We start from the raw sequence: 57,671 nt of genomic DNA on the forward strand, positions 1-57,671 counted from the left end.
GGGGACACGGGCGCCGACTGTCTGGGTACCGCGGTACGGGAGGGCGCCGCGTCCGTGACCCAGCTGGACATCTATGCGCAGCCGGGCACCGAGCGCGACGACGAGAGGGAGCCCTGGCCGACGTACCCCAAGCTGTACCGGCTGTCGGCGGCGCACGAGGAGGCGCGGGAGCTGCGGTCCGCGCCGGCGGCAGACGCGGACGCACGCCTGTTCGCGGCCTCCACGCTCCGGCTCACCGGCGACGCGGACGGGCATGTGCGCCGGCTGCATCTGGTGGGGGTGGACGCGGGGCGCCGCCCGCTGCCGGGCAGCGAGCGGGCCCTCCCCGCCGATCTGGTGCTGCTCGCCCTCGGTTTCTCCGGGCCGGACCGCACCGACGGAATCGTCGACCAGCTGGGGCTGGAGCTGGAGCCGCGCGGGACGATCGCGCGGGACGCGGCCTTCGCAACCAACGTCCCCGGCGTGTTCGCCGCGGGCGATGCCGCGCGCGGACAGTCGCTCATCGTCTGGGCGATCGCGGAGGGGCGGGCGGTGGCGGCGGCCGTCGACCGCCGTCTGACGGGCGGCACGACGCGTCTGCCGGCACCGATCGGACCGTACGACCGCCCGATGACGGCCTGAGCGTCTCGGACGCGCCTCGGGGCCGGGTCGGATCGGGACGTCGGACACCGGATGACCGTCGGACACCGGATGACCGTCGGACACGGGATATCGGAACAGCGGACACGTGACGTGACCGAAGGTGGGGCTTCGGTCACGTGGTGTATCAGTGGGGGTATCAGCGAATTAGCAACAAGCCCGCGGTAGGGGCGTCAGGACAGCAGGAAATCCGCCTCCCCCGCCTTCGCGCCCTCTATGAAGGCGGTCATCTCGTCGGTGGTGTAGATCAGCGCGGGTCCATCGGGGTCGGTGGACTGCCGGACGGCGATCCGGCCGTCGGCGAGCTTCATCGCCTCCAGACAGTTGCCCCCGTTGCCGCCGCTCCACGGCTTGTGCCAGCCCTCGCTGCCCAGTTCCCTCGCGGGCATGCCGTTGTAGATGCGCTTCCCGCGGATGTGCGGCTGGGGCTGGGAGGTCATGCCATCCATTCACAGCTCCTTGCGGAGATCTCGGAGGATCTCCTTCGTGCGTTGTGCCGTAGCGGCCTGCGCCGCCATGCGGTCCATGACCTCGAGGTGGGTCGCCACCTCGGGGCGCGCGTCCAGGTAGACGGCGCCGGTCAGGTACTCGCTGTAGACCATGTCCGGCAGTTCCGGCATGGCGAATCGGAACAGCACGAAGGGCCCGTACGTGCCGGGGTGCGGCCCATGGGCGAACGGGGCTACCTGAAGCGTCACATGGGGCAGCTTCGCGGCGTCGAGCAACCGGTCGATCTGTGCGCGCATCACCTCCGGACCACCGACCGGGCGGCGCAGCACGGTCTCGTCCATGACGACCCACAGCCGGGGGGCGTCCTCACGGGTGAGCAGTTCCTGCCGCTGCATGCGCAGGGCGACGTGGCGCTCGATGTCGTCGGGGTGGGTCTGGCCGACGGCCCCCGACCTCAGCACCCCGCGCGCATAGTCCTCGGTCTGCAGCAGTCCGGGCACGAAGTGGGGTTCGTAGGAGCGGATGAGGGCGGCCGCGCCCTCCAGGCTGACGTACATGGAGAACCAGCCGGGCAGGATGTCGTGGAACCGCTGCCACCACCCGGGCCTGTTGGCCTCCTCCGCCAGCTGCACGAAGGCGTCGGCCTCCTCGTCGCCGACGCCGTACGCCTTCAGCAGCAACTGCAGATACGGGATCTTCAGCGCGACCTCGGCCATCTCCATGCGCCGGATCGTGGCCGGGGCGACGCGAAGGACCCGGGCCGCCTCCTCGCGCTTGAGTCCGGCGCGTTCCCGCAGGTCGAGCAGGCGTCGGCCGAGCACGACCTGGCCGACCGTCGGCGCGGACCGCGGTTCGCTCACCGCTCCTCCCTCCTCGCAGGTTCCCTGAGTCCCGTACGGCGCACCCGGACAGCCCGGCGGCGCCATTCGAAGATCTTTTCGAAGATCTGGGCAGATCTCCGGTGATCCGAAGTGGCGCCGCTCGACGTGCTGTTGCGAGCAGTGTGCCATGCCCTCTCGGGCCATCACACTGCACTCTGCAATTTTCAGAGTGACACTTGCCAAGTGTTCACGGCGGGGAGATAGTGGCAAGCGTGATTCCGTCCCCGCCCTTAGGAACAGACGCCGCGGCACCCCACGGCCTCGGTGTCGCCTCGGGAGCCGGTCCCTCAGGGACGGCTGCCGAGCGCCGGTTCCGCTTCGAGCTGGCCGCGCACCCGGGTTCCCCCGCACAGGCCAGACGTCTGACGCGGGCCCGGCTGACCGGCTGGGCCGTGTGCGAGGACACCTGCGACACCGCCGCCCTGGTCGTCTCCGAGCTGGTCACCAACGCGATCGTGCACACCGCGAGCCGGCACATAGTGTGCGAGCTGCACGACGGTGACGAGCTGGTGCGTATAGCCGTCCGTGACGAGGGGTGCGCTCCCGGTCAGCCAGAGGCGTCCACAGACAGCCGCCCCGAGGACGAGAACGGCCGCGGACTGCTGCTGGTCGAGTCCATGTGCCATGCCTGGGGTGCCCATGAGCACGGCCCGGGGCTGCTGGTCTGGGCCGATCTGCCGCGCAAGGCCGACACCCCGCGCGACCCGTCCGAGCCTCGTAACGACCTGGGCTGGGGCGCCCGCCCCAAGCCGGTCCCGTCCGAGGGCGGCCCGGACGACGAGCCCGGGACACCGACGCAGGCCCGTCCGCCGGCGCCCCCCGCTCAGGCGCATGGGCCCGGCAGCACCCGGGCGCACGGCCACGGCCCAGGTCACGGCCACGGACTCGGCCACGGACTCGGCCCCGGCCATCATCGGGCGCAGACACGGACGCACCGCAGGACGGGGGGCGTATGGCTGTGAGGACCCCGTCCGGCGCCACGGCACTCGGCCTGGACACCCTGGTCCGTCTCCAGCGCGGTCGGCGCACCCCGGGCACCCTGCGCCGACTGCCCGTCCCGGAGGGCATGTCCGCACCACTGGGCTGCGACGCGGTCGCGGTACCCGCCCGGCTCGGCCCGCTGGTGCTGCCCCGGCTGCCCCGCGTCGGCTGTGTCTACGCCGACGAGGCGCAGTGGTGGTGGATCGTCCCCTCCGACTCGGACTACGCCCTGGAGTGGCCTGCGCCCGCGCGCTACGCCACCGGTGCGGTCCTCCCCGGCCCCCCGGGGTCCCCGGACGTCCCGGGTCTCATCCACTGCCCGGACGACACGGTTCCGTACACTCCGCCGATCCCGCTCTACCTGGCCCTGTGCCGGGTCACGGGTACGCCCCCGACCTGGTCGCGTCCGGTCAGCGCGTAACCCTCCCACCCGCCGCACTCCCACGCGCAGCCGACCCCACGCACAGCCGACCCGAGCACAGCCCGTCAACGCACAGCCGTGGACGCACAGCCCGTCGACACGATGCCCACCGGCATGCAGCCCACCGACGCACAGCCGCCCACGCAGGTCCGAGCCCCTCGCGCACCCCTGCACCCCCACGCGGCCTTTCGCCCCTCTCACCCCCCTTCCGGCGCTCAGCGGCCGGATGTGCGCCCGTGCGCTTCCGCCTCCCCTCTGCACGCCCTGCCCCGAGGGATCCGCCCCGGCGATAGTGGCCGTTCGTGCGCCGCGGGCCCAGGTCCACGGCCGGGATCGCAGGAGGTCGACGGTGCGGAGGAAGCGCGTCGCGGAACCGGCCGGGGTGTCGGAGTCCGAGCGGCTGCTGTTCGGTGGGCCGCTGCGCTACGACATGGGCTGGAACCAGCACGCCGACGCCTTCCTGGAGCTGGGCTTCCGGGCCATGCTGCGCCGGCTGCCGTCCCTGCTGGCCGCCAGCTTCCGCCTCGCCCGGCAGGCGGACCGGCGGGCGGCACGCACCGTACTGGCCTCCGAGGTGGGCCGGGGTGTGGCGCAGGCGGTGAGTCTGCTCGCGGTCAACAGCGTGCTGGGGCGACTGATGGCCGGCGGCCAGATCGAACAGCGGCTGCGCGACGCACTGCCCGCGCTGGTGACGCTGGGTGTGCTGATGCTGGTCGGGGCGCTGCTGCGGGCGGCCACGACGTATGCCACGGGACGGCTGGAGCCCAAGGTGGAGCGGGTGGCCACGGAGCGCTATCTGGAGCGGGCGGCAGCGGTGGAGCTGGCCGCGATCGAGGACCACGCCTTCCACAAGCTGCTGGACACCGCCCAGTACGGCGCCGCCTCAGCCCGCCGGATGATCATGTTCGGTACTCGCGTGGTGAATGCGGTGATCTCGCTCGTCGCGGCGGCCGGGGTGCTGACGGTGCTGCACCCGGTGCTGCTGCCGCTGCTGGTGACCATGACGCTGCCGAGCGCCTGGAGCGCGCTGACCCTGGCCCGGCGCCGGTACGAGTCGTTCCACACCTGGGTGCAGCACTCCCGCGCCGGGCAGCTGCTCAGCCGGCTGCTCATCGAGCCGGAGGCCGCCCCGGAGATCCGGGTGCACGGGATGGGCGGGTTCCTGCTGCGCCACTTCCGGGTGATGTCGGAGACGGCCGAGGCCGAGCAGGCCCGGCTGGCCCGGCTGGCGGCCCGTACCGGCCTGATCGCGGCGGCCTGGACAGGGCTGGCGACCGCGGCGACGTATGCGACGCTCGGCGGGCTGCTGCTGGGCGGGGCGATGGCGCTGTCGGTGGCCGGCACCGCCGTGATCGCCGTGCGAACCGGCTCGCAGAGCCTGGAGTCGCTGGTGGTGGAGGTGAACGCGCTGCACGAAGAGGCGCTGTTCGTCGGCGATCTGGAACGGCTGTCTGCGGAGGCGGCCGAACGGGCGATCCCGGTGGGCGGTGCGGCGCTGCCCGAGGCGCCGCGGGAGATCCGGTTCGAGAACGTCACGTTCCGCTATCCGGGCGAGGCCGCCCGGCCCGCCCTCGACGACGTCTCGCTCACCCTCCCGCTGGGGCGGATCGTGGCCCTCGTGGGCGAGAACGGCTCGGGCAAGACGACCCTGGTCAAGCTGCTGGCCGGGCTGTACACCCCGGACCGGGGCCGGATCATGTGGGACAGGGTGGACGCCGCCACGGCGGACCGGCGGGCGCTGGCCGAGCGTATCGCGATGGTGGCCCAGGACTTCAAGCGCTGGCCCTTCACCGCCCGGGTGAACATCGCCGTCGGCCGCAGCTCCGCCCCGCTGAACGACGCGCATGTCGCCGACGCGATCGCCGAGGCCGGCGCCGGGGAGGTGGTCGCGGACCTGCCCCGCGGCCTGGACACGCTGCTGGCCCGCGACTTCAGCGGCGGCCATCAGCTCTCCGGCGGGCAGTGGCAGCGGCTGGGGATCGCCCGCGCCGCCTACCGGCGGGGCAGCATCCTGGTGGTGGACGAGCCGACTGCGGCCCTGGACGCACGGGCGGAGCTGGAGATCTTCGACAAGATCCGGGCGCTGGCGAGCAACGGGCAGACGGTGGTGCTGATCACTCACCGGCTGGCGTCGGTGCGCCATGCGGACCTGGTACACGTACTGGACCAGGGCCGGCTGGTGGAGTCCGGGACACCGGACGAGCTGCTCGCCTCCGGCGGGGTCTACGCTGAGCTGTACTCGCTCCAGGCGGAGCAGTTCTCCAGGGCGCCGGTGCCCGCCCCGAAGGCGGGCTGAACCACGGCTCAGGCCGCGGCGTCACCGGACGCGTCGCCGCTGCGCACGATCACCAGGAAGGTGTCCGTCGCAAGGTCCATGACCACCTCGGCGGGCAAGCCCTCGGCGCGCCGCGCGTGAGCGAACTCCTCCGCCGGCCAGGAGCCGCGCGGCCCGCCGGCGGGAAAGCGTTCGAGCACCGTTCGCCCGTTCACCTTGCACCTCCCTGTAGCGCTGTACTCGTAGAGTCAAACGCCAACCATGAGGTGAACGCCTCGCCAAGTGACCGGACTGAGACGTAGTTGACACTCGTTCACCGTATTCGGTGAGGAGCACCTCGGCCGTTCGGCCTTTCGGCCGCGTTTCGCCCTCCGGCCCCCCTGCGGCCGTTCGCGGCCGTTCGCGGCCGTTCGCGGCCGTTCGCTCACTCCTCTGATTCCGGGTTGTCAGGTGTCGTACGCCTGGATGCGCCGTCCGTGGCTGCGGTCGGTGAGGGCGGGCAACCGCTCCCCCAACTCCCTTACGACCGCGGGGACGTCCAGGGTGAGCAGTTGCCGGTCCCGCATGAGCACCCGGCCGTCGACGATGGTGGTGCGGACGTCGGAGGATCGGGCGCTGTGCACGAGGGTCGCGGCGAGGTCGTGGACCGGCTGGGTGTGCGGGCCGGTGAGGTCCACCAGCACGATGTCGGCCCGGCGTCCCGGGGCGATGCTGCCGACGGCGTCCCCCAGCCCGACGGCGCGGGCGCTCTGCAGCGTGGCGTGGTGCAGTGCCTGACGGGAGGTCAGCCAGCGGGGGTCGCCCTCGGCCGACTTCTGGACGAGGGCGGTGAGGGCCATCGCCTCCCACACGTCGAGGGAGTTGTTGGATGCGGCCCCGTCCGTGGCGAGCCCGACGGGGACACCGATGTCGCGCAGGGCGCGGACGGGCGTGGTGGTGGGCCAGGCGAACTTGAGGTAGCCGCGGGGCGCGGAGGCCACCGCCGTACTCCCGTTCGCCCGCGCCAGGACCGGCAGGTCGCGCTCGACGATGCCGGTGCCGTGCGCGATGAGCACGTCGGCGCCGAGGATCCCGGTGCGTTCCAGGATCTCGACGGGAGTGGCGCCGTGCCGGTCGAGGCTCGCGTCGGTCTGGTCGCGGTTCTCGGCGGCGTGCACATGCACCGGCAGACCGTGCTCGCGGGCGAGACCGGCGGTGGCGGCGAGATCGGCGTCGGTCACGGTGTAGGGCGCGTGCGGGGCGAGCGCGGTGGTGATCCGGCCGCCGGCGGCACCCCTGTGCCGCAGCGCGAACTCCAGGGACCGCTCCCTCCCTCGGGAGCCCTGGGAGGAGAAGTACGTCTCGCCGAGCAGCGCCCGCATCCCGCACTCGGCGACGACGGCGGCGACCGCGTCCATGTGGAAGTAGTGGTCGGCGAAGCAGGTCACGCCGGCCCGGATCATCTCGGCGCAGGCGAGTCGTGCCCCCAGCGTCACGTCCCGTTCCGTGAGGTTGGACTCCACGGGCCAGACGACGTCGTTGAACCACTCCTCGGTCGGCAGGTCCTCGGCGAGCCCGCGCAGCGCGACCATCGGGGCGTGCGTATGGCAGTTGACCAGTCCGGGCACGGCCACCTGGCCGCGGGCGTCGATGCGTTCGGCGACGGGCCGCCCCTCGGCGCCCTCCGCGCTGGTCACGGCCTCGATGACACCGTCGCGGACGAGCACGGCGGCGTCCTCGCGGAAGACGATCCGCTCCTGCTCGTCATGGAGCAGGACGGTGCATCCGGTGATGAGGAGATCGGCGGCATCGGGATCGGCGGGTTGCGTCATGACGCCAACGTAGCCGCGCCGGTCTCCTGTCCGCCGGGGTCCGAACGGGGCAGGCGTCCGCCACCGCGGCGGTCTCGGTGGGGCCGGGCTTCCAGGGCGGCCGGGCCGTAGGGGGGTACGGCATCGCGTCCTGGGATGGTCGTCGGCCGCCGGGGACCACCGGTGCTCGCCGCGCGCCTGCTCGGGCAGCCTGCTCGGGCAGCCTGCTCGGGCAGTCTGCACGGGCAGTCTGCACGGCACCGAGCCGACGGCCCCTGCTTCCAGCGCGAGTTGCCGGACGGTCCGGTGAGGGGTGATCAGCGGTCAGCACGGTCGGGGCGGGCGGCTCGGGCGCCCTCCATCGCCCCGCCGAGCAGTGACTCGGCTTGCACGACAGCCCGGGCGAGGGCGCCGGGATCCGGATCCAGGCCCGCCAGCAGCCCATCGACGTCCCCGAGCCCGGCCCGTCCGACCAGCCCCTTCTCGTTGGTGACCCACTCCCCGCGCGCCGCCAGCACCGCGTGTGCCGTCTGCGTGGTGGCGAGGGCGACGGCACCCGCCACCTGCGTGAGCGCGCCCCTGGGGGCGTGCCCGGCCCGGGCGTAACCGAGGGTGGCGGTGGCCATGCCGTACCAGCGTCCGGGGGCGGTGCGGCGCAGCGCCCCCGGGTAGCAGGGGCGGGGCAGCACGCCGCGGAGCACCTCGTTGATCGCCAGCTCGGCGACGAGCAGGTACGTGGGGATGCCCGCGAGGTGGAACATCAGCGGCTCCACGCGGAAGCGGCCCTGCGCCGCCTCCGCCAGCTCGCGCTCGACGACGTCCAGATCCCGGTAATGCACGTCGACCCGGCGTCCGTCGATCGTCAGCCAGGCGCCCCCGTTGAAGACGCCGCCGCCCCAGCCGCCGAGCTCGAAGACCTCGCCCTCCCAGCCGACGTCGCGGAGCGCGGCCGGGTCGAAGGCGCCCCGGTAGTAGACCGCCATGTCCCAGTCGCTGTCGGGCCTGTGGGTGCCCTGGGCTCGGGAGCCGCCGAGGGTGACCGCGCGGACGGCGGGCAGAGCGGCGAGGCGGTCGGTGGTGGCGTCGAGGAAGGCCTGGTCGGTGCCGGCGGGCATGGGACGGCTCCTGACGGGTCGTGGGCTCGGTGTGCCTACGCGGCACCCTTGGCGTACCTGTCCGTCGCGGCGACGAGCAGATCGGTCACGCCCGGCGCCGCGGCGTCGTGGCCGGCGTCGTCCACGAGCCGCAGCTCGCTCGCCGGCCAGGCATGGTGCAGCCGCCAGACCGTGCCGAGGAGGTTGCCGGGGTCGAGGCTGCCCTGGACCAGGGTGCCGGGGATGTCCGCGAGCAGGTGGGCGTCGCGCAGCAGCACGCCCTCGTCGTTGCCCTCGCCCAGGAAGTGGCCGTGGCCCCAGTAGTGGGTCACCGTGCGGGCGAAGCCCATACGGAAGACGGGGTCCTCGTAGCGGGGCACCGAGCGGGGCGGAGCCGACGCGACGGCCGTCTCCCAGTCGGTCCAGGCACGTGCCGCCCGCTCCCGCGCCGCCGGGTCGGGCGACTCCAGCAGACGGCTGTAGGCGGCGGCGAGATTGCCACTGCCCGCACGCGCGTCCTCCGGGAGCTCGGCGAGGAACCGTGCGAACGCCGCCGGGAAGAGCCGGCCCAGTCCCCTGGTCATCAGGGTGACCTCGGGGTTCGAGCCGGTCGCCACCGCGGTGAGCACCAGCTCCGTCACGGCGTCGGGGTGCGTCTGCGCGTAGCGCAGCCCGAGCACCGATCCCCAGGACACGCCCCACACCAGCCAGCGGTCGATCCCCAGGTGTCGGCGCAGCAGCTCCAGGTCGGCCAGCAGGTGCGCCGTGGTGTTGACGCTCATGTCGGTGTCGTACGCGCTCGCGTGCGGGGTGGAGCGCCCGCAGCCGCGCTGGTCGAGCAGCACGATCCGGTAGGCGGCCGGGTCGAAGTAGCGGCGGAAGGCCGGGCTCGCGCCGGAGCCGGGCCCGCCGTGCAGCACCACCGCCGGTCTGCCGCGCGGGTTGCCGCAGGTCTCCCAGTGGATCCGGTTGCCGTCGCCGACGTCGAGCTTGCCCGCGTCGTACGGCTCGATCTCCGGGTACAGGCCCATCCGCGCACCCTAGCGCCGGGTGCATGGCCCGGTCATCTTCATTTCCTGGGGTCCTGGGGTTCCGGTTTCTCGGGTTCCGGTTCCTGGGGGTCCGGTTCCTGGGGGTCCGCGGAATCCGCGGGTGCGACGGGCGTGACGGAGGTGACGGAGGTGACGGGAGAGGCGGACGTGGCGGGTCCGGGTGCATCGGATCTGGTCAGCAGTCCCGCCGTCCGCGCCGCCTCGCCCAGCACCTCGCGGAGCATCTCGGGGGTGAGCCGGCCGGTGAACGTGTTGCGCTGGCTGACGTGGAAGCACCCGAAGAGCTCCAGCCCGTCCAGGGCGACGCGCTCGCCGTGGGCGAAGGCGGGCCGCGGTCCGGGCACGGTCCAGCCCGCCTCGGCGAACGCGGGCAGCGACGCCTGCCAGCCGAAGGCCCCGAGCACGACCACGGCCCGCAGGGTCGGCCGCAGCAGGCGCAGCTCCTGCACCAGCCAGGACCGACAGGTGTCCCGCTCGCCCGGGGTCGGTCTGTTGGCGGGCGGGGCACAGTGCACCGGGGCGGTGATGCGCACACCGTGCAGTTCCAGGCCGTCGTCGGCGGAGACGGCGGTGGGCTGCGAGGCGAGGCCCACGTCGTACAGCGCCCGGTACAGGACGTCTCCGGAGCGGTCGCCGGTGAACATCCGGCCCGTGCGGTTCCCGCCGTGGGCCGCCGGGGCGAGCCCGACGATCAGCAACCGGGCGTCCGGCGGCCCGAAGCCGGGCACGGGCCGGCCCCAGTACGTCCATTCGCTGAAAGCGGCCCGCTTCGTGCGGGCCACTTCCTCCCGCCAGTCGACCAGCCGGGGGCAGGCCCGGCAGTCGGCGATCCGACGGTCGAGGCCGGCAAGGCCGGCCGGAGAGGCCCGGCCGGCCGGGTCAGCCGGGTCAGCCGGGTCAGCCGGGTCGGAGCTTTCCATGACTCCACCGTAGAGCGGATGTGCGGGGAGCTAAGGTCGTGGGCATGGCTTCCGAGCGTGACGAGGACAGGAACGGCGAGGCGGGCGTGGTGGGCGGCGTTCGGTCCACCGCCGGGGAGCCCGGACGCCCGGCCGGCCGCACTGCTGCGCAGACCTCCGGGCAGACCGCCGCACAGGCCCCCGAGCAGGCCCCTGGGCAGCGGGCCGGGAGGGCCGCCGGGCAGGCCGTCGATCCGAAGGTGGCCGCCGCGATCGCCGCCGCCGAGGCGGCCGGGCCGAAGAGCGGCGAGACCGTCCGCGTCGACAGCTGGATCTGGGCGGTCCGCCTGGTCAAGACCCGGTCCCTGGGTGCTACCGCCTGCCGGGGCGGTCACGTCCGGGTCAACGGCGAGCGGGTGAAGCCCGCACACTCCCTGCGCGTCGGCGACGAGGTGCGCCTGCGGCACGAGGGCCGGGAGCGGATCGTCGTCGTCAAGCGGCTGATCCGCAAGCGGGTCGGTGCTCCGGTGGCCGCCCAGTGCTATGTCGACAACTCCCCGCCGCCCCCGCCCCGCGACGCCGTCGCCCCCGCCGGCATCCGTGACCGTGGCACCGGCCGCCCGACCAAGCGCGACCGCCGCGAGCTGGAGCGGCTGCGCGGGCTGGGCGGCCTCGGCACGCCCGGTGGACCGGGCGGGCAGAGTGGACCGGGCGGGCAGAGTGGACCGGGCGGGCAGGGTGGACCGGGCGGGCAGAGTGGACCGGGCGGCTCGGGTGGCGGACGCGGCGGTCGGCCCCGGCCGGGCCGCTGACCGCACGGCCTGGGGTACCGGGTACCGGGTACCGGGTGGCAGTACGGGACGGCGGTACCGGGTGGTGGTTCCGGGTCAGCCACGTCGGCGGACGAGCCGCAGCAGCTCCGTGCTGTGCCGGCGCCGTGCCCGGGCGACGAGGACGAGCGGCACCAGCAGGATCAGCGGCGTCGCGGCGTTCTGCCCGTCGAAGACGGCGAGCTGGACGACGAAGGCGCCCACCATCATCGCGCTCAGGCCGATCGCCGCCACCGACTGCAGCACCGGGATCAACAGGGCGACCGCCCCGGCGAGTTCCAGCAGCCCGACGGCGTACATCCCCGCGCTGCCCCAGCCCATGGCGTCGAAGATCTCGGTCGCCGACGAGTGGGCGATCAGCTTGGGCAGGGCGCTGGCGATCCCGAAGAACAGCGCGAGCAGTACCTGCAGCCCGCGCAGGGCGATACGGGCCGGCCGGCCCGGCCCTGCAGCCGACTCGGCGACGACGGTGGCGGCGGTGCCGGCGGCGGTAGCCGTGGGGGCGGAGGGGACGGTGTGCTCGGGCATGGAGGTCTCCTGGGGAAGCGGGGCGTGGGCGGTGCGTGGATCGGTCGTGGTGTGGACCGCCTCGCCGTCCCGAACTCATCGCTGCCGCAGGAGAAATGCGCCACCGGTGCCCGCCGCTCCTCGGCGCGTCCGCCTGGGGCGGCAGGGACGTGCGTGAAGAGGTACGTTTCCCTCAGGAGCGGTGATCGGGATGCGTACGGGCAGTGAACCGGCGACCGCGCGCAGTGCGCTGCGGGCGCGCCTCTGGCTGAGCGTGTGGGGGCTGGTGTGGGCGGCCTTCGGGATGGCCGCGTTCGCGATCGTCGGGCGGCCCGGCTGGGCCATCGCCTGCGGGGTGCTGTGGCTGATCGTCACGACCGACCTGGTCGTCGTGGTGCGGCATCTGCGTCAGGGGCCCCACTACCAGCCGGGACGTGACATCCCGCCGTACCGCCCAGTGCAGGACGGCCCGTATCGGCCCCCTCCTGACTCTCCGTACCGCCCTCCCCCCAGGGCCCCGTACCGCTCCCCTCCGGACTCCCCGCACGGCCGCGGTCCCGACGCGCCGCCCGGGGACCGCTCCGCTCCCTGAGAGTGTGGGAGCCAGCGGTCCGGCGCCCCGTCAGACGTCGAAGCGCGCCCGGCGCAGGTACTGCGGGTTGGGGTCGAGGGCGGCGGCCAGCCGGAAGTGGCGGACGGCCTGGTCGGCGCGGCCCTGGCGCTCATAGGTGCGGGCCAGCGCGAAGTGCGCGAACGCGTTGTCCGGCTCGCGCTCCAGTACGACGGTGAACTCCAGCTCGGCGGGCCGCAGTTGCGCCGCCGCGAAGAAGGCACGGGCGCGCAGCAGGCGCGCGGCGGTGTTCTCGGGGTGGGCGGCGATGACACTGTCCAGCAACTTCACCGCGCCCCGCGGGTCCCGCGCCGCGAGCAACTGCTCGGCTGCGCGGTAGTCGATGACGTCCGTCTCCGGCGTACGTCCGTGGAATCCGCTGGTTTCGGGCACGGCTGAGTCCTTCCCTCACTGGACGGGTTCAACGCCCGCGCGAGGAGCGCTATTCCTGGAGTGACCGGGACGGCCGGGACGGCCGGGACGTTCAGCGGGGCTGGTGCGCCCTGCGGACCAGTTCGGCCCACACGTCCTTCACCCGGCGCTGCAGCTGGGGCAGCGGTACGTCGTTGTCGATGACGATGTCCGCGATCTCCCGGCGCTGTTCGCGGGTCGCCTGGGCGGCCATGCGGGCGTTGGCGTCCTCCTCCGTCATCCCGCGGAGCCGGACGAGCCGGTCGAGCTGGGTGGCCGGGTCGGCGTCGACGACCACGACGACGTCGTAGAGGGGGGCCAGGCCGTTCTCGGTGAGCAGCGGGACGTCGTGCACGACGACGGCGTCCTCGGCGGCGGCCTCCTCCAGCTCGCGGGAGCGGGCGCCGACGAGGGGATGGACGATCGAGTTCAGCACGCCCAGCTTCTCCGGGTCGGCGAACACGATCGAGCCGAGCCTGGGCCGGTCCAGGCTGCCGTCCTCGGCGAGCACGTCTTCGCCGAACGCCTCCACCACCGCGGCCAGCCCCGGCGTCCCGGTCGAGACGACCTCGCGTGCGATGCGGTCCGCGTCGATCAGTACGGCGCCGCACTCGGCGAGCAGCCGCGACACCTCGCTCTTGCCGGCACCGATGCCGCCGGTCAGCCCCACGGACAACATGGCCGCGCCTCCACCTCACAAACCCCGCTGGAGCGGGGACAACTTGCCGACTCCGATATCGCCGGTCAGGCCCACCGGATCACCTCCGCGTCGGCGGAGACCGGTCAGGCGCGGCTGCCCGGCAGCCTATCGGATCAGCTGTCGCCTTCCCGCTCCGCCAGGAAGCGTTCGAACTCGCGGCCGATCTCGTCGGCCGACGGGATCTCCAGCGGCTCGGCGAGCATGTTGCCCCGGGTCTCGGAGCCCGCGGCGGCGTCGTACTGGTGCTCAAGACCCTGGACGAGCGCGGTGAGTTCCTCGTCTCCCTCCTGGATCTGCCGGTCGATCTCCAGCTGGGTGCGGTACGCGTCGGTGCGCAGCGAGTGCGCGATGCCGGGCAGGACCAGGCCGGTCGCGGCCGTGATCGCCTCCAGGACGGTCAGCGCCGCGTCCGGGTAGGCGGAGCGGGCGATGTAGTGCGGCACGTGCGCGGCGACACCGAGGACGTCGTGTCCGGCCTGCAGCAGCCGGTACTCGACGAGCGCTTCGGCGCTGCCGGGCACCTGGGCCTCCTCGAAGGGGCTGCGGTGTCCCGGAACGAGGTCGGTGCGGTTGCCGTGCGGGGTGATGCCGACGGGGCGGGTGTGCGGGACGCCCATCGGGATGCCGTGGAAGTTCACGGACAGGCGGACACCGAGCCGCTCGACGATCTCCTTGACGGCGGCGGCGAAGCGCTCCCACTCGACGTCCGGCTCGGGACCGGACAGCAGCAGGAAGGGCGCCCCGGTGGCGTCCTGGACCAGCCGCACCTCGAGGGTGGGCTCCTCGTACGCGGTCCAGCGGTCCCGCTTGAACGTCAGCAGCGGACGCCGGGCCCGGTAGTCCACGAGCCGGTCGTGGTCGAACCGGGCGACGACCTGGTGGGGCAGCGAGCCCAGCACCTGGTCGACGATCTGGTCGCCGGTCTCACCGGCGTCGATGTAGCCGTCGAAGTGGTAGAGCATGACGAGCCCGGCCGACTCCTGGGCCAGCGCCATGTCGACGACGGCCAGGCCCTTCGGCTCCCATGCGTACAAACCCTGCGGATCAGGCACAGTGACCGCTCCTCCTCGTGTCCGTACACAACAACGGCCGTGGCGGCACGGGCATTCCCGGAGGAGGGGGGAGGTGAGCGCACCTTCGGGGCGCGGGGAACCGCGCGGCGAGCCCCCGCCGGCCCGCGGCCGGTCAACCGGCGCATCCGGGCAGACACCGAGGGGCCGCACCTCGAAAGGTGCGGCCCCTCGGCTATGGCCTAAGCCTCAGCGGCAGTGCTCAGCTCTGGCCGCCGGCCAGCTTCTCGCGCAGCGCCGCCAGCGCCTCGTCCGAGGCCAGGGCGCCGGAGTTGTCGCCGCCCTCGGAGGAGTACGAACCGCCGCCGGACGCGGCCGGAGCGGCGGCCTCGCCACCCTCGGCAGCGGCCTGGGCGTCCGCCTCGCGGGACTTGATGACCTGCGCCTGGTGCTGCTCGAAGCGCTGCTGCGCCTCGGCGTACTGGCGCTCCCACTCCTCGCGCTGCTTCTCGTAGCCCTCGAGCCAGTCGTTGGTCTCGGGGTCGAAGCCCTCGGGGTAGATGTAGTTGCCCTGGTCGTCGTAGGAAGCGGCCATGCCGTACAGGGTCGGGTCGAACTCGACCGCCGTCGGGTCGGCACCGAAGGACTCGTTGGCCTGCTTCAGCGAGAGGCTGATGCGGCGGCGCTCGAGGTCGATGTCGATGACCTTGACGAAGATCTCGTCGTTGACCTGGACGACCTGCTCCGGGATCTCCACGTGGCGCTCGGCCAGCTCGGAGATGTGGACCAGACCCTCGATGCCCTCGTCGACGCGGACGAACGCACCGAACGGAACCAGCTTCGTGACCTTGCCGGGCACGACCTGGCCGATCTGGTGAGTGCGGGCGAACTGCTGCCACGGGTCTTCCTGGGTCGCCTTCAGCGACAGGGAGACACGCTCGCGGTCCATGTCGACGTCGAGGACCTCGACGGTGACTTCCTGGCCCACCTCGACGACCTCGGACGGGTGGTCGATGTGCTTCCAGGACAGCTCGGAGACGTGGACCAGACCGTCGACGCCACCCAGGTCCACGAAGGCACCGAAGTTGACGATCGAGGAGACGACGCCGGAACGGACCTGACCCTTCTGGAGGGTGGTGAGGAACGTCTGGCGGACCTCGGACTGGGTCTGCTCCAGCCAGGCACGGCGGGACAGGACCACGTTGTTGCGGTTCTTGTCCAGCTCGATGATCTTGGCCTCGAGCTCCTTGCCGACGTACGGCTGGAGGTCGCGGACGCGGCGCATCTCGACCAGGGAGGCCGGGAGGAAGCCGCGGAGGCCGATGTCGAGGATGAGGCCACCCTTGACGACCTCGATGACGGTACCGGTGACGATGCCGTCCTCTTCCTTGATCTTCTCGATGGTGCCCCAGGCACGCTCGTACTGGGCGCGCTTCTTCGAGAGGATCAGGCGGCCTTCCTTGTCCTCCTTCTGGAGGACCAGGGCCTCGATCTCGTCACCGACGGCGACGACCTCGTTCGGGTCGACGTCGTGCTTGATCGAGAGCTCTCGGCTCGGGATGACACCTTCGGTCTTGTAACCGATGTCGAGCAGGACCTCGTCCCGGTCGACCTTCACGATGACGCCGTCGACGATGTCGCCGTCGTTGAAGTACTTGATCGTCTCGTCGATCGCTGCGAGGAAGGCTTCCTCGTTACCGATGTCGTTGACCGCTACCTGCGGGGTGGTGGCGGTGGTCTCGGTGCTGCTCGTCATGTGGGAAAGGGCTCCGGTACGGACATTGAAGTCGTAGGTACTGCTTACGCCGGGAGCCCGTTTCGCTCTGCAGAAGCCGGACAGCCAAGGAAGCGCCCCACCGATAGGTGGCGGCGCCTCGACAACCGAGGGGACATACAACAGATGCGAGCGCAGCCTGCTCCGTCTGAGGCGCGCAGGCCCGCAGCGCAACTTGTAGCATACGGGGGCAGCCGGGCAGGGTCAATGCGCGAAGCCGCACACCCGGGGCGGATCGCCGCATTCCCGGCACCAGAAACGTCTGCCGAGGCCATGCACCCCCGTGTCGTCCGCTCGCGTGTCGCACGGGACGGGCTGGACGGCAGAGTACGACGAGGGAGCCGATCATCCAAGAGCCCGAAGGTCCCGAACCGGAGGCCACCCGCCGTGACGCCGGGGTCGCGGAGAGCGCCCGCGCCAACCGGGGCTGGTGGGACCGCAACGCGGACGAGTACCAGGTCGAGCACGGCACCTTCCTCGGCGACGACCGCTTCGTGTGGGGCCCGGAGGGGCTGGACGAGGTGGAGGCCGAGCTGCTCGGCCCGCCGGAGGAGCTGAAGGGCCGGGACGTGCTGGAGCTCGGCGCCGGTGCCGCGCAGTGTGCGCGCTGGCTGGCCGCCCAGGGGGCCCGGCCGGTCGCCCTGGACCTCTCGCACCGCCAGTTGCAGCACGCGCTGCGGATCGGCGGGTCGTTCCCCCTGGTGTGCGCCGACGCGGGTGCGCTGCCCTTCGCGGACGGCTCCTTCGACCTGGCCTGCTCGGCGTACGGGGCGCTGCCGTTCGTCGCCGACCCGCGGCTGGTGCTGCGCGAGGTGCACCGGGTGCTGCGGCCGGGCGGGCGGCTGGTGTTCTCCGTGTCGCACCCGATCCGCTGGGCGTTCCCCGACGAGCCGGGCCCGGAGGGGCTGAGCGTCTCCGGGTCCTACTTCGACCGCACGCCGTACGTCGAGCAGGACGAGCAGGGCCGCGCGGTGTACGTCGAGCACCACCGGACGCTCGGCGACCGGGTCCGGGACGTGGTGGCTTCGGGCTTCCGGCTGGTAGACCTCGTCGAGCCGGAGTGGCCGGCCTGGAACACCTCCGAGTGGGGCGGGTGGTCGCCGCTGCGCGGGAGCCTCGTCCCGGGCACGGCGATCTTCGTGTGCGTACGGGACTGAACGCGTGATCCGTCACGACGCGCTGGAGTCCCTGCCCGTGCGCGGTGCGCTGCCCGCGCTGCACCGCGCCCTGGCGGGGCACGGCACCGCCGTACTGGTGGCCCCGCCGGGTACCGGCAAGACGACGCTGGTCCCGCTGGAGCTGGCCGGGCTGACCGGACCGGCCGACGAGAGACGCACCGCGCGCGTGGTGGTGGCCGAGCCCCGGCGGATCGCCGCGCGCGCGGCGGCTCGGCGGATGGCGTGGCTGCTGGGCGAGGAGCCCGGCGGGAGCGTCGGGTACACGGTGCGCGGCGAGCGGGTCGCCGGGCGTCACACGCGCGTGGAGGTCGTCACCACCGGTGTGCTGCTCCAGCGGCTGCAGCGCGACCAGGAGCTGGCCGGGGTCGACGCGGTGGTGCTCGACGAGTGCCACGAACGGCACCTGGACGCGGACACCGCGGCGGCGTTCCTGTGGGACGTGCGCGAGGCGCTGCGGCCGGAGCTGCGGCTGGTCGCCGCGTCGGCGACGACGGACGCGGAGGGCTGGGCCCGGCTGCTGGGCGGGGCGCCCGTGGTCGAGGCGGAGGGCGTCTGCCATCCGGTCGAGGCGGTGTGGGCGCCGCCGCCCCGTTCCGTCCGGCCGCCGCACGGGATGCGGGTGGACCCGGTGCTGCTGACGCACGTGGCGTCGGTGGTGCGGAGGGCGCTGGCCGAGCAGCCGGGGGACGTGCTGTGCTTCCTGCCCGGGGTCGGCGAGATCGCGCGGGTGGCCGGGCAGCTCGGCGCGCTGGACGGCGTGGACGTGCTCCAGGTGCACGGGCGGGCGCCGGCCGCGGTGCAGGACGCGGTGCTGGTGCCCGGTGTGCGGCGGCGGGTGGTGCTGGCGACCTCGGTGGCCGAGTCGTCGCTGACGGTTCCCGGGGTGCGGGTGGTCGTCGACTCGGGGCTGGCGCGGGAGCCGCGGGTGGACCACGCGCGCGGGCTGAGCGCGCTGACGACGGTACGGGCCTCGCAGGCGGCGGGGCGGCAGCGGGCGGGCCGGGCCGGGCGGGAGGCGCCGGGCACGGTGTACCGCTGCTGGGCGGAGGCCGAGAACGCCCGCCTGCCGCGTTTTCCGGCGCCCGAGATCAAGGTCGCCGACCTGACCGCGTTCGCGCTCCAGACCGCCTGCTGGGGCGACCCCGACGCCTCCGGGCTGGCGCTGCTGGACCCGCCGCCGGGCGGCGCGATGACGGCGGCACGCGAGGTGCTGTCGGCGATCGGTGCGGTGGACGCCGCGGGGCGGGCCACGGACCGTGGGGTCCGGCTGGCGCGGCTCGGCGTGCATCCCCGGCTGGGGAGGGCCCTGCTGGACGGCGGTGACTCCGGACGCGTCGCCGAGGTGGTCGCGCTGCTGAGCGAGGAGCCGCCGCGCGCGTACGGCGACGATCTCGCCGCAGCTCTGCGGACCGCCCGGCGCGGCGGCGACGCCTACGCGGGCCGCTGGCGGACCGAGGCCCGCAGGCTACGGGCCGCTGCGCCGGGCGACGGCGGCGTGCCCCGGGTGACCGGTTCGCCCGGGGCCGGTTCGCCCGCACGGGTGGAGAACGCCGCTTCGGCCACGACCGCCCGGTCCGGAAACGCGCACACGGGCGGCGGGCGTACGGCCGGGCGGCCGACGGCCGGAGGTGCCGACGGCCGAGCGGAGCGCGAGACGACAGGTACCGGAGGCCCACGGAGCGTCGGACCGGTGACCGGTGACGGCACCGTCCCGACCGACACCGGTGCGTCCGCACCGGAGAGCGACACACCGTCGGCAACGGCCGGTGACACCGCTGCCGCGGCCCGCGCCGCGGACGGTGCCGTGCAGGAAGAGACTGCCCGCGGCGGGGCGGCACACCGGCCGGCAGCCCCCGCCGGGAGAACCGGGGCCCGTGACCCCCGGGGCACAGCCACAGGTGGCAGAGCCGGACAGGAGCGGCGCGACGGCGGCGACGCCGCATACGACGGGCGCGCCGACGGGCCTGGCACCGGCGGCGGGGTGGCGGCGCGGGTGGCTCTCGGGGGCGAGGAGCGGGGGGTCGGGGTGGTGGCGGCGCTGGCGTTTCCCGAGCGGATGGCGCGCCTGGACGGCGGTTCGTACCTCATGGTGTCCGGCACTCGGGCCGAGCTGCCGGACGGATCGGCGCTGCGCGGGGCGCCGTGGATCGCGGTGGCCGTGGCGGACCGGCCGATCGGCAGGGGGCACGCGCGGGTGCGGCTCGGAGCGGCTGTCGACGAGGAGATCGCGCGCCTCGCGGCAGGCACGCTGCTGACCGAGACGGAGGAGGTCCGCTGGGCGGACGGCGACGTGGTGGCCCGGCGGGTGGAGCGGCTCGGCGCCGTCGAGCTGGCGGTGCGCCCTCTGGGCGACGCCGACCCCGGCCTCGTCCGCGACGCGCTGCTGGACGGGCTGCGGCAGGAGGGGATCGGGCTGCTGCGCTGGTCGGCCGGGGCGGCCCTGCTGCGGCAGCGGCTCGCCTTTCTGCGGCATCACCGGGGCGACCCCTGGCCGGACGTCTCCGACACCGCGCTGCACGCGCGCGTGGACGAGTGGCTGGAGCCGGAGCTGGGGCGCGCCCGGCGCCGTGCCGATCTGTCGCGGATCGACGCCGGGCAGGCTCTGGCGCGGCTGCTGCCCTGGTCCACCGGGGAGGCGGCGCGGCTGGACGAGCTCGCCCCCGAGCGGATCACCGTACCGAGCGGGTCCGGAATCCGGATCGACTACTCGGAGCCCGGGCAACCGGTGCTGGCGGTGAAGCTCCAGGAGATGTTCGGGCTCCAGAGGTCGCCGGAGATCGCCGGGGTGCCGCTGCTCGTCCATCTCCTCTCCCCCGCCGGACGCCCGGCCGCGGTCACCGCCGATCTGGCGTCCTTCTGGCGGGACGGCTACCGGAGCGTGCGGGCGGAGCTGCGCGGCCGGTATCCAAGGCATCCGTGGCCCGAGGACCCGGCGGCGGCCGAGCCGACCCGGCACACCAACGCCCGGCTCAGGCGGTGACCGGCTCCTCGCCCGGGTCGCGGGCGGCTGCGGCCCGTCGGCCGGTGCGGCGGCTGCGCGTCTCCAGCCAGAGGGCGAGCCCGAGCAGCAGCACACCCAGCACCGGCAGGCCCCAGGGCAGGTACGAGGTGAGCAGCAGCACGAAGAGGCGGTTGCGCTCGACCAGGTCGACGGTGTGGCGGATGTAGTCCTCGCGCATCTTGACGTGCCCGGCGAACGCCGTGACCTTGTCACGGTCACCGAGCAGTGCGCCGCCGCGCAGTTCCTCGCGGTGGATCTCCTCGCCGTAGACGGGCGCTCCGGTGAGCGGTTCCACCCAGAACCGGCGGACCGTGGTGTACCAGCGGGTGGTGCCGGTCTCGGCGACGGCCTCGGCGGTGAGGCCCTCGACGGGCAGCGCCTCGGGGAACTCCACCTCGGTCCAGGGGATGGTCTGCTCGAAGTAGTAGACCTCCAGTCCGCGGAAGTCGCGGGTCCCCTTGTAGTGGATGGGGGCGGTCACCCGCGCCTGGGCGTCGAAGTACTCGTAGTCCCGCTTCTCGGTCAGGAACGGCCATTTGAACTCCAGGCCCTGCCGGCGCACCGGGTCGCCGTCCACCATCTCCCCGTCGGCGTGGACGGGTTCCTGGGTGTGGGCGTCGAAGATGTAGCGCTCGGGGATCTTGGAGACCATTTCGCCGTCGGGCCCCTGGACGTAGGAGAGCGCGTCCCAGACGACCACGTCGCGGTCGGTCGTCCGCTCGATCCGCTCCGAGGCCTCCACGTTGCCGCGCAGGGTCTGCACGATGGTGACCTCGGGGACCTGCCGGGCCCGCATGGTGCTGTAGTCGAGGAGGGTGGCGTCCTTCGCGACCAGCACCATCTCCTGGTACTGGTGGGCGGGGACCTTGGCCAGGCGCGGGAAGGCGTACCAGCGCAGCAGCGGGGACAGGGCCGCGCAGAACACGGCGCAGGCGAGCAGGACCAGAGCGGCCTTGCGGCGCATGGCGGCCTCCCTCCGGACGGCGGGGTTCAGGGGTTCACGGATGCGCGGGCACCGTGGTCAGCAACGGTTCCGGGGATGTCCCACCGCTGGGGGTGCCCAGGGCGGTGAGCGCGAGGACCAGGGCGAGCGCGGCGGCGAGACCGGTCGCGGCGGCGATCAGGGCACGCATGCGGACCTCCCGGCGGAGTCGTCCCGGCGGCAGAAATCTGACACAACGTCAGATATGGCTGGTCCGGGCACCGTAGCAACGGGCGCGCGAGATGAGAACAGCTCGCGCACACGGCGGCGGCGCCCCTCCCGGTGGAGGAGCGCCGCCGTCGTCGCGCGTGTGGTCCGGGTCCTATGCGCCGGGGCTGCCGGAGGCGCCGGAGGAGGGAGTCGACGACCCGGCCGGGGCGGACGGGCCGGTCGAGCCGGAAGGGCTCGACGGGGTGGCCGAGGGGGTGGCCGAGGGGTCGGGCGTCGCGGACGGGTCGGGTGTGGCCGAGGGCTCGTCCGACCGCACGGTGAGCGGGACGTTGAGCGTCGCACCACCCGCGGTGGTGATGCGGAGCATGAATGTACCGCTGGTGTCGTCCGCGTGGAGGGCGGGCAGCGTCAGCATGCCCTCGGCGTCGGTCCGCAGCCCTTCGAGGGTGCGTACGGCCTCGCCGTCGTCGCCCTCGAAGTAGGGGCCCGCGTCGCTCTCGGCCGGGTCGAGCACGGAGGTGATGAGGGTGGCGGTGACGGCCACCCGGCCCGCGGCGGCGCCCCGGTACGTGGCCTTCAGCTCGACCCGCTCGGCGAAGGTGCCGCCCGGTGTACAGGTCAGCTCGGCGGTGCCGGTGCGGGTCACCGCGTCGGCGACGCGCTGGGTGACGGCGGCCTTGTAGACGAGGGCGGGGACGTCCCGGCCGACGACGGTGGCGCGGACGACGAAGGTGCCCGTCTTCTCACCGGCGCGCAGCGCGGGCGCGTCGGCCACGCCGGAGGCGTCGGTGGCCACCGTGGCGACGCTCTCGCCGCCCTCGAAGACGGCGTCGGTGTCGCCGACGACGGTGAAGCGGATCCGCACCTTGCCGACGGCCTTGCCGTCCGCGGTCTCGGCGCGGGCGCTGATCCGCTGCGCGAAGACGTCCCCGGCCCGCGTGGTGAGCTGCGCGGTGCCGGCGTGCTCCAGGTGGTCCACGGTGTCGGTCGGGGTGGGGGGCTTCTGGGCCGTCGGCGGTGTCGGGGACGGGTTCGGGCCGGGGCTCTGCGGGCCGCTGTCCGTTCCCGTTCCGGCGCCGTCTCCGCCGGCGCCGCCGCTGGGCTTGTCCTTCGGCGGGGCCGTGTCCTCGGGCGTGGTGGTCACGGGCGGGGTAGTTCCGGGCGGGGTGGTCCCGGGCGGGGTGGTCCCGGGCGGGGTGGTGGTCCGCGGCGGCGTGGGGGACGGGCTCGTCCGGCCGGCGCCGTCGTCGCTGCGGCCCTCGGGCAGGGTGCCGGTGCCGTCGGGGATCTCGTGGGTGCTCTTGCGGTAGTACTCCAGCCAGGACAGGACCGTGTGGAGATAGTCCTGCGAGTGGTTGTAGCTGAGGATGGCGCGCTTGAGGTCGGCCTGGACGGACAGGTCCCAGCCGAAGCGGCACAGGTAGTGCCCGGCGGCGAGCGCGGCGTCGTAGACGTTGTTGGGGTCCTTCACACCGTCGCCGCTGCCGTCCCGGCCCGCCCAGGCCCAGGTGGACGGGATGAACTGCATCGGGCCGACGGCGTTGTCGTACGCGCTGTTGCCGTCGTAGACGCCGTTGTCGGTGTCCCTGATGAGCGCGAAGCCGTTGCCGTCGAGCTGGGGGCCGATGATCGGGCTGGTGGTGGTGCCGTGGGCGTCCACCCGGCCGCCCCGGGCGTGCCCGGACTCGACCTTGCCGATGGCGGCGAGGAGTTGCCAGGGCAGGTTGCAGGCCGGCTTGGCCGAGCGCAGCGCCGCCTCAGCCTTCTTGTAGGCGTCGAGGACGGTGGCGGGGATGCCGGCCTCGGTCGGGCCCTTGGAGACGGGCGTGCCCAGGGTCGGCGAGGGGTTCGGGCTGTTGAGCGGCGGCAGGTCCGTGTAGTACGGCGAGTTGCCGGTCGCGCTGCCCTCGGGATCGGACTCCGGCGAGGGGGTGGTGTCGGCCGTGGTCCGTCTGCCGTCGGCGTCGACCGTGACGTCCGGAGCCTGGGACGCGGACAGGGCCGCGACCGCGACCGCCGCAACGGTGGTGGTGACCGCGCCCTTGCGCAGCCGCCTGCCGAATTGCGCCGCCATAGAGTGAACCCCTCCCGTGGACGCGGTGTGCGTCCCTCTCCGTCTGCCGTCGCCTTGGTGTGACGATCAGCCGCCGCCGGTTGCGCCCGTGGTGTGACGAGTGCGACGGTCGCCGGTTCGACCGGTACGGTGGCCCAGGCGACCCTACGACAACTTCCTTTGCACCGGCACCGCTTCCTGACCGATTTTCACCAATTGGCCACGTAGGGTGCTGCGTCGGCCGGTCGCTGTCCGGCAGGAGGACCCCTTGCCCTTCACTCTCAGCCATGCGGCCGCTGTGCTGCCCGCCCTGCGGGCGGACGGAACGGGCCGCGGCCGGCTCGTCCCTGCCGCGCTCGTGGCGGGGTCGTTCGCGCCCGACATGACCTACTACGTGGCGAGTGCAATGTCCGGGGCGATGGAGTTCGGGACGTTCACGCATGCGTTCCCGGGCGTCCTCACCGTCGATGTGCTGATCGCCTGGGCGCTGGTGGGGCTCTGGCTGGTGGTGCGCGAACCGCTGGTGGCCCTGCTGCCGCGGCGCGGCCAGGGGCGTACGGCAGCATTGCTGCGCTGCGGTACGCCACGCGCGCGCGTGCGGCCGTCGCTGGTGGGCTGGTGGTACGTCTCGGCGGCGCTGGGGGCGCTGACCCATGTCGTGTGGGACGCCTTCACCCACCTCGACCGGTGGGGGATCCGGATGCTCCCCGTGCTGGGCGACGAGCTCGCGGGAGCGCCGGTGTACTGGTATCTCCAGTACGGCGGTTCGGCGGTCGCCGCGGTGGTGCTCGCCGTGTTCCTGACGCGGGCTCTGCGGCGGGTTCCCCCGGCCTCCGGGGCGGTGGGCGTCCCGGTGCTGACGGTGCGGGACCGGTGGTGGGCCGCTGCGGTGATCGGCGGCGGCGCGGTGGCCGGCGCGGTGCACCGGGCGACACGCTGGTGGGACTACTGGGGGTCGGTCGCCGAGCCGTGGGAGCTGATCCCGACGGTGTGCTTCGGGGCGGGCGCGGGGATCGCCCCGGGGCTGGTGCTGTATGCCGTGGCGGTCAGGGTGCGGCGTCCGGTCCCCCCGGCGCCCGGCGCCCCCGGCTCCGTGGGTGCGGAGGGCGGCCGGCCGGTGGCCCGCTGACGGCATCGGCGGCGATGAACACGGTGAAGCTCCGGGCCGGGTGCGGCCGCGGGAGCAGGGTGAGGGCGAGCGCCAGATAGCCGCGGGCGAGGTCGGCCCATACGCGCCGCCCAGGTGTCTCACGGGTGGTGAGGCGGGCGGCGGACGGACCCCGGTGGGCGAGTCCGCGGTGGAGGCCGGCCGTCACCTGGCGCACCGCCGTCGCGAGGGTGGCAGGGACACGGGCGGTGCTGGCGCCCAGCGCGAAGGCCGGGACCGGCGGGAGTGGCACGCAGGCGGGTCCGTATCCGCCGGCCCACGGCGGTGCCGTCCGGTGGTGGAGCATGCGTATACCCATGCCCGCATCGTCAGGGCAGCCGGGAGCACGGGCTTGTCCACGGGGTCCACGCGGGTGACCGGTCCTACGCCCGGAGGACGGGAGGCCGCACTTCCCGGGCGGCGCCCGGCCCGGAGCGGATCCGGGAGCGCACCCTCCGGGCGGCCCCTGGCCCACCGGCAGGGCCACCGCGGGAACGCACTCTGCGCGGGAACGCACTCCGCCGGGAGCGGTGCCCCCGGGGGGACGCACCCCGGAACACCACCCGACCCACCGCGGCGCCACCCCAGAAACACACCCCGCCGGGAGCCACACCCCGGAGCACGCACCCGGAACGCCACCCGACCCGCCGCCCTGGATGCTCCCTCGAGAGCCCCTCGCAGCCCCACCGGGCTCGGTCCGCCGGGAACACCGCCACCACAGCACGCACCGACCAGCACACCGCGGCCGGCCGGCGACAACGCCGGTGGCAGAGCCGGAGCCAGCACACGCTCTCCGCCCCCGCCGAGAGGCCCAGCGCCAGAACACGCTCTCCGCACCACGCCGCAGCCGCCGAGCGAGACACCGCAGGAGCGGGCGTCCTGGACGGGGTCGGCCCTCCCGGGGGAGCCGGGCGGGAGCATGCTTCCCCGGTCACGGCCTGCACCGGGCGGCGCCCCTCCGACACCTCGGGCGGACCCCCTCCTCAGCGCCCGGCCGCCCCGGGTCGGTCCCGACCGCGGCGGGGCCGGCCCACCCTTCCGCGAAACGCCGGAGGCTAGTGCGCTGCCGACTCCCAGTCCGGGCCCGCGCCCACCGAGACGCCCAGGGGGACCCGGAGGGTCACGGCGGAGGCCATCTCGCGGCGGACCAGGTCCTCCGCCGCCCCGCGCTCGCCGGGGGCGATCTCCAGGACGATCTCGTCGTGGACCTGCAGGAGCATGCGGGAGGCGAGGCCCGCCTCGCGCAGGGCGCGGTCGACGTTGAGCATAGCGATCTTGACGATGTCCGCGGCGGTGCCCTGGATGGGTGCGTTGAGGGCCATCCGCTCGGCCGCCTCGCGGCGCTGGCGGTTGTCGCTGTTGAGATCGGGCAGATAGCGGCGGCGGCCGAAGAGCGTCGCCGTGTAGCCCGTCGCTCGTGCCTCGTCGACGACCCGGCGCAGATAGTCCCGGACGCCGCCGAACCGCTCGAAGTAGGCGTCCATCAGGCCGCGGGCCTCGGCCGCCTCGATGCCCAGCTGCTGGGAGAGACCGAAGGCCGACAGACCGTACGCCAGGCCGTAGGACATTGCCTTGATCTTGCGGCGCATCTCCGCGTCCACGGCCGCGGGCTCCACGGAGAACACCTGCGCGGCGGCGGTGGTGTGCAGGTCCTCGCCGGAGCCGAACGCCTCGATCAGGCCCTCGTCCTCGGAGAGATGGGCCATCACCCGCAGCTCGATCTGGCTGTAGTCCGCCGTGATCAGGCTCTCGAAGCCCTCGCCGACCACGAAACCGCGGCGGATCGCCCGGCCCTCGTCGGTGCGCACCGGGATGTTCTGCAGGTTCGGATCGGTGGAGGAGAGCCGGCCGGTCGCGGCGACCGTCTGGTTGAACGTGGTGTGGATCCGCCCGTCCGCGGCGATCGTCTTGATCAGGCCCTCGACGGTGACCCGGAGCTTGGCCTGCTCACGGTGGCGGAGCATGATCACCGGGAGTTCGTTGTCCGTCTGGGTCGCCAGCCAGGCCAGCGCGTCTGCGTCCGTCGTGTAGCCGGTCTTGGTCTTCTTCGTCTTGGGCAGGTTCAGCTCGCCGAAGAGGACCTCCTGGAGCTGCTTGGGAGAACCCAGGTTGAACTCCCGCCCGGCCGCCGCGTGCGCCTCCTTCACCGCCTGCTGCACGGCTCCCGCGAACATCTGCTCCATGGCCTGCAGATGCTCCCGGCCGGCCGCGATGCCGTGCCGTTCCATGCGGGCCAGCAGCGCCGAGGTGGGCAGCTCCACGTCGCGCAGCAGCTCCGCCGCGCCGACCTCCTGGAGCCGGCCCTCGAAGGCCTCGCCGAGGTCGAGGACGGCGCGGGCCTGCACCATCAGCGCCTCCGCCTCGGCGCCGTCGTCCGCGCCGAAGGCGAGCTGGCCGTCGGCCGCGGCGGCCGGGCCCAGCTCACGGTGGAGATACTCCAGGGACAGCGCGTCCAGGTCGAAGGAGCGCCGGCCCGGCTTGACCAGGTAGGCGGCGAGCGCGGTGTCCATGCCGACACCGGCGATCCGCCAGCCGTGCTCGGCGAAGACCCGCATCGCACCCTTGGCGTTGTGGAACACCTTCGGCCGGTCCGCGTCGGCCAGCCAGACCGTCCAGGCCGTCTCGTCGGCCTCGTCGAGCTGGGCGGGGTCGAACCAGGCGGCCTTCCCGTCGGGCCCGGCGAGCGCGATCTCGGTGACCGAACCGGTGCCCAGCGCCCAGGTGTCGACCGTGGCGACGCCGAGGATCCCGGTGCCGTGCTCGGCGAGCCAGCCGGCCAGCTCGCCGGTGCCCAGCACCGACCCGTCCAGCTGCACCCCGTCCCCGGAGACCGGGGTGGTCTCGGCCTCCTCCGCGCCGGGGTCGACGGCGAAGAGCCGCTCGCGCAGGGAGGGGTTGCGGATCTCCAGGGTGTCCAGGACCATCGCGACGCCCTTGCGGTCGTACGCGGCGCGCTCCAGGTCGGCGACCGTCTTCGGCAGCTCCACCCGGCGCTCCAGCTCGGTGAGCCGGCGGTTGAGCTTGACAGCCTCCAGGTGATCGCGGAGATTCTGCCCGGCCTTGCCCTTGACCTCCTCGACCCGCTCGACCAGCTCGGCGAACGAACCGAACTGGTTGATCCACTTCGCCGCGGTCTTCTCGCCGACGCCGGGAATGCCCGGCAGGTTGTCCGACGGGTCGCCGCGCAGCGCCGCGAAGTCGGGGTACTGGGCGGGGGTCAGCCCGTACTTCTCGAGGACCTTCTCCGGGGTGAAACGGGTCAGCTCGGAGACGCCCTTGGTGGGGTACAGCACGGTGGTGTGCTCGCTGACCAGCTGGAAGGAGTCCCGGTCGCCGGTGACGATCAGCACCTCGAAGCCCTCGGCCTCGGCCTGGGTGGCGAGGGTGGCGATCACGTCGTCCGCCTCGAACCCCTCCACCGCGAAGCGGGAGACGTGCATCGCGTCGAGGAGCTCGGAGATCAGCTCGACCTGGCCCTTGAACTCGTCCGGGGTCTTGGAGCGGTTCGCCTTGTACTCCGTGAACTCCTCGGAGCGCCAGGTCTTGCGCGAGACGTCGAACGCCACCGCGAAATGCGTGGGCTCCTCGTCACGCAGCGTGTTGGCCAGCATCGAGGCGAAGCCGTAGATCGCGTTGGTCGGCTGGCCGGTCGCGGTGGTGAAATTCTCCGCGGGCAGCGCGAAGAACGCTCGGTAGGCCAGCGAGTGCCCGTCCATGAGCATCAGGCGCGGGCGGCTGCCGCCGGAGGGGGTGTCGGTCTTCTTCGGTGCTGTCTCTGCCACGTCCCCGATCCTGCCACGAGCCACTGACACTCGGCCCCGCCCGCACCCGCCGCACCGCCCTGCCCGCGCCCCGGCCCGCCCGGGCGTCCGTCGATGTCGGTGGCCCGTGGGAGGATCGGAGACCTGCCTCACACGTGTACACGAAGGGGAGTGCGCGATGGCCACCAAGCCGCCCAAGAGTGACCCGGTCCAGGACGCGCCGCAGGTCGCGGAGGTGCAGCACACCGCGGCGGGACTGCCGGCCATCGGCCACACCCTGCGCGCCGCCCGGCGCCAGATGGGCGTGAAGCGCACCGCGCTGACCCTGCTCAGCGTCAACCAGAAGGACGGCTTCGACTGCCCCGGCTGCGCCTGGCCGGAGCCGGAGCACCGGCACGCCGCGGAGTTCTGCGAGAACGGCGCGAAGGCGGTCGCCGAGGAGGCCACTCTGCGCCGGGTCACTCCGGAGTTCTTCGCCGCGCACTCCGTGGCCGGCCTCGCCGGGCGCAGCGGCTACTGGCTGGGCCAGCAGGGCCGGCTCACGCACCCGATGTACCTGCCCGAGGGCGGCACCCACTACGAGCCGGTCACCTGGGAGCGCGCCTTCGGCATCGTCGCCGAGGAGATCGGCGCCCTGGACTCCCCCGACGAGGCCGTCTTCTACACCTCCGGGCGTACCAGCAACGAGGCCGCGTTCCTCTACCAGCTCTTCGCACGCCGGCTGGGCACCAACAACCTGCCGGACTGCTCCAACATGTGCCACGAGTCGTCCGGCTCGGCGCTGTCCGAGACGATCGGCGTCGGCAAGGGCAGTGTGCTCCTGGAGGACCTGCACCGCGCCGACCTGATCATCGTCGCCGGGCAGAACCCGGGCACCAACCACCCGCGGATGCTCTCCGCCCTGGAGCAGGCCAAGGCCGGCGGCGCGAGGATCATCAGCGTCAACCCGCTGCCCGAGGCCGGGCTGGAGCGGTTCAAGAACCCGCAGACCGCCCGGGGTCTGACCACCGGCACCGCGCTGACCGACCTGTTCCTGCAGATCCGCATCGGCGGCGACCAGGCCCTCTTCCGGCTGCTGAACAAGCTGGTCATCGAGACCGAGGGCGCGGTCGACGCGGCCTTCGTCGGCGAGCACACGCACGGCTACGAGGAGTTCGCGGCCGCCGCGCGCGCCGCCGACTGGGACGCCACCCTCGCGGCGACCGGCCTCACCCGCGCGGAGATCGAGCAGGCGCTGCGCATGGTGCTCGGCTCACGGCGCACCATCGTGTGCTGGGCGATGGGCCTCACCCAGCACAAGCACGCCGTGCCCACCATCCGCGAGGTGGTCAACTTCCTGCTGCTGCGTGGCAACATCGGCCGTCCGGGCGCCGGCGTCTGCCCGGTGCGCGGCCACTCCAACGTGCAGGGCGACCGCACCATGGGCATCTTCGAGCGGCCCGCGCCCGCCTTCCTGGACGCCCTCGAGAAGGAGTTCGGCTTCGCCCCGCCGCGCGCGCACGGTTACGACGTCGTACGGGCGATCCGGGCGCTGCGCGACGGGGAGGCGAAGGTCTTCTTCGCGATGGGCGGCAACTTCGTCTCCGCCTCCCCGGACACGGAGGTCACCGAGGCGGCCATGCGGCGCGCCCGCCTCACCGTGCATGTGTCGACGAAGCTGAACCGCTCGCACACCGTCACCGGCGCCCGGGCGCTGATCCTGCCGACCCTGGGCCGCACCGAGCGCGATCTGCAGGCGGGCGGCGAGCAGTTCGTCACCGTCGAGGACTCCATGGGCATGGTGCACGCCTCGCGCGGGCGGCTGCGCCCCGCGAGTGACCACCTGCTGTCCGAACCTGCCATCGTGTGCCGACTGGCCCGCCGGGTGCTGGGCGCGGACAGCACCGTGCCGTGGGAGGAGTTCGAGAGGGACTACGGGGCCGTCCGCGACCGCATCGCGCGCGTGGTCCCCGGGTTCGAGGACTTCAACGCCCGCGTGGCCCGCCCCGGCGGATTCACCCTCCCGCACGCCCCGCGCGACGAGCGCCGCTTCCCGACCGCCACCGGCAAGGCCCACTTCACCGCCGCCCCGGTGGAGTACCCCGAGCTGCCCGAGGGCCGGCTGCTGCTGCAGACGCTGCGCTCGCACGACCAGTACAACACCACGGTCTACGGCCTGGACGACCGCTATCGCGGGATCCGCAGCGGCCGCCGGGTGGTCCTGGTCAACCCGGAGGACGCCGACCGGCTCGGGGTCCGGGACGGCAGCCACGTCGACCTGGTCGGCGAGTGGAAGGACGGTGTGGAGCGGCGGGCCGCGGGCTTCCGGGTCGTGCACTACCCGACGGCCCGCGGCTGCGCCGCCGCCTACTACCCGGAGACCAACGTGCTCGTGCCGCTGGACGCCACCGCGGACACCAGCAACACCCCGGCCAGCAAGTCCGTCGTCGTGCGTCTGGAACAATCGGCGACCGACTGAGCGTTCGCTCAGTGAACGACGGACGACGAACGACAACCGCGAACGGAGCCGGTCCCATGGGCGAGCAGCAGCACGTGAAGTTCCCGCAGGAGGTCATAGACGAGTACGCCGCGCTCGGCGTGGACCTGCCCGCGCTGTTCTCCGCCGGACACCTGGGGATGCGGATGGGCGTCCAGATCCTGGAGGCGTCGGCCGAGCGCGTCGTCGGCACCATGCCGGTCGAGGGCAACACCCAGCCGTACGGGCTGCTGCACGGCGGGGCCTCGGCGGTGCTCGCCGAGACGCTCGGCTCGGTGGGCTCGATGCTGCACGGCGGCGTCTCCAAGATCGCCGTAGGGGTCGACCTGAACTGCACCCACCACCGCGGCGTCCGCTCCGGCATGGTGACCGGCGTGGCCACGCCCGTGCACCGGGGCCGGTCCACGGCGACCTACGAGATCGTCATCAGCGACGAGCAGGACCGGCGTGTGTGCAGCGCCCGGCTGACCTGCCTGCTGCGCGACGTCAACCCCGGCGACGCCGCCCCGGCCAGCCCGGCCGGCTGAGTACCGGCGGATCCTGCGCAGGTCCATTGCCCCCGGCCCCCCGGCGCTCTAGCGTCGGGGCATGGGACGGCAGGGGGGCCTCCGCCGGGGTGCGCCGGCGCCACTACGGGAACCGCCGACCGGCGCCGCGGAGAACGGCCGCCTCGGACCCGGAAGCGGCGGTCCCGCTTCCGCGGAGTCCGGGGAAGCCCAGCACCGGATCCCGGACACCCCGCGCGAGCACGGGCCGGCCCGTCCGAGCACCGGCCCGGGACCGTGAACGGCGTCGGCCCGCTCGAACCGGGCGAGGGCACACAGGCACGGGACGGAGCGACTCCCCTCCGGCCGCGCGGGCGCCTCGAGCAGCACCTCCGCCGACACCGCCGGGCGGCCGTCGCGACGGCCGCCACCGCCGCCGTGCTGGCCGGCGGCGGCCATCTCTACGCGACCCGGCCGCAGCCGGAGCCACCCGCCCCGCCGCCGTACCCCGCACAGGCCGTATCCGTCGAGTACCTGGGCCCGGATCCGGCGGGCGGCGGCACACCGGCAGACGGCTTCCGGTTCGCGGTACGGCTGACCGTTCGCTCCGGCCCGCCGGTCACCCTGACCCGCCTCGGACAGCCCTCTCCCGGACTGTCGGTGACGTCGGAGCCCGCGGCACCTTTCCCGACAAAGCGAGATTCACCCCGCAAGATCACCGTCACGCTCCGGGTGACGGAATGCGGAAAAGCACCACGGAACGCCGGACTCCCTTTCCTCGATGTAACGCTGCGTAATACGCGCGCAATCCAGGTCCACAGTTACATCCTCGGAGACCGCTATGCGCAGGACCTCTCCGAGGCCGTACGCACCGCCTGTGACAACGATTCCGTGTAATCACCAAAACCCGCGAGACACCTGAACACACTCGGATGGATCCTGTGAACGCAGTCGGGCGGACCCTGCAGGTTCTCACCATGCGGACAGGGCGAATCGGCCGGAATTCAGCCCTTCTTCCCAGCCAGTACCGCTCTGCAATACCCCGTGTCATAACAAGAGCGTCACAGCCTCCGTCAGACCCTCCTCCACGTTCCCCACACACGCTTAGAGTCACGGCCAGTCACCGCGCCGTCGGATTGTCACCTCCGCCCAGCGCTCGGACTCGGCCGTCTCCACAGGGAAACGGCTGTGCCAGGGGAAAGGACTGATCGTGCGTCAACGTTCGCTCATCGCCATCACCGCCGCGCTGGCGGCGGGAGCACTCACCCTCACCGCCTGCGGCTCGCGCGACGACAACGGCGGTGGCTCGGACTCCGGGAACGGCGGCGGCACCACCGTGGTCATCGGCGTCGACGCCCCGCTGACCGGCGACCTGTCGGCGCTGGGCCTCGGCATCAAGAACTCCGTGGACCTCGCGGCCAAGACCGCCAACAAGGAGAAGTACGTCGAGGGCGTCACCTTCGAGATACAGGCGCTCGACGACCAGGCGCAACCCTCCCTCGGCCAGCAGAACGCCTCCAAGCTCGTCGCGGACGACAAGGTCGTCGGCGTCGTCGGCCCGCTCAACTCCAACATCGCCGAGGCGATGCAGAAGGTGTTCAGCGAGGCCGACCTCGTCCAGGTCTCGCCGGCCAACACCAACCCGGCGCTCTCCCAGGGCGTCAACTGGCAGACCAAGAAGGAACGGCCCTTCAAGTCGTACTTCCGCACCGCGACCACGGACGCCGTCCAGGGCCCGTTCGCCGCCCAGTACGTCTACAACGACTCCAAGAAGCGCAAGGTCTTCGTCATCGACGACAAGAAGACCTACGGCGCCGGCCTCGCCGCCACCTTCACCGAGGAGTTCAAGAAGCTCGGCGGTGAGGTCGTCGGCACCGAGCACATCAACCCGGACACCAAGGACTTCTCCGCGGTCGCCACCAAGGTCAAGAACTCCGGCGCCGACGCCGTCTACTACGGCGGCGAATACCCGCAGGCCGGCCCGCTCAGCAAGCAGATCAAGGCGGCCGGCGCCAAGATCCCGCTCATCGGCGGCGACGGCATCTACAGCGCCGACTTCATCAAGCTCGCCGGCGCCAGCGGCACCGGTGACCTGGCCACTTCCGTCGGCGCACCGGTCGAGGAACTCCCCTCCGCCAAGGAATTCGTCGCCAACTACAAGGCGGGCGGCTACAAGGAGGACTACGAGGCCTACGGCGGCTACTCCTACGACTCGGCCTGGGCGATCATCGAGGCCGTCAAGAAGGTCGTCGAGGACAACGACGGGAAGCTCCCGGAGAACCCCCGCGCCAAGATCACCGAGGCGATGCAGAACGTCTCCTTCGACGGAGTGACCGGAAAGGTCGCCTTCGACGAGTTCGGTGACGCCACCAACAAGCAACTCACCGTGTACGCAGTCGAGAACGGGGCCTGGAACGACGTCAAGTCGGGCACCCTCACCGGCTGACCAGGGCCACATCACACCCGCACCACCGAAGAGCCGCGCGGGGCGCTGTTCCACTGGCGCCCCGCGCGCTCTCGCTTCCGGCCGCATCCGGCCACATCCGTCGACTCATCGACTCGACTCGTCTCGGAGGACATGCGGTGAACGAACTGCCGCAGCAGCTGGTCAACGGCCTGCTACTGGGATCCATGTACGGGCTGGTCGCCATCGGCTACACAATGGTCTACGGCATTGTCCAGCTCATCAACTTCGCCCACGGCGAGATCTTCATGACCGGCGCCTTCGGCGCACTCACGGTCTACCTCTACATCCTGCCCGACGGCACCTCCATGGTCATCGCCCTGCCTCTGATGCTGCTCGGCGCAATGATCGTCTCCTGCACCGTCGCCGTCGGGGCGGAACGGTTCGCCTACCGCCCGCTGCGCGGCGCGCCCCGCCTCGCCCCCCTCATCACCGCGATCGGCCTCTCCCTCGCGCTCCAGCAGGCCGTCTGGGCCTGGTACCCCGAGGCCAAGTCCGCCCGCCGCTTCCCCCAGATCGACGGCGGCCCGTTCCACATCGGCAACGTCACCATCCAGACCGGCGACATCTTCCTGCTCACCGCCGCCCCCATCAGCATGGCCGTCCTCGCCTACTTCGTGATGCGCACCCGCACCGGACGCGGCATGCAGGCCACCGCCCAGGATCCCGACACCGCCAAGCTCATGGGCGTCAACACCGACCGCATCATCGTGATCGCGTTCGCCCTCGGCGCCGTCTTCGCCGCCGTCGGCGGTGTCGCCTACGGCCTCAAGTACGGCCAGATCGACTTCAAGATGGGCTTCATCCTCGGCCTGAAGGCCTTCACCGCGGCCGTCCTCGGCGGCATCGGCAACATCTACGGCGCCATGATCGGCGGCGTCGTGCTCGGCGTCGCCGAAACCCTCGCCACCGCCTACATCGCCGACATCCCCGGCATGGACCAGTTCGGCAGCCAGTCCTGGGCCGACGTCTGGGCCTTCATCCTCCTCATCCTCGTGCTGCTGTTCAGGCCCCAGGGCCTGCTCGGCGAACGCGTTGCGGACAGGGCGTGACACCGATGACCACACAGACCACCACTCCCGAGACCGCGGAGACGCCGACCACCGGCCCGGCCACCGGACTCGTCGCCCTGCCGCCCCACCTGGGACGCGCCCTCGCCACCGCAGGCGGCGCCCTCGCCGCCGTCTCCACCTTCCTCGCCTGGACCTGGACCGGCGCCTTCCCCGGCAACCTCACCGTCTACGGCTACCCCGGCGGCCTGCAGGTCCTGGTCCTCATCGGCGGCGCCCTCACCACCCTCCTCGGCCTGTCCACCTACGGCGTCAAGGGCCTGCGCTGGCTCACCCCCGCAGGGGGCGACGCGGCCCTCAAGCTCGCCGCCCTGGCCACCTTCGCCACCACCTGGTACACGATCCTCGCGATCAGCTTCCAGCTCGGCGGACTGGTCAACCTCGAACCCGGCGGCTACATCGCCGCCCTGGTCACCCTCGCCGCCCTGCTCGGCGCGCTCGCCCTGCCCTTCCAGCGCCCCGAACCCGACCCCGTCGACCCCGACGACACCGGCTGGGAGCAGTACAAGCACCGCCTCGCCCACGGCTGGCAGACCCTCAGAGCCACCTTCAGCGCCGGCGCCCCGCGCCCCGTGCGCACCCTCCCCTCCTACGCCGAGATCCTCATCATCGTCGGCATCCTGGCCCTGTGCCTGACCGTCTTCACCTACGGCATCGGCACCGAGTACGACGAACTCTTCGTCGGTTTCCTGATCACCGCGGGCTTCTGCTTCGCCGCCCTCAACAAGGCCGGCCTCATCGCCCAGGCCACCCAGATCACCGCCCGCCACCAGAACATCACCATCTGCGGCGCATTCCTCGCCGCCGCGTTGTTCCCCTTCACCCAGACCGACGACCAGTACGCCACCATCGGCGTCTACATCCTCATCTTCGCCACCGTCGCCCTGGGCCTGAACATCGTCGTCGGCCTCGCCGGCCTCCTCGACCTCGGCTACGTCGCCTTCCTCGGCGTCGGCGCATACGCCGCCTCGCTGGTCTCCGGATCCCCCACCTCGCCCTTCGACGTCCATCTGCCCTTCTGGGCCGCCGTCCTGGTCGGCGCCGCCGCCTCGCTCGTCTTCGGCGTCCTCATCGGCGCCCCCACCCTGCGACTGCGCGGCGACTACCTCGCCATCGTCACCCTCGGCTTCGGCGAGATCTTCCGCATCACGGCCAACAACCTCGACGGCACCTCGGGCCCCGACCTCACCAACGGATCCAACGGCATCTCCTCCATCCCGGATCTGCACATCCTCGGATTCGACCTCGGCGCCCGCCACGACATCGCCGGCTTCAGCATCGGCCGCTTCGCCAACTACTTCTTCCTGATGCTGATCATCACCGCCGTCGTCGTCCTCGTCTTCCGGCGCAGCGGAGACTCCCGCATCGGCCGCGCCTGGGTCGCCGTCCGCGAGGACGAGACCGCCGCCCAGGCCATGGGCATCAACGGCTTCCGGGTCAAGCTCGTCGCCTTCGCCGTCGGCGCCGCCCTCGCCGGCCTGGCCGGCACCGTCCAGGCCCACGTCACCTACGTCGTCACCCCCGAGCAGTACCTCTTCGCCGGCACCACCCCGCCCAACTCCGCCTTCCTGCTCGCCGCGGTCGTACTCGGCGGCATGGGTACCATCGGCGGCCCGCTCCTCGGCGCGGCACTGCTCTTCCTGATCCCCAACAAACTCCAGTTCCTCGGCGACTTCCAGCTCCTCGCCTTCGGACTCGCACTCGTCCTCCTGATGCGCTTCCGCCCCGAAGGGCTCATCCCCAACCGCCGCCGACGACTGGAATTCCACGAAGAGGCCGAAGCGCCCGCAGTCCTCGGCAAGACAGGGGCCTGACCACCATGACCACCGACACCACCACCAAGGACACCGCCCCGGGTGCCACCGACCCCGGCCGAACCGTCCTCGACGCACGCGGCGTGACCATGCGCTTCGGCGGCCTCACCGCCGTACGCGGCGTCGACCTCACCGTCAACAGCGGCGAGATCGTCGGCCTCATCGGACCCAACGGCGCCGGCAAGACCACCTTCTTCAACTGCCTCACCGGCCTCTACATCCCCACCGAGGGCGAGGTCCGCTTCAAGGACAAGGTCCTGCCGCCCAAGTCCTTCAAGGTCACCGCCGCCGGCATCGCCCGCACCTTCCAGAACATCCGGCTCTTCGCCAACATGACCGTGCTGGAGAACGTCCTCGTCGGACGGCACACCCGCACCAAGGAAGGCTTCTGGTCCGCCGTCCTGCGCGGCCCCGGCTTCCACCGTGCCGAGGCCACCTCGCGCGAACGCGCCATGGAACTCCTGGAGTTCGTCGGACTCGCCGCCAAGGCCGACCATGTCGCCCGCAACCTCCCCTACGGCGAACAGCGCAAGCTGGAGATCGCCCGCGCGCTGGCCAGCGAACCGGGACTGCTCCTCCTGGACGAGCCCACCGCCGGCATGAACCCCCAGGAGACCCGGGCCACCGAGGAACTGGTCCTCGCCATCCGCGACAAGGGCATCGCCGTGCTCGTCATCGAGCACGACATGCGCTTCATCTTCAACCTCTGCGACCGCGTCGCCGTCCTCGTCCAGGGCGAGAAACTCGTCGAGGGCGACCCCGCCACCGTCCAGGGCGACGACCGCGTCGTCGCCGCCTACCTCGGCGAACCCTTCGAGAACGCCCCCGGCGCCGAGGAGGTCGCCGAGGTCGAGGCGGCCGAGGCACACGCCCACGCCGCCGACCCCGACGCCGTGGACGGCGCGGACGCTGCGGACGGCGCGGACAGTGCGCCGAGCGAGACGAGCGGGGTGGACGAGGCGCGCCAGGAGAACCCGGACGAGGCGCGCCGGGAGAACGAGGAGAACGACCGATGACCGCCCTGCTCGAGGTCGAGGACCTCCGCGTCGCCTACGGCAAGATCGAGGCCGTCAAGGGCATCAGCTTCAGCGTCGAAGCCGGTGAAGTCGTCACCCTCATCGGCACCAACGGCGCCGGCAAGACCACGACCCTCCGGACCCTGTCCGGTCTGCTGAAGCCGGTCGGCGGCCAGATCCGGTTCAACGGCAAGTCGCTCAAGAAGACCGCCGCCCACCAGATCGTCTCCCTCGGACTCGCCCACTCCCCCGAGGGACGGCACATCTTCCCGCGCATGACCATCGAGGACAATCTGCGCCTCGGCGCGTTCCTGCGCAGCGACCGGGCCGGCATCGACAAGGACATCAAACGCGCCTACGACCTCTTCCCCATCCTCGGGGAACGCAGGAAGCAGGCCGCGGGCACCCTCTCCGGCGGCGAACAGCAGATGCTCGCCATGGGCCGCGCCCTGATGTCCCAGCCCAAGCTGCTCATGCTCGACGAGCCCTCCATGGGCCTCTCCCCGATCATGATGCAGAAGATCATGGCCACCATCGCCGAGCTCAAGGCCCAGGGCACCACCATTCTGCTGGTCGAGCAGAACGCCCAGGCCGCCCTGTCCCTCGCCGACCACGGCCATGTGATGGAGGTCGGCAACATCGTCCTCTCCGGCACCGGCCAGGACCTCCTCCACGACGAGTCGGTCCGCAAGGCCTACCTCGGCGAGGACTGAGCCCACCACCACCCGTACACCGACGAGGCCCGCGCCCCTGCACCACACAGGGAACGCGGGCCTCGCCCGTGTGCGCTGCCCGTGACTCAGCCCTTGGACGCCTTCTTCTCCTCGGAGTCCTCGATGACCGCCTCGGCCACCTGCTGCATCGACATCCGGCGGTCCATCGACGTCTTCTGGATCCACCGGAACGCCGCCGGCTCGGTCAGCCCGTACTCCGTCTGCAGGATCGACTTCGCCCGGTCGACCAGCTTCCGCGTCTCCAGCCGCTGCGAGAGGTCGGCGACCTCCTTCTCCAGCTCCTTGAGCTCCGTGAACCGCGAGACCGCCATCTCGATCGCCGGAACGACATCGCTCTTGCTGAACGGCTTCACCAGATACGCCATGGCCCCCGCGTCCCGGGCCCGGTCGACCAGGTCCCGCTGTGAGAACGCGGTCAGCATCAGCACCGGGGCGATGCGCTCCTCGGCGATCTTCTCGGCCGCGGAGATGCCGTCCAGCTTGGGCATCTTCACGTCGAGGATCACCAGATCGGGGCGGTGCTCCCGGGCCAGCTCGACGGCCTGCTCACCGTCGCCGGCCTCGCCGACGACGGTGTACCCCTCCTCCTGCAGCATCTCTTTCAGGTCGAGCCGGATGAGCGCCTCGTCCTCGGCGATGACGACACGGGTCGTCAGCGGAGGCACGTGCGACTTGTCGTCATCGGGCGCGTCTACGGGCTGGGGCGACTCGGGGGCGGTCACGTGGGCTCCTCGTTCAGGGGCAGGCAGGTACTGCTCCCAAGAGCGTACCTAGCTGCTGTAAGGTAGTTCGCACGGAGAGAAGGGAAACCTTCAATTCCTTGGCCCCGGTAGCCCAACCGGCAGTAGGCAATGGTCTCAAACACCATACAGTGTGGGTTCGAGTCCCACCCGGGGCACTTTTCCTTCGAATCGAAGGTCTCCGAACAAAAGTGGATGTCCACATTCTCGTGAACATCCGCTTTTGGTGCGCACCGTCACGGTCAGTCACGCAAACACGGTCAGTCACACAAAGTGGCCGTAGGCAATTCCATGGCGCTGCAGTGCGGCAGCAGGCCCTCACACTGCTGCGCGGCGGGGCGAAGAACGCCGACCGGTGACCGTCATGGACACCCACGTAAGCCCCGAACACTGACCGACTGCGACAGCTACCGCGGCCCGTCACCTTCCCCGATGTGGTGCACCCGCACCAGGTTCGTGGTGCCCGACACCCCGGGCGGGGAACCGGCCGTGATGACGACGACGTCGCCGCGTTCGCAGCGCCCGTATTCCAGGAGCAGCTCGTCTACCTGGCGGACCATCGCGTCGGTCGAGTCGGCATGCGGGCCGAGAAAGGTTTCCACTCCCCAGGTCAGGCTCAGCTGGGAGCGGGTGGCCGGCTCCGGGGTGAAGGCGAGCAGGGGGATCGGGGAGCGGTAGCGGGAGAGGCGGCGGGCGGTGTCGCCGGACTGGGTGAAGGCGACCAGGAACCTGGCGCCGAGGAAGTCGCCGGTCTCCGCGGCGGCGCGGGCGACGGCCCCGCCCTGGGTGCGGGGTTTGTTGCGTTCGGTGAGCGGGGGCAGGCCCTTGGCGAGGATGTCCTCCTCCGCCGCTTCGACGATCTTGGCCATGGTGGCGACGGTCTCGACCGGGTGCTTGCCCACGCTGGTCTCGCCGGAGAGCATCACCGCGTCGGTGCCGTCGATGACCGCGTTGGCGACGTCGCTGGCCTCCGCACGGGTGGGGCGGGAGTTCTCGATCATCGAGTCGAGCATCTGGGTGGCGACGATGACCGGCTTGGCGTTGCGCCTGGCCAGCTTGACGGCGCGTTTCTGGACGATCGGGACCTGTTCCAGCGGCATTTCGACGCCGAGGTCGCCGCGGGCGACCATGATGCCGTCGAAGGCGGCGACGATGTCGTCGATGTTCTGGACGGCCTGGGGTTTCTCGACCTTGGCGATGACGGGGAGGCGGCGGCCCTCCTCGTCCATGATGCGGTGGACGTCGTCGATGTCCCGGCCGGTGCGGACGAAGGAGAGGGCGATGACGTCGAAGCCGGTGCGCAGCGCCCAGCGCAGGTCGTCCTCGTCCTTCTTGGACAGGGCGGGGACGGAGACGGCGACGCCGGGGAGGTTCAGTCCCTTGTGGTCGGAGACCATGCCGCCCTCGACGACGGTCGTGCGGACGCGCGGGCCGTCGACCTCCGTCACCTCCAGGCAGACCCTGCCGTCGTCGACGAGGATGCGTTCGCCGGGGGTGACGTCGTCGGCGAGGCCGGCGTAGGTGGTGCCGCAGGTGTCGCGGTCGCCCTCGACGCCTTCCTCGACGGAGATGGTGAAGGTGTCGCCGCGTTCGAGGAGTACGGGGCCTTCGGCGAAGCGGCCGAGTCTGATCTTCGGGCCCTGAAGGTCGGCGAGGAGGCCGACGCTGTGGCCGGTCTCGTCGGAGGCCTTGCGGACGCGTCGGTAGCGCTCCTCGTGTTCGGCGTGGCCGCCGTGGCTGAGGTTGAACCGGGCGACGTCCATTCCGGCGTCGACCAGTGCCTTGATCTGGTCGTACGAATCGGTGGCGGGCCCAAGAGTACAGACGATCTTCGCTCGGCGCATGGGTCGAGCCTATGTCTTACCCGTGGGTAGAGAATTGGCCGTGTATGACTACTCAACAACCGTTGGGTGAAGCACTGTCGACAAGTGTTGAATTGTGCGGCCGAGTGCTCTGATGAGCAGCCCACGCGGATATTCGGTTGCGTTTTCGGAATTCGGCCGGGGATTCCCGCTCCGGGCTGTCAGAGGGTGGGCGGCAGCATGGTGAAGCGTGCGTCGACTGCCGCGTGGACGTGCTGGCGCTGGGGCTCGAGGTCGAGCGGGGAGGCGGCTGCGGCGGCGGTCTCCTCGGGTGCTGCGGCGAAGGAGGCGTGGCGCCAGCGGCCCGGGGGGCGGGGGTGGTCCGTGCCGGTGTCGGTGAGTTCGAGGAGGGCCGCGAGGGTGGTGCCGAGTGCTTCGGCGTACTCCCGGGCGCGCTGTACGGCTTCCCGTACCGCCTGCCCGCGGGCCTGGCGGTGGGCCGGTGAGTCGGGGCGCAGGGTCCACCAGGGGCCGTCGACGCGGGTGAGGTCGAGGTCGGCGAGCCGGGTGGTGAGTTCACCGAGGGCGGTGAAGTCGGTGAGTTCGGCGGTGAGGTGGACGGTGCCGTGGTAGGTGCGGACGCGTTCGCCGCGGCCGTGCCGGGTGAGTTCGGGGGTGAGGGTGAAGGCTCCGGTCTCGGTGCGGGCGACGGCGTCGCCGTAGGACTTGATCAGGTCGAGGGCGGTGGTGTTGCGGCGGGTGAGGTCGTCGAGGGCGGTGCGGCGGTCGCGTCCGCGGGCGTTCACGGTGATGCCGATGCGGGCGATGTCGGGGTCGACCTCGAGGCGTGCTTCGCCGCGGACGGTGATGTGGGGGGTGTCGGCTGCGGGCCCCGGCGGTGTGGTCATGGGTCCACTGTGTCACCGACGCCCGCGGCGTGTCCCCGTGTCGCCGGCGGGTGCGTCGCCGGCCGATGCGTGGCGGCCGATGCGTCGTCAACCGGCCTACGGGGCCTCAGATCCCGTCGGCGAGCGGGGTGAGTGCCCTGGGCTCGCGGGCGGTGGGGACGCGGGGCGGGCGGGGTTCGAGGCCGAAGGTGGTGAAGGCGGTGCGCTCGGGCAGCGGATAGGGCTGCTTGCCGGTGATGTCGTTGAGGATGGTGGCGGCACGCCAGGCGGCGAGGCCGAGGTCGGGGGTGCCGACGCCGTGGGTGTGGGCCTCGGCGTTCTGGACGTAGATCTGGCAGCCGGAGCCGGTGACGGAGGGGTCGAGGACGAGGCGGAAGTGCTCGTCGATGCGGGGGCGTTCGCGGCTGTCGCGGCGGATGTAGGGGTCGAGTCCGGCGAGGATGCGGTCGACGGGGCGTTCGCGGTAGCCGGTGGCGAGGACGACGGCGTCGGTGGTGAGGCGGCTGCGGGTGTTCTGCTCGGAGTGTTCGAGGTGGAGTTCGACCTTGGTGGTGGCGATGCGGCCGGCGGTGCGGACGTGGACGCCGGGGGTGAGGACGGTGTCGGGCCAGCCGCCGTGGAGGGTGCGGCGGTACAGCTCGTCGTGGATGGCGGCGAGGGTGTCGGCGTCGATGCCCTTGTGGAGTTGCCACTGGGAGCCGAGCAGGCGGTCGCGGACGGGTTCGGCGAGGGTGTGGAAGTAGCGGGTGTAGTCGGGGGTGAAGTGTTCGAGGCCGAGTTTGGAGTACTCCATGGGGGCGAGGGCCTGGGTGCGGCCGAGCCAGTGGAGCCGTTCGCGGCCGGCGGGGCGGTGGCGGAGCAGGTCGAGGAAGACCTCGGCGCCGGACTGGCCGGTGCCGACGACGGTGACGTGACCGGCGGTGCGGAGGGTGTCGCGGTGCTCGAGGTAGTCGGCGGCGTGCAGGACGGGAACGCCGGGGGTGTCGGCGAGGGGGCGCAGCGGTTCGGGGACGTACGGTTCGGTGCCGATGCCGAGGACGAGGGTGCGCGTGTGGGTGCGGCCGAGGGCCTCGGCTTCGCCGTCGGCGTCGAGTTGGGTGTGGTCGACCTCGAACACGTCGCGTTCGGGGTTGAAGCGGACGGCGTCGACCTGGTGGCCGAAGTGGAGGGCGGGGAGGTGGCCGGCGACCCAGCGGCAGTAGGCGTCGTACTCGGCGCGCTGGATGTGGAAGCGCTCGGCGAAGTAGAAGGGGAAGAGGCGGTCGCGGTCCTTGAGGTAGTTGAGGAAGGTCCAGGGGCTGGCGGGGTCGGCGAGGGTGACCAGGTCGGCGAGGAAGGGGACCTGGATGCGGGTGCCGTCGATGAGCAGGCCGGGGTGCCAGTGGAAGGCGGGGCGCTGGTCGTAGAAGACGGTGTCGAGGTGGGCGAGGGGATGGGCGAGGGCGGCGAGGGAGAGGTTGAAGGGGCCGATGCCGATGCCGACGAGGTCGCGGGGGCTGTCGGCGTCGCGGGATGCGGGGGTGGGGCCGGCGGTCGGGGGGGTCATCGGGGGGTGTGTCCTTCCACGGTGGTGAGCAGCCTGGCCAGGTCGTCGGGCCGGGTGCGGGGGTTGAGGAGGGTGGCCTTGAGCCAGAGCCGGCCGTCGGGGCGGGCGCGGCCGAGGACCGCGCGGCCCTCGGTGAGGAGGGTGCGGCGGAGGGCTGCGACGGCGGGGTCGGGGGCGCCGGTGGGCCGGAACAGCACGGTGCTGAGGGTGGGCGGGGCGTAGAGGGTGAGGCGGGGGTGTGCGTCGATGCGGGCGGCGAGGTGGCGGGCCTGGTCGCAGACCTGGTCGACGAGGGCGCCGAGGCCGCGCCGTCCGAGGGTCCGGAGCGTGACGGCGATCTTGAGGATGTCCGGGCGCCGGCTGGTGTGCAGGGACCGGCCGAGCAGGTCCGGCAGGCCCGCGTCGGTGTCGTCGTCGGCGTTGAGGTAGTCGGCGTGGTGGTGCAGGGGGGCGAGGTCGGCGGGGTCGTGGACGGTGAGGAGGCCGGCGGGGATCGGCTGCCAGCCGAGTTTGTGCAGGTCGAGGGCGATGGTGTGAGCGCGGTCGAGGCCGGCGAGCTTGGTGCGGTGGCGGTCGCTGAAGAGCAGGCCTGCGCCGTAGGCGGCGTCGATGTGGAGGCGGGCGCCGTGGGTGCGGCAGCGGTCGGCGATGTCCGGCAGCGGGTCGATGAGGCCGGCGTCGGTGGTGCCGGCGGTGGCGGCGACGAGGTGCGGGCCGGGGCTGTCGGTGAGGGCCTGGTCGAGCGCGGCGGGGTCGAGGGTGCCGGCGGGGGCGGGTACGGCGAGGGGCTCGGGCAGGCCGAGCAGCCAGGCGGCACGGGGCAGGGAGTGGTGCGCGTTGGTGCCGTGCACGAGCCGGACGGCGGGGCCGTGGAGTTCGCGGGCGAGGAGCAGGGCGAGTTGGTTGGACTCGGTGGCGCCGGTGGTGACGAGGGCGTCGGCGGCCCCGGCGAGGTGGGCGAGGGCGCGGGCGACGGCGGTTTCGAGTGCGGTGGCGGACGGGGCCTGGTCCCAGGAGTCGAGGGAGGGGTTGAGGATGCTTGCGGCGAGGTCCGCGGCGGTGGCGACGGCGAGGGGCGGGCTGTGCAGATGGGCGGCGCACAGCGGGTGGGCGGGGTCGGCGGCGCCGGCGGCGAGGGCGGTGACGAGGGTGTGCAGGGCGTGGGGATCGCCGTGCTCGGGCAGGGGGTCGCCGAGTGCGGTGCGCAGGCGGGCGGTGACGGCGTCGGGGCCGCCGGCCGGGAGGGGGCCCCGGCGGGCGCGGGTGCCGGTGTGCAGGGCGTCGAGGACGGTGTCGAGCAACGGCCGCAGGGCCCGGGGGCCTCGGGGGCCGGAGGCGAGGGGCGGCGGTGTGCTCATGGGCTGGCCTCCGGGGCGCGGGGAGGGTTCCAGCGTGTACGCGGTGATGTGCGCGCGCCCGGAAAGCCGGCTGAACGGAACCCGAAAGGGGGTACTCCCTGCGGGGCAGGCGGGTCCGGCCCCGGCGGCGCCACCGGCCGCGGGCCGCCGTCCGCGGTCCCTCCGAATCAGGGCCCGGAAGCCACACCGGCGACGGGCAGCGGAACAGCACGGCGTCTCCGCCAGGACAGGCCCCGGAAGCGACGGCACCGGCCACGCCGACGGATCAACGGCCGACGACGACCACGAACCCACGAACCACGCCGCGACGAGCCGGAGCAGCACACCCCGCACAACCGGCCACGCCCACGGCGGGACACGCACCCCACCCCCGGAAACAGCACCCGCGCCCCCACCAGGACAGGCCCCGGAAGCGACAGCACCGGCCACGGACCGCGAATCAGTACCCGTGCCCCCACCAAGTCAGGACCCGACGGCGACACCGACCACGGAGCGCGCAACGGTACCCGCGCCCCGCCAGGACGGCCCCCGCAGGGCGGCACCACCGGCCGCACCTGCGGATCAGCCGCTGAACGGCTCGCAGACCCGCCGGACCGGGCGGCGGGCCGGAGCAGCAGCGTGCGGTACCCGGCCGCGGTGCCCGCGGCGGGATGTCGGCCGCACATCCGCGGAACAGCGCCCGCGGCCCGCGTCGAGACAGGCCCCGGATGCGGCACCGGCCGCGCGACCGCGGGGCGACCTCCCGGCGCGGCGCAGGCCGCGAGCCCGGTCACCCGCCGCCGAACCCACCGCAGCGACCGCATTCCCTGCCGGTCAGGCCCCCGGAAGCGGCATCAGCCAACGCACCCGCGGAGCAGCAGCCCCCACCCCCGCCGGTCAGGGCGCCGGAGGCTGCTCCGGCCACGGGCCGTGGAATGGGGTGGGACCCGCGCCACCGCCGGGGCAGGACCCGACGGCGGCACCGGCCGCGCACCCGCGGATCAGTGGCCGGCGGTGTCGCGGACCCGTAGGGCTCGGGCCAGGTCGTCGAGCTGGTCGGCGAGTTTGCGGCGCAGTGCGGGGATGGGGTCGGCCTGGTCGAGGCATTCCCGGCCGAGCCGGAGGGTGTCGGTGTCGACGGCGTGGGCGGGGAAGGCCCAGCGTCCGGCGGCGTCGGCGATGGCGGGGCCGCGGCGTGCTGCGACGGCGACCGCGGCAGGGTAGTAGCGGGGCACGTAGTCGCGTAGGAGGTCGGCCTGCTCGGGGTGCCAGAAGCCCTGGGCGGTGGCGGTGAACAGGTAGTTCGACAGGTCGGCCCGGTCGTCGTCGGTGAACATGGCGTCCCAGGCACGGGCCTTGGCACCGGGGTCGGGCAGGGCGGCGCGGCAGCGGGCGGCGCCTTCCTGGCCGGTGGCGCTGGGGTCGCGGTCGAGTTCGGCGGCGATGGTCGGCTCGTCGGTGGCGCCGAGGACGGCGAGCCGGGTGAGGATGCGCCAGCGCAGCTCGGGGTCGAGTTCGGGGCCGCCGGGCACGGTGCCGTCGGCGAGCCAGGCGGCGATGGCGTCGGGCTGGGCGGCGGTGTCGATGCGGTGGCGTACGGCGATCAGCCGCAGGCCGGGGTGGTCGCCGTCCTCGGTGCGGCGGATGAGGTCGCGGCACAGGTCGGTGAGGGTGGCCAGGGCGGTGGGCCGCTGCTCGGGGGGAAGGTAGCGGTCGGTGATCTGGCCGGTGGCGAAGGCGAGGACGCCCTGGACGAGGGCGAGGTCGCGTTCGTGCGGGAGGTGGGTGCGGGCGGCGTCGAGGTAGGCGGTGGGGGCGAGTTCGCCGTCGCGCACGGCGTCGCGCAGGGCGTTCCAGACGACGGCGCGGGTGAGCGGGTCGGGCAGCCCGGCCAGATGGGTGCGGGCGGTGGTGAGGGAGTCGGGGTCGAAGCGGACCTTGGCGTAGCTGAGGTCACCGTCGTTGGCGAGCAGCAGGGCAGCGGGCTTGCCGATGGGGTGGGGTTCGGTCCGGGGCAGGTCGAGGTCGAGGCGCTCGCGCAGGGTGAGGCGGCCTTCGTCGGTGAGGTCGTGGTCGTAGACGCCGACGGTGATGCGGTGGGGGCGGCTGCCGGTGCGGTCGACGGTGAGGGTGCGGGTGCCGTTCTCGCCGCGGGTGACGCGGGGGGTGAGGGTGTCGACTCCGGTGGTGCGCAGCCAGGCGTCGGCCCAGGCGTGGACGTCGCGGTCGGTGGCGGCGGCGAGGGAGTCGATGAAGTCGGCGAGGTTGGCGTTGGCGAACCTGTGCCGGTCGAAGTGGGTGTTGATGCCGGCGAGGAAGTCCTTCTCGCCGAGCCAGGCGACGAGCTGCCGTAGCGCGGAGGCGCCCTTGGCGTAGGAGATGCCGTCGAAGTTGAGCAGCGCGGAGGCGGTGTCGGGGACGTGTTCGGGGGCGACGGGGTGGGTGGAGGGGCGCTGGTCGGCGTCGTATCCCCAGGGTTTGCGGGTGACGCCGAAGTCGGTCCAGGTGTCGCCGAAGCGGGTGGCCTCGGCGCAGGTCTGGTAGCCCATGTACTCGGCGAAGGACTCGTTGAGCCAGATGTCGTCCCACCAGCTGAGGGTGACGAGGTCGCCGAACCACATGTGGGCCATCTCGTGGGCGATGACCATGGCACGGGTCTGCCGCTCGGTGTCGGTGACGGCGGAGCGGAAGACGAAGTCGTCGCGGAAGGTGACCAGTCCGGGGTTCTCCATGGCGCCGGCGTTGAACTCGGGGACGAAGGCCTGGTCGTAGGAGTCGAAGGGGTAGGGCTCGGTGAACTTCTCGTGGTAGCGGTCGTAGAGGGCGCGGGTGGTGTCGAGGAGTTCGTCGGCGTCGGCGTCGAGGTGGGGGGCGAGGGAGCGGCGGCAGTGGATGCCGAAGGGCAGGCCTCGGTGTTCGGTGCGTACCGAGTGCCAGGGTCCGGCGGCGACGGCGACGAGGTAGGTGGAGATCGGCGGGGTGGTGGCGGCGGTCCAGTGGCCGTCGCCGGTGTGCTCGGTGACGCCGTTGGCGAGGACGGTCCAGCCGGCCGGGGCCTGGACGGTGAGGTCGAAGACGGCCTTGAGGTCGGGCTGGTCGAAGGCGGCGAAGACGCGCTGGACGTCGTCGAGGAACAGCTGGGTGTAGACGTAGGTCTCGCCGTCGGTGGGGTCGGTGAACCGGTGCATGCCCTCGCCGGTGCGGGAGTAGCGCATCGTGGCGTGGAGGTGGAGTTCGTGCTCGCCGGGGGCGAGGTTCTTCAGCGGCAGCCGGTTGTCGTCGAGGGTGTCGGGGTCGAGGGGCTGTCCGTCGAGGGTGACGTCGCGCAGCTCGGCGGGCTTGACCTCGACGAAGGTGTCCGTGGCGTTCTGGTCGCCGCGGACGGTGAACCGGACGGTGGTCCGGGAGTCGAAGGTCTCGTCCCCACCGGTCAGATCCAGGGCGATCGTGTAGTGGTGAACGTCGAGGAGCCGGGCACGGGTCTGCGCTTCGTCGCGCGTCAGTACGGACATGCAGGCCATGCTGCCTGATGGCGCGGGAAGGACACAGGGGCGAGGCGGTACACGGTTTTTGTCCGGCGCGGGCGCCGGGGTGCGCACCCCGGCGCGGTGCATACGGTGTGACACCGGCCGTGCACGATCGGTGTCACACGGTCTGGTGTCAGTCGGGGACCGGGGTGGTGGAACCGCTGGGGGAGTCCCCGGTGCCGGAGCCGTTGCCGGTGTCCTCGGCGATCCGCTCGTGGTGCCGGATGACCTCGGCGACGATGAAGTTCAGGAACTTCTCGGCGAACGCCGGGTCGAGCTTGGCGTTCTCGGCGAGGGTGCGCAGCCGGGCGATCTGGCTGGCCTCGCGGGCCGGGTCGGCGGGCGGCAGCTGGTGCCGGGCCTTGAGGTGGCCGACCTGCTGGGTGCATTTGAAGCGCTCGGCGAGCATGTGGATGACGGCGGCGTCGATGTTGTCGATGCTGTTGCGCAGCCGGGCGAGCTCCTCGCGCACGGCGGGGTCGACGGCGTCGGTTCCGGTGCCGGTGTTGCTGGTGGTCATGGGGGCTCACCCTACGGGCCGGGCGGCCGGGTTCCGCAGGTCGTCTCACGACTCGGCGGTGGTCCCGGAGCAGTGGTGGAAGTGGCTGGCCTCGCGCCCGCCGGGCACTCCCCCGGCGCGGAGCCGCTCCCGGTCGGGGCGGTTCCGGCCCGCCGGCCCGGGGGCTCGGGGAAGGTGACGGAGTGCTTCCGTTCGGTCACGGCCCGGATTCTGCCAGGGGCGGGGTGCGGGCGCCGTACGGTTTTCGGGCGGGTGAGGCGGGCCGGTTCGCGTCGGCCGCCGTACAGTGGGACTCGGGTTCAGGGCGTCTTGGGGGTTGGGGCGTGGCGAACGGCGGACCGGTCGAGCACGGTTTCCCACATCTGGAGACGGTGCGGGAGGCCATCACCGCGCTGTACAAGCGGTTGTCGTACGACACGGTCATGACGTTCTCGGCCAGCGTGGCCCCGGCCGATGTGGCGTTCTGCGACACCGACGACCTGTATCTGGGGGCGCAGCGGGTGGCGCGGGAGCTGGTGCGGCACTACCGGCTGCCGGATGCCCGGCTGATCGTCTCCTTCCGGGAGATGACGCATGCGGCCCATGTCGAACTGGCCGAGGGCCCGGAGTACTTCGTCGAGCTGAACGACCGTTTCCGGGCGCATCGCCGGGACATCGGGGCGGCTCTGGCGCACGAGGTGATGCATGTCTATCTGCACCGGCTGGGGCTGTCTTTCCCGGGTACCCGTGCCAACGAGATCCTGACCGACACGGCGACGACGTATCTGGGTGCGGGATGGCTGCTGCTGGACGCGTTCCGGGAGGACTCGGCGACGTCGCAGAAGCTGGGGTATCTGACGCCGGAGGAGTTCGGGTATGTGCTGGCCAAGCGGGCGGTGCTGTTCGGCGAGGATCCGTCGGTGTGGTTCACCAGTCCGCAGGCGTACACGGCGTATGTGAAGGGCAGGGCGCGGGCGCGGCGGGACGAGCAGCAGCCTCCGCTGACGGCGGCCGGCTGGGCCGGGCGGCGCCGCTATGCCCGGGACCGGCGTCATGCGCAGGACCATCGTGCCCCGGTGCCGGCTGCGGGCACGGGGTATGCGTTCACCCCGGACGGGCAGGGTCCGCTGCGGGTGTCGTTCCCGTGTCCGACGTGCCATCAGCGGATCCGGGTTCCGGTGCGGGGGCGGGTGCGGGCGCGGTGCGGGCTGTGCCGGACGGTGCTGGAGTGCGATACCTAGGGTTCCGCGGGTGGCGTCCGTCTACCGGACGATGCCCTGCGCCCGTGCGGCCGACAGCCACTGCGGGAACTCGGCGACCAGGCGGTCGTAGAGGTCCGTGTCGGAGACGTTGCGCGGGTCCTCGCCGGCGTGGAAGAAGCCGGCGTTGTCGATGACCCGCTTCGCGGGCACGGGCAGGTCGTCGAGCCGGCGCAGGAAGTCGAACTGTCTGCTGTCCGGGTCGCCGAAGCCGATGAACTGCCAGAACATCGGCAGCCGGGCGGCCTTGCAGAGGTACTTCTCCGCGGCGGGCCGGTTGATGGGGCCGCCGTCGGTCTGGAAGACCACCAGGGCGGGTTCGGTGGTGCCGCTGTCGAGGTAGTGGTCGATGACGGCGTCCATGGCGAGGTGGTAGCTGGTCCTGCCCATATGGCCGAGGCCGGCCACGATCGCGTCGATCCTTCCCTGGTGGGTGGTGAGGGCGATGTCGGTGACGGCGTCGATGCCGGTGGAGAAGAAGACGACCGGCACGGTGCCGTCGTCGTCGAGGTGTGCGGACAGGCTCAGGACGCGGTCGGCGAGCGCCTGTACGCTGCCGTCCCTGTAGTACGGCCGCATGGAGCCGGAGTAGTCGACCACCAGGTAGACGGCGGCCCGCAGCCCGTCCAGGCCGTGCTCGGTGAGTGACGCCCCGGCGCTCTTGTAGAGGCTGACCAGGGCGGGCGCGGTCTCCCGCACCTTGTCGAGACTGATCGCGGCCATGCGGACTTCCCCCCGTCGTACGGCAGAGCCGGATGCCGAGGGTACGGCACGGCGGGACCCGCCTCCCCGCCCGTCCACCGTCGTTGGTTATCGTCCACCGTCGTTCGTTATTTTGTTCGCCGCCGCCCCACCGGCTCGCTCACCTGTCCGTTCCCTTCCTCCCGAGGAGCCGGCTGTGGATTCCGAGTCCACCGTCACGACCTGCTACCGCCACCCCAGGGTGGAGTGCTATGTCCGCTGCACGCGCTGCGACCGTCATATCTGCCCCGACTGCATGCGCGAGGCGGCGGTGGGTCATCACTGCCCGGAGTGTGTGAAGGAGGGGGCGAAGTCGGTCCGCCGGGCCCGGACCATCGTCGGCGGCCGGATCTCGGCCACGCCCGTGGTGACGTACGTGCTGGTCGCGCTGAACCTGCTGGTCTACGCGGCCGAGGTGGTGCGCCCGGAGATCGTGGACCGGTTCGAGATGCTGGGCGCGCGGCTGGTCGGGCCGGACGGTCTGCACTATGTGTACGAGTCCGGGCTGCCCGCGGGCTTCCACGCGGAAGGGCTGGTCACCGGCGAGTGGGAGAGGCTGCTCACGGGTGCCTTTCTGCATCTGCAGCCGACCGAGGGCACGTTCGGTCTGCTGCACATCGTGATGAACATGGCCGCGCTGTGGCAGCTGGGCCGGGTGGTGGAGCCGATGCTCGGCCGGGCCCGGTATCTCGTCCTGTATCTGCTGGCGTCGCTGGGCGGCTCGGTGCTGGTGCTGCTGCTGGACGACCCGGGGCAGGCCACGGTCGGCGCGTCGGGCGGGATCTTCGGGCTGGGGGCGGCGTACTACGTCCTGGCCCGCCGGGTGGGCGCCGACATGGGGCAGGTCAACCGCTTCATGGCGCTGCTGCTGGTCTGGCTGCTGCTCTCCGCGGGGCTGACCTCCTGGCAGGCGCATGTCGGCGGGCTGCTGACGGGCGGCGCGGCGGCGCTCGCGCTCGCCCACGCGCCCCGCGGCCGGTGGCAGCTCCCGGTGCAGGCGGCGGTGCTGCTGGTGCTGCTGATGGTGGCCGTGGGGGCGGCGGTGGCGAGGGTGTCCGAGCTGGCGGGCGGAGGGGTGCCGCTGTGAGCCGCAAGGGTGTGCTGTTCCTGGTGGCGGTGCCGGTGGTCGCCACGGCCGGGGTGTACTTCCTGCCGCCGCTGGGCTCCGGCGATCCGCCGGCCTCTCCTCCGCTCTCCGCGGACCGGTCGCCGGGCCGGTCGGGAGACCAGTCGGCGGGCCGGTCGGCACGCGAGGAGGCCAAGGACCGCGCCGAGCAGGAGCGCGCGGCGGACGACGCACGGATCGCCGCTCAGCCGCCGGGGCTGGCCGCTCCGGAGAAGAAGGAGCTGGCGCAGCGGCTGGTGGCGAGCGCCGAGAGCTCCACGCTCGACTGGCGCAGCCTCTACGGCAGCATCGAGGACCACGGAGACGGCCAGGGCTACACCGCCGGCATCATCGGCTTCTGCACCGGCACGCACGATCTGCTGATGCTGGTGGAGCGCTACAGCCAGGCGCATCCCGGCAACGGTCTGGAGCGCTATCTGCCCGCGCTGCGCAAGGTGGACGGCACGGACTCGCACGCGGGCCTGGACCCGGACTTCACCGCGGCCTGGCGGGCGGAGGCGGAGCGGCCGGAGTTCCGCAGGGCGCAGCAGGAGGAGCGCGACCGGGTCTACTTCGGGCCGTCGGTGCGGCTGGCCAAGCTGGACGGGCTGAGCACGCTCGGGCAGTTCGTCTACTACGACGCGATGGTGTTCCACGGACCGGACACGGGGGCGGACGGCTTCTACGGGCTGCGGGAGCGTGCGCTCCAGCAGGCGAGGACGCCGGCCGCGGGCGGCTCGGAGCGGGAGTTCCTGGAGGCCTTCCTCGATGTGCGCCGGAAGGCGATGAAGGCGAAGCGGCCGGACGTGGACACCTCCCGCGTCGACACCGTACAGCGGCGGTTCCTGGCGGCCGGGAACACGGGGCTGGACACGCCGCTGGTGTGGGAGATGTACGGGGAGACGTTCCGGGTGCCCTGAGCAGGTCGGGCGAGGTCCGCTGCGGTTCGGCAGCGCCCTGGAGGGGCGCGGGGAACTGTGCGACCGGCCACGACGTCGCCGCAGACGGGCGGCGGCACAGCGCGGCACTTCCGGCGGAGCACTCAGCCGCGGGCGCGGGGGCCGGCGCGGATCAGCAAAGGCGACGGCGCCTGCCCGTCCGGTCGGGGACAGGGGCAGGCGCCGTCTGTGTTCCGCACGCCTTTGTACGGGACGTCTGTGCGGGCGGCGGTCAGACCGCCAGTGCCCGGTCGGTCGGGCGGATCGGGGCCGGCAGGTCGCTGGCGCCGGTCAGGAAGCGGTCCACCCCGCGGGCGGCCGAGCGGCCCTCGGCGATCGCCCACACGATGAGCGACTGGCCGCGGCCGGCGTCACCGGCGACGAAGACGCCCGGGACGTTGGTCTGGAAATCGCCGTCGCGAGCGATGTTACCCCGCGCGTCGAGGTCCAGACCGAACTGGTCCACCAGGCCGTTCTCCCGGTCCGGTCCGGTGAAGCCCATGGCGAGGGTGACCAGCTGGGCCGGGATCTTGCGCTCGGTGCCCGGCTTCGGGGTCAGCTTGCCGTCGACGAACTCCACCTCGGTCAGGTGCAGCCACTGCACATTGCCGTCCTCGTCGCCCTCGAAGTGGGTGGTGGAGACGGAGTAGACCCGCTCGCCGCCCTCCTCGTGCGCCGAGGTGACCTTGTAGAGCATCGGGAAGGTCGGCCACGGCTGGCGCAGCGCGTCCCGCTCGTCGTTCGGCCGGGGCATGATCTCCAGCTGGGTGACGGAGGCCGCGCCCTGGCGGTGGGCGGTACCCACGCAGTCGGCGCCGGTGTCGCCGCCGCCGATGACGACGACGTGCTTGCCCTCGGCGCTGATCGGCGGCGCGACGTAGTCGCCCTCCTGGACCTTGTTGGCCAGCGGCAGGTACTCCATCGCCTGGTGGATGCCGCTGAGCTCGCGGCCGGGGACCGGCAGGTCGCGGGCGGTGGTGGCGCCGACGGCCAGGACCACGGCGTCGTACCGCTTCTTCAGGTCGGTCGCCTTGAGGTCGCGGCCGATCTCGACGCCGGTGCGGAAGCGGGTGCCCTCGGCGCGCATCTGCTCGATACGGCGGTTGATGTGCCGCTTCTCCATCTTGAACTCGGGGATGCCGTAGCGGAGCAGGCCGCCGACGCGGTCGGCGCGCTCGTAGACGGCGACGGTGTGGCCGGCCCGGGTCAGCTGCTGGGCGGCGGCCAGCCCGGCCGGGCCGGAGCCGATGACGGCGACGGTCTTGCCGGACAGGCGCTCGGGGATCTGCGGGGCGACGTCGCCCGTCTCCCACGCCTTGTCGATGATCGAGACCTCGACGTTCTTGATGGTGACCGCCGGCTGGTTGATGCCGAGCACGCACGCCGACTCGCACGGGGCGGGGCAGAGCCGGCCCGTGAACTCGGGGAAGTTGTTGGTGGCGTGCAGCCGCTCGCTCGCGGCGCCCCAGTCCTCGCGGTAGGCGTAGTCGTTCCACTCGGGGATCAGGTTCCCCAGCGGGCAGCCGTTGTGGCAGAACGGGATACCGCAGTCCATGCACCGGCCGGCCTGCTTGCTGATGATCGGCAGCAGGGAGCCGGGGACGTAGACCTCGTTCCAGTCCCGGACCCGCTCGTCGACGGGACGGGACTTGGCGACCTCGCGGCCGTGGTTCAGAAAGCCCTTCGGGTCAGCCATTGATCGCCGCCTCCATCATCTTCTCGTGGGTCTCGGACTCGGAGAGACCGGCTCGCTCGGCGGCGTCCTTGGCGGCGAGCACTGCCTTGTAGGTGCTGGGGATGATCTTGCTGAAGCGCTCCACGGCCGTGTCCCACTCGGCGAGCAGCTTCTCGGCGACGGTGGAGCCCGTCTCCTCGTGGTGCCGGCGCACGACGCCCTGCAGCCACTGCCGGTCGGTGTCGTCCAGCGCCTCCACTGCGGCCAGGTTGCCGGCGTTGACGTTGTCCCGGTCGAGGTCGATGACGTACGCGATGCCGCCCGACATGCCGGCCGCGAAGTTGCGCCCGGTCTCGCCGAGGACGACCGCGTGACCACCGGTCATGTACTCGCAGCCGTGGTCACCCACACCCTCGGAGACGACCGTGGCGCCGGAGTTGCGGACACAGAACCGCTCACCGACCTTGCCGCGCAGGAACATCTCGCCGCCGGTGGCGCCGTAGGCGAGGGTGTTGCCGGCGATGACGCTGTACTCGGCGAGGTGGTCGGCACCGCGGTCCGGGCGGACCACGATCCGGCCGCCGGACAGGCCCTTGCCGACGTAGTCGTTGGCGTCGCCCTCCAGGCGCAGCGTGACACCGCGCGGCACGAAGGCGCCGAAGGACTGGCCGGCGGAGCCGGTGAAGGTGATGTCGATGGTGTCGTCGGGCAGGCCCGCGCCGCCGAACTTCTTGGTCACCTCGTGGCCGAGCATGGTGCCGACGGTGCGGTTGATGTTGCGGATGGCGACCTGGGCGCGGACCGGCTGCGCCTCGGCGGCGCCGGCGGCGGCGAGCGCGTCGGCGGCGAGCTTGATCAGCTCGTTGTCGAGCGCCTTCTCCAGGCCGTGGTCCTGCTCGACCAGCTGGTGGCGCACCGCGCCCTCGGGCAGCTCGGGCACGTGGAACAGCGGCTCCAGGTCCAGGCCCTGCGCCTTCCAGTGGTCGATGGCGCGGGTGACGTCGAGCGCCTCGGCGTGGCCGACGGCCTCGTCGATGGAGCGGAAGCCCAGTTCGGCGAGGAGCTCGCGGACCTCCTCGGCGATGAACCGGAAGAAGTTGACGACGTACTCGGCCTTGCCGGAGTAGCGGTCACGGAGCGTCGGGTTCTGGGTGGCGATGCCGACCGGACAGGTGTCCAGGTGGCACACGCGCATCATGACGCAGCCGGAGACCACGAGCGGCGCGGTGGCGAAACCGAACTCCTCGGCGCCGAGCAGCGCGGCGATGACCACGTCGCGGCCGGTCTTGAGCTGGCCGTCGGTCTGCACCACGATCCGGTCGCGCAGACCGTTGAGCAGCAGCGTCTGCTGGGTCTCGGCCAGGCCGAGCTCCCAGGGGCCGCCCGCGTGCTTGAGCGACGTCAGCGGGGAGGCGCCGGTGCCGCCGTCGTGGCCGGAGATGAGGACGACGTCCGCGTGGGCCTTGGACACGCCCGCGGCGACCGTGCCGACGCCGACCTCGGAGACCAGCTTGACGTGGATGCGGGCCTGCGGGTTGGCGTTCTTCAGGTCGTGGATCAGCTGGGCCAGATCCTCGATGGAGTAGATGTCGTGGTGCGGCGGCGGGGAGATGAGCCCCACGCCCGGGGTGGAGTGCCGGGTCTTGGCCACCCACGGGTAGACCTTGTGGCCGGGCAGCTGGCCGCCCTCGCCGGGCTTGGCGCCCTGGGCCATCTTGATCTGGATGTCGTCCGAGTTGACCAGGTACTCGCTGGTGACGCCGAAGCGGCCGGAGGCGACCTGCTTGATCGACGACCGTCGCGCCGGGTCGTACAGCCGCTCGGGGTCCTCGCCGCCCTCACCGGTGTTGGACTTGCCGCCCAGCTGGTTCATGGCGATGGCGAGGGTCTCGTGCGCCTCCCGGGAGATGGAGCCGTACGACATGGCGCCGGTGGAGAACCGCTTGACGATCTCGGAGACCGGCTCGACCTCGTCGACGGAGATCGGCTCGCGGTCGCTCCTGAAGCCGAACAGGCCGCGGAGCGTCATCAGCCGCTCGGACTGCTCGTTCACGCGCTCGGTGTACTGCTTGAAGATGCCGTACTCGCCGGCGCGGGTGGAGTGCTGGAGCCGGAAGACCGTCTCCGGGTCGAACAGGTGGGGCTCGCCCTCGCGGCGCCACTGGTACTCGCCGCCGATCTCCAGCGCACGGTGCGCGGGAGCGATGCCGGAGGCGGGGTAGGCCTTGGCGTGGCGGGCGGCGACCTCCTTGGCGACGACGTCGATGCCGACACCGCCGATCTTGGTGGTGGTGCCGTTGAAGTACTTCTCCACGAAGCGCTCGTCGAGGCCGACGGCCTCGAAGACCTGGGCGCCGCGGTAGGAGGCGACGGTGGAGATGCCCATCTTGGACATCACCTTGAGCACGCCCTTGCCGAGCGCCTTGATCAGGTTCCGGATCGCCGTCTCGGGCTCGCTGCCGGGCAGGAAGGTGCCGGCCCGGACCAGGTCCTCGACGGACTCCATCGCCAGGTAGGGGTTGACGGCGGCGGCGCCGTAACCGATGAGCAGGGCGACGTGGTGGACCTCGCGGACGTCGCCGGCCTCGACCAGCAGACCCACCTGGGTGCGCTGCTTGGTGCGGATGAGGTGGTGGTGGACGGCCGCGGTGAGCAGCAGCGACGGGATCGGGGCGTGCTCGGCGTCGGAGTGCCGGTCGGACAGGACGATCAGCCGGGCGCCGTTCTCGATGGCGGCGTCGGCCTCGGCGCAGACCTCCTCGATCCGGTCGGCCAGTGCGTCGCCGCCTCCGTGCACCCGGTACAGACCGGAGAGGGTGGCGGCCTTGAAGCCGGGCATGTCGCCGTCGGCGTTGATGTGGATGAGCTTGGCCAGCTCGTCGTTGTCGATGACCGGGAAGGGCAGCACGACGCTGCGG

44 protein-coding genes, 1 tRNA gene and 2 pseudogenes (2 of these 47 cut by a window edge) are annotated in these 57,671 nt (G+C 72.4%); 21 read left to right on the forward strand and 26 right to left on the reverse strand.

Annotated elements, in window-relative coordinates; genetic code table 11:
- Positions 1-621: the 3' end of a glutamate synthase subunit beta gene (locus V5O46_RS00245; protein ID WP_332882280.1), read on the forward strand. It extends 870 nt beyond the left edge of the window; the window shows 621 of its 1,491 coding nt (coding positions 871-1,491); the start codon falls outside the window, past its left edge; the stop codon is at positions 619-621.
- Positions 622-812: 191 nt separating this feature from the next.
- Here the strand turns inward: V5O46_RS00245 and V5O46_RS00250 are convergent, their stop codons facing one another.
- Entirely contained in the window at positions 813-1,088 is a 276-nt protein-coding gene (locus V5O46_RS00250; RefSeq protein ID WP_332882281.1) for a DUF397 domain-containing protein, read from the reverse strand.
- Positions 1,089-1,949, reverse strand: a complete 861-nt coding sequence (locus V5O46_RS00255) for a helix-turn-helix domain-containing protein (protein ID WP_332882282.1) — start codon at positions 1,947-1,949, stop codon at positions 1,089-1,091.
- Between the two features lie 224 nt (positions 1,950-2,173).
- Between V5O46_RS00255 and V5O46_RS00260 the strand changes: the two genes are divergently transcribed.
- The 3 genes from V5O46_RS00260 (at position 2,174) to V5O46_RS00270 (ending at position 5,668) form a co-directional block, all read left to right on the forward strand.
- Positions 2,174-2,932, forward strand: a complete 759-nt coding sequence (locus tag V5O46_RS00260) for an ATP-binding protein (protein ID WP_332882283.1) — start codon at positions 2,174-2,176, stop codon at positions 2,930-2,932.
- Positions 2,923-3,372 carry a hypothetical protein gene (locus V5O46_RS00265; protein ID WP_332882284.1) on the forward strand — a complete coding sequence of 150 codons (450 nt, stop codon included), beginning with the start codon at positions 2,923-2,925 and terminating at the stop codon, positions 3,370-3,372. The genes V5O46_RS00260 and V5O46_RS00265 overlap by 10 nt, the downstream gene beginning before the upstream one ends.
- A 430-nt stretch (positions 3,373-3,802) precedes the next feature.
- On the forward strand, positions 3,803-5,668 hold the full coding sequence (locus V5O46_RS00270) for an ABC transporter ATP-binding protein (RefSeq protein ID WP_332882731.1): 1,866 nt from the start codon (positions 3,803-3,805) through the stop codon (positions 5,666-5,668).
- Positions 5,669-5,676: 8 nt separating this feature from the next.
- Here V5O46_RS00270 and V5O46_RS00275 read toward each other — a convergent pair whose 3' ends face one another.
- The 5 genes and pseudogenes from V5O46_RS00275 to V5O46_RS00295 all read right to left on the reverse strand — a co-directional run.
- Complete coding sequence (locus V5O46_RS00275) at positions 5,677-5,862, reverse strand: hypothetical protein (protein ID WP_332882285.1); 186 nt, start codon at positions 5,860-5,862, stop codon at positions 5,677-5,679.
- A gap of 231 nt (positions 5,863-6,093) precedes the next feature.
- On the reverse strand, positions 6,094-7,458 hold the full coding sequence (locus V5O46_RS00280; RefSeq protein WP_332882286.1) for an amidohydrolase: 1,365 nt from the start codon (positions 7,456-7,458) through the stop codon (positions 6,094-6,096).
- A 296-nt stretch (positions 7,459-7,754) separates the two neighbouring features.
- Positions 7,755-8,552 (reverse strand): nucleotidyltransferase domain-containing protein, encoded by a 798-nt coding sequence (locus tag V5O46_RS00285; RefSeq protein ID WP_332882287.1) that lies wholly within the window; start codon positions 8,550-8,552, stop codon positions 7,755-7,757.
- A 35-nt stretch (positions 8,553-8,587) separates the two neighbouring features.
- The gene (gene pip, locus V5O46_RS00290) at positions 8,588-9,562 is read right to left on the reverse strand and encodes a prolyl aminopeptidase (RefSeq protein WP_332882288.1); all 975 of its coding nucleotides are present in this window, start codon (positions 9,560-9,562) and stop codon (positions 8,588-8,590) included.
- Between the two features lie 191 nt (positions 9,563-9,753).
- Positions 9,754-10,503, reverse strand: a pseudogene (locus tag V5O46_RS00295) (uracil-DNA glycosylase); the annotation flags it as partial.
- Positions 10,504-10,547: 44 nt separating this feature from the next.
- On the opposite strand from V5O46_RS00295, the gene V5O46_RS00300 reads away from it, so the two are divergent.
- On the forward strand, positions 10,548-11,294 hold the full coding sequence (locus V5O46_RS00300) for an RNA-binding S4 domain-containing protein (RefSeq protein WP_332882289.1): 747 nt from the start codon (positions 10,548-10,550) through the stop codon (positions 11,292-11,294).
- A 75-nt stretch (positions 11,295-11,369) separates the two neighbouring features.
- On the opposite strand, the gene V5O46_RS00305 is transcribed toward V5O46_RS00300, so the two are convergent.
- Positions 11,370-11,840, reverse strand: a complete 471-nt coding sequence (locus tag V5O46_RS00305; protein ID WP_332882290.1) for a DoxX family protein — start codon at positions 11,838-11,840, stop codon at positions 11,370-11,372.
- A 190-nt stretch (positions 11,841-12,030) separates the two neighbouring features.
- Between V5O46_RS00305 and V5O46_RS00310 the strand changes: the two are divergent.
- Positions 12,031-12,291 (forward strand): annotated as a pseudogene (locus tag V5O46_RS00310) (DUF6343 family protein); the annotation flags it as partial.
- A gap of 150 nt (positions 12,292-12,441) precedes the next feature.
- Here V5O46_RS00310 and V5O46_RS00315 read toward each other — a convergent pair.
- From V5O46_RS00315 to rpsA, 4 genes are all read right to left on the reverse strand, one after another.
- Positions 12,442-12,822 (reverse strand): tetratricopeptide repeat protein, encoded by a 381-nt coding sequence (locus tag V5O46_RS00315; protein ID WP_332882291.1) that lies wholly within the window; start codon positions 12,820-12,822, stop codon positions 12,442-12,444.
- 91 nt (positions 12,823-12,913) lie between these two features.
- The gene (gene coaE, locus V5O46_RS00320) at positions 12,914-13,519 is read right to left on the reverse strand and encodes a dephospho-CoA kinase (protein WP_332882292.1); all 606 of its coding nucleotides are present in this window, start codon (positions 13,517-13,519) and stop codon (positions 12,914-12,916) included.
- Positions 13,520-13,653: 134 nt separating this feature from the next.
- Positions 13,654-14,592: a PAC2 family protein gene (locus tag V5O46_RS00325; RefSeq protein ID WP_332882293.1), complete on the reverse strand. Its 939-nt coding sequence runs from the start codon at positions 14,590-14,592 to the stop codon at positions 13,654-13,656.
- Positions 14,593-14,812: 220 nt separating this feature from the next.
- The gene (rpsA, locus tag V5O46_RS00330; protein ID WP_332882294.1) at positions 14,813-16,306 is read right to left on the reverse strand and encodes a 30S ribosomal protein S1; all 1,494 of its coding nucleotides are present in this window, start codon (positions 16,304-16,306) and stop codon (positions 14,813-14,815) included.
- A 362-nt stretch (positions 16,307-16,668) separates the two neighbouring features.
- Between rpsA and V5O46_RS00335 the strand changes: the two genes are divergently transcribed.
- Both V5O46_RS00335 and V5O46_RS00340 read left to right on the forward strand, forming a co-directional pair.
- Positions 16,669-17,481: a class I SAM-dependent methyltransferase gene (locus tag V5O46_RS00335; RefSeq protein ID WP_332882732.1), complete on the forward strand. Its 813-nt coding sequence runs from the start codon at positions 16,669-16,671 to the stop codon at positions 17,479-17,481.
- Positions 17,482-17,485: 4 nt separating this feature from the next.
- Complete coding sequence (locus tag V5O46_RS00340; RefSeq protein WP_332882295.1) at positions 17,486-20,482, forward strand: ATP-dependent helicase C-terminal domain-containing protein; 2,997 nt, start codon at positions 17,486-17,488, stop codon at positions 20,480-20,482.
- On the opposite strand, the gene V5O46_RS00345 is transcribed toward V5O46_RS00340, so the two are convergent.
- From V5O46_RS00345 to V5O46_RS00355, 3 genes are all read right to left on the reverse strand, one after another.
- Positions 20,472-21,467 (reverse strand): DUF3068 domain-containing protein, encoded by a 996-nt coding sequence (locus tag V5O46_RS00345; RefSeq protein WP_332882296.1) that lies wholly within the window; start codon positions 21,465-21,467, stop codon positions 20,472-20,474. The genes V5O46_RS00340 and V5O46_RS00345 overlap by 11 nt on opposite strands.
- A gap of 34 nt (positions 21,468-21,501) precedes the next feature.
- Positions 21,502-21,636 (reverse strand): SPW_0924 family protein, encoded by a 135-nt coding sequence (locus V5O46_RS00350; RefSeq protein WP_332882297.1) that lies wholly within the window; start codon positions 21,634-21,636, stop codon positions 21,502-21,504.
- 171 nt (positions 21,637-21,807) lie between these two features.
- Positions 21,808-23,730 (reverse strand): lytic transglycosylase domain-containing protein, encoded by a 1,923-nt coding sequence (locus V5O46_RS00355; RefSeq protein WP_332882298.1) that lies wholly within the window; start codon positions 23,728-23,730, stop codon positions 21,808-21,810.
- A gap of 247 nt (positions 23,731-23,977) precedes the next feature.
- Between V5O46_RS00355 and V5O46_RS00360 the strand changes: the two genes are divergently transcribed.
- Positions 23,978-24,838, forward strand: coding sequence for a DUF4184 family protein (locus V5O46_RS00360; protein WP_332882299.1), 861 nt, complete (start codon positions 23,978-23,980; stop codon positions 24,836-24,838).
- 1,073 nt (positions 24,839-25,911) lie between these two features.
- On the opposite strand, the gene polA is transcribed toward V5O46_RS00360, so the two are convergent.
- Positions 25,912-28,638: a DNA polymerase I gene (gene polA, locus V5O46_RS00365; RefSeq protein WP_332882300.1), complete on the reverse strand. Its 2,727-nt coding sequence runs from the start codon at positions 28,636-28,638 to the stop codon at positions 25,912-25,914.
- 157 nt (positions 28,639-28,795) lie between these two features.
- Between polA and V5O46_RS00370 the strand changes: the two genes are divergently transcribed.
- The 8 genes from V5O46_RS00370 (at position 28,796) to V5O46_RS00405 (ending at position 38,655) form a co-directional block, all read left to right on the forward strand.
- Entirely contained in the window at positions 28,796-31,075 is a 2,280-nt protein-coding gene (locus V5O46_RS00370) for an FdhF/YdeP family oxidoreductase (protein WP_332882301.1), read from the forward strand.
- Between the two features lie 56 nt (positions 31,076-31,131).
- A complete protein-coding gene (locus tag V5O46_RS00375) occupies positions 31,132-31,620 on the forward strand; it encodes a hotdog fold thioesterase (protein WP_332882302.1) in 489 nt (162 codons plus the stop codon).
- Between the two features lie 255 nt (positions 31,621-31,875).
- Positions 31,876-32,475, forward strand: a complete 600-nt coding sequence (locus tag V5O46_RS00380; protein ID WP_332882303.1) for a Tat pathway signal sequence domain protein — start codon at positions 31,876-31,878, stop codon at positions 32,473-32,475.
- 313 nt (positions 32,476-32,788) lie between these two features.
- Complete coding sequence (locus V5O46_RS00385; protein WP_332882304.1) at positions 32,789-34,024, forward strand: branched-chain amino acid ABC transporter substrate-binding protein; 1,236 nt, start codon at positions 32,789-32,791, stop codon at positions 34,022-34,024.
- A gap of 137 nt (positions 34,025-34,161) precedes the next feature.
- Positions 34,162-35,094 (forward strand): branched-chain amino acid ABC transporter permease, encoded by a 933-nt coding sequence (locus V5O46_RS00390; RefSeq protein ID WP_332882305.1) that lies wholly within the window; start codon positions 34,162-34,164, stop codon positions 35,092-35,094.
- A 5-nt stretch (positions 35,095-35,099) separates the two neighbouring features.
- Positions 35,100-36,926, forward strand: coding sequence for a branched-chain amino acid ABC transporter permease (locus V5O46_RS00395; protein ID WP_332882306.1), 1,827 nt, complete (start codon positions 35,100-35,102; stop codon positions 36,924-36,926).
- A 5-nt stretch (positions 36,927-36,931) separates the two neighbouring features.
- Positions 36,932-37,942 carry an ABC transporter ATP-binding protein gene (locus tag V5O46_RS00400; RefSeq protein ID WP_332882307.1) on the forward strand — a complete coding sequence of 337 codons (1,011 nt, stop codon included), beginning with the start codon at positions 36,932-36,934 and terminating at the stop codon, positions 37,940-37,942.
- Positions 37,939-38,655: an ABC transporter ATP-binding protein gene (locus tag V5O46_RS00405; RefSeq protein ID WP_332882308.1), complete on the forward strand. Its 717-nt coding sequence runs from the start codon at positions 37,939-37,941 to the stop codon at positions 38,653-38,655. Before V5O46_RS00400 ends, V5O46_RS00405 begins: the two co-directional genes overlap by 4 nt.
- Positions 38,656-38,741: 86 nt before the next feature.
- Here the strand turns inward: V5O46_RS00405 and V5O46_RS00410 are convergent, their stop codons facing one another.
- The gene (locus V5O46_RS00410) at positions 38,742-39,398 is read right to left on the reverse strand and encodes an ANTAR domain-containing response regulator (protein WP_332882309.1); all 657 of its coding nucleotides are present in this window, start codon (positions 39,396-39,398) and stop codon (positions 38,742-38,744) included.
- Between the two features lie 101 nt (positions 39,399-39,499).
- Here V5O46_RS00410 and V5O46_RS00415 point away from each other — a divergent pair.
- Positions 39,500-39,574: transfer RNA gene (locus V5O46_RS00415), tRNA-Leu, on the forward strand.
- A gap of 249 nt (positions 39,575-39,823) precedes the next feature.
- Here the strand turns inward: V5O46_RS00415 and pyk are convergent.
- The 6 genes from pyk to V5O46_RS00445 form a co-directional block, all read right to left on the reverse strand.
- Positions 39,824-41,260, reverse strand: a complete 1,437-nt coding sequence (pyk, locus tag V5O46_RS00420; RefSeq protein WP_332882310.1) for a pyruvate kinase — start codon at positions 41,258-41,260, stop codon at positions 39,824-39,826.
- Positions 41,261-41,439: 179 nt separating this feature from the next.
- Positions 41,440-42,126 carry an SIMPL domain-containing protein gene (locus V5O46_RS00425; protein ID WP_332882311.1) on the reverse strand — a complete coding sequence of 229 codons (687 nt, stop codon included), beginning with the start codon at positions 42,124-42,126 and terminating at the stop codon, positions 41,440-41,442.
- A 106-nt stretch (positions 42,127-42,232) separates the two neighbouring features.
- On the reverse strand, positions 42,233-43,672 hold the full coding sequence (locus V5O46_RS00430) for a lysine N(6)-hydroxylase/L-ornithine N(5)-oxygenase family protein (protein WP_332882312.1): 1,440 nt from the start codon (positions 43,670-43,672) through the stop codon (positions 42,233-42,235).
- On the reverse strand, positions 43,669-45,030 hold the full coding sequence (locus V5O46_RS00435; RefSeq protein ID WP_332882313.1) for a pyridoxal phosphate-dependent decarboxylase family protein: 1,362 nt from the start codon (positions 45,028-45,030) through the stop codon (positions 43,669-43,671). Before V5O46_RS00435 ends, V5O46_RS00430 begins: the two co-directional genes overlap by 4 nt.
- A gap of 980 nt (positions 45,031-46,010) precedes the next feature.
- Positions 46,011-48,521: an aminopeptidase N gene (gene pepN / locus V5O46_RS00440; protein WP_332882314.1), complete on the reverse strand. Its 2,511-nt coding sequence runs from the start codon at positions 48,519-48,521 to the stop codon at positions 46,011-46,013.
- 148 nt (positions 48,522-48,669) lie between these two features.
- Complete coding sequence (locus V5O46_RS00445; RefSeq protein ID WP_332882315.1) at positions 48,670-49,056, reverse strand: chorismate mutase; 387 nt, start codon at positions 49,054-49,056, stop codon at positions 48,670-48,672.
- A 323-nt stretch (positions 49,057-49,379) separates the two neighbouring features.
- On the opposite strand from V5O46_RS00445, the gene V5O46_RS00450 reads away from it, so the two are divergent.
- Positions 49,380-50,276 (forward strand): hypothetical protein, encoded by an 897-nt coding sequence (locus V5O46_RS00450; protein WP_332882316.1) that lies wholly within the window; start codon positions 49,380-49,382, stop codon positions 50,274-50,276.
- A gap of 21 nt (positions 50,277-50,297) precedes the next feature.
- On the opposite strand, the gene V5O46_RS00455 is transcribed toward V5O46_RS00450, so the two are convergent.
- Positions 50,298-51,017 (reverse strand): vWA domain-containing protein, encoded by a 720-nt coding sequence (locus V5O46_RS00455; RefSeq protein ID WP_332882317.1) that lies wholly within the window; start codon positions 51,015-51,017, stop codon positions 50,298-50,300.
- A gap of 175 nt (positions 51,018-51,192) precedes the next feature.
- Between V5O46_RS00455 and V5O46_RS00460 the strand changes: the two genes are divergently transcribed.
- Positions 51,193-52,122, forward strand: a complete 930-nt coding sequence (locus tag V5O46_RS00460) for a rhomboid family intramembrane serine protease (RefSeq protein WP_332882318.1) — start codon at positions 51,193-51,195, stop codon at positions 52,120-52,122.
- Entirely contained in the window at positions 52,119-53,060 is a 942-nt protein-coding gene (locus tag V5O46_RS00465; RefSeq protein ID WP_332882319.1) for a chitosanase, read from the forward strand. Before V5O46_RS00460 ends, V5O46_RS00465 begins: the two co-directional genes overlap by 4 nt.
- Positions 53,061-53,310: 250 nt before the next feature.
- Here the strand turns inward: V5O46_RS00465 and V5O46_RS00470 are convergent, their stop codons facing one another.
- On the reverse strand, positions 53,311-54,774 hold the full coding sequence (locus V5O46_RS00470; RefSeq protein WP_332882320.1) for a glutamate synthase subunit beta: 1,464 nt from the start codon (positions 54,772-54,774) through the stop codon (positions 53,311-53,313).
- Positions 54,767-57,671 carry the 3' portion of a glutamate synthase large subunit gene (gltB, locus tag V5O46_RS00475; protein ID WP_332882321.1) on the reverse strand. The gene runs 1,697 nt beyond the window's last position, so only the last 2,905 of its 4,602 coding nucleotides appear in the window; the start codon falls outside the window, past its right edge; it ends in the stop codon at positions 54,767-54,769. The genes V5O46_RS00470 and gltB overlap by 8 nt, the downstream gene beginning before the upstream one ends.

The sequence above is a fragment of the Streptomyces poriticola genome (genome assembly GCF_036689765.1).
Classification (GTDB): Bacteria; Actinomycetota; Actinomycetes; order Streptomycetales; family Streptomycetaceae; genus Streptomyces; species Streptomyces poriticola.

Coding starts and splice junctions, on each gene's coding strand:
- pyk (WP_332882310.1), bottom strand. CDS start 41,260: ATGCGCCGAGCGAAGATCGTCTGTACTCTTGGGCCCGCCACCGATTCG.
- V5O46_RS00470 (WP_332882320.1), bottom strand. CDS start 54,774: ATGGCTGACCCGAAGGGCTTTCTGAACCACGGCCGCGAGGTCGCCAAG.
- V5O46_RS00285 (WP_332882287.1), bottom strand. CDS start 8,552: ATGCCCGCCGGCACCGACCAGGCCTTCCTCGACGCCACCACCGACCGC.
- V5O46_RS00400 (WP_332882307.1), top strand. CDS start 36,932: ATGACCACCGACACCACCACCAAGGACACCGCCCCGGGTGCCACCGAC.
- V5O46_RS00305 (WP_332882290.1), bottom strand. CDS start 11,840: ATGCCCGAGCACACCGTCCCCTCCGCCCCCACGGCTACCGCCGCCGGC.
- V5O46_RS00270 (WP_332882731.1), top strand. CDS start 3,803: ATGGGCTGGAACCAGCACGCCGACGCCTTCCTGGAGCTGGGCTTCCGG.
- pip (WP_332882288.1), bottom strand. CDS start 9,562: ATGGGCCTGTACCCGGAGATCGAGCCGTACGACGCGGGCAAGCTCGAC.
- V5O46_RS00250 (WP_332882281.1), bottom strand. CDS start 1,088: ATGGATGGCATGACCTCCCAGCCCCAGCCGCACATCCGCGGGAAGCGC.
- V5O46_RS00345 (WP_332882296.1), bottom strand. CDS start 21,467: ATGCGCCGCAAGGCCGCTCTGGTCCTGCTCGCCTGCGCCGTGTTCTGC.
- V5O46_RS00405 (WP_332882308.1), top strand. CDS start 37,939: ATGACCGCCCTGCTCGAGGTCGAGGACCTCCGCGTCGCCTACGGCAAG.
- V5O46_RS00375 (WP_332882302.1), top strand. CDS start 31,132: ATGGGCGAGCAGCAGCACGTGAAGTTCCCGCAGGAGGTCATAGACGAG.
- V5O46_RS00280 (WP_332882286.1), bottom strand. CDS start 7,458: ATGACGCAACCCGCCGATCCCGATGCCGCCGATCTCCTCATCACCGGA.
- V5O46_RS00265 (WP_332882284.1), top strand. CDS start 2,923: ATGGCTGTGAGGACCCCGTCCGGCGCCACGGCACTCGGCCTGGACACC.
- rpsA (WP_332882294.1), bottom strand. CDS start 16,306: ATGACGAGCAGCACCGAGACCACCGCCACCACCCCGCAGGTAGCGGTC.
- V5O46_RS00425 (WP_332882311.1), bottom strand. CDS start 42,126: ATGACCACACCGCCGGGGCCCGCAGCCGACACCCCCCACATCACCGTC.
- V5O46_RS00300 (WP_332882289.1), top strand. CDS start 10,548: ATGGCTTCCGAGCGTGACGAGGACAGGAACGGCGAGGCGGGCGTGGTG.
- V5O46_RS00370 (WP_332882301.1), top strand. CDS start 28,796: ATGGCCACCAAGCCGCCCAAGAGTGACCCGGTCCAGGACGCGCCGCAG.
- V5O46_RS00455 (WP_332882317.1), bottom strand. CDS start 51,017: ATGGCCGCGATCAGTCTCGACAAGGTGCGGGAGACCGCGCCCGCCCTG.
- V5O46_RS00445 (WP_332882315.1), bottom strand. CDS start 49,056: ATGACCACCAGCAACACCGGCACCGGAACCGACGCCGTCGACCCCGCC.
- V5O46_RS00355 (WP_332882298.1), bottom strand. CDS start 23,730: ATGGCGGCGCAATTCGGCAGGCGGCTGCGCAAGGGCGCGGTCACCACC.
- V5O46_RS00435 (WP_332882313.1), bottom strand. CDS start 45,030: ATGAGCACACCGCCGCCCCTCGCCTCCGGCCCCCGAGGCCCCCGGGCC.
- pepN (WP_332882314.1), bottom strand. CDS start 48,521: ATGTCCGTACTGACGCGCGACGAAGCGCAGACCCGTGCCCGGCTCCTC.
- coaE (WP_332882292.1), bottom strand. CDS start 13,519: ATGTTGTCCGTGGGGCTGACCGGCGGCATCGGTGCCGGCAAGAGCGAG.
- V5O46_RS00395 (WP_332882306.1), top strand. CDS start 35,100: ATGACCACACAGACCACCACTCCCGAGACCGCGGAGACGCCGACCACC.
- V5O46_RS00430 (WP_332882312.1), bottom strand. CDS start 43,672: ATGACCCCCCCGACCGCCGGCCCCACCCCCGCATCCCGCGACGCCGAC.
- V5O46_RS00350 (WP_332882297.1), bottom strand. CDS start 21,636: ATGCGTGCCCTGATCGCCGCCGCGACCGGTCTCGCCGCCGCGCTCGCC.